At 62.6% G+C, this 54263-nt stretch carries 63 protein-coding genes (2 of these 63 only partly in view); 28 read left to right on the top strand and 35 right to left on the bottom strand.

Features of this window, described 5'->3' with window-relative positions:
- A protein-coding gene (locus EZV60_RS07150) for a Hint domain-containing protein (RefSeq protein WP_135503753.1) crosses the window boundary here: on the top strand, positions 1-285 show its final stretch. The gene continues 825 nt to the left of window position 1, outside the view; the window shows 285 of its 1110 coding nt (coding positions 826-1110); its start codon lies beyond the left edge, outside the window; its stop codon occupies positions 283-285.
- Here EZV60_RS07150 and EZV60_RS07145 read toward each other — a convergent pair.
- Positions 282-752 carry an Lrp/AsnC family transcriptional regulator gene (locus EZV60_RS07145; protein ID WP_135503751.1) on the bottom strand — a complete coding sequence of 157 codons (471 nt, stop codon included), beginning with the start codon at positions 750-752 and terminating at the stop codon, positions 282-284. The two genes, EZV60_RS07150 and EZV60_RS07145, sit on opposite strands and share 4 nt — an antisense overlap.
- The gene (locus EZV60_RS07140) at positions 749-1204 is read right to left on the bottom strand and encodes an Lrp/AsnC family transcriptional regulator (RefSeq protein WP_135503749.1); all 456 of its coding nucleotides are present in this window, start codon (positions 1202-1204) and stop codon (positions 749-751) included. The genes EZV60_RS07145 and EZV60_RS07140 overlap by 4 nt, the downstream gene beginning before the upstream one ends.
- A 129-nt stretch (positions 1205-1333) precedes the next feature.
- Here EZV60_RS07140 and ilvC point away from each other — a divergent pair, with 129 nt between their 5' ends.
- Positions 1334-2356 carry a ketol-acid reductoisomerase gene (ilvC, locus tag EZV60_RS07135; protein ID WP_135503747.1) on the top strand — a complete coding sequence of 341 codons (1023 nt, stop codon included), beginning with the start codon at positions 1334-1336 and terminating at the stop codon, positions 2354-2356.
- 58 nt (positions 2357-2414) lie between these two features.
- Here ilvC and EZV60_RS19055 read toward each other — a convergent pair whose 3' ends face one another.
- Positions 2415-2576: a hypothetical protein gene (locus EZV60_RS19055; RefSeq protein ID WP_167853479.1), complete on the bottom strand. Its 162-nt coding sequence runs from the start codon at positions 2574-2576 to the stop codon at positions 2415-2417.
- A gap of 104 nt (positions 2577-2680) precedes the next feature.
- On the opposite strand from EZV60_RS19055, the gene EZV60_RS07130 reads away from it, so the two are divergent.
- Complete coding sequence (locus tag EZV60_RS07130; protein ID WP_135503744.1) at positions 2681-3631, top strand: DMT family transporter; 951 nt, start codon at positions 2681-2683, stop codon at positions 3629-3631.
- Positions 3632-3685: 54 nt separating this feature from the next.
- On the opposite strand, the gene folP is transcribed toward EZV60_RS07130, so the two are convergent.
- From folP to ctaD, 4 genes are all read right to left on the bottom strand, one after another.
- On the bottom strand, positions 3686-4705 hold the full coding sequence (folP, locus tag EZV60_RS07125) for a dihydropteroate synthase (RefSeq protein WP_135503742.1): 1020 nt from the start codon (positions 4703-4705) through the stop codon (positions 3686-3688).
- 9 nt (positions 4706-4714) lie between these two features.
- Positions 4715-5644, bottom strand: a complete 930-nt coding sequence (locus EZV60_RS07120) for a dihydroneopterin aldolase (RefSeq protein ID WP_135503740.1) — start codon at positions 5642-5644, stop codon at positions 4715-4717.
- 346 nt (positions 5645-5990) lie between these two features.
- On the bottom strand, positions 5991-6572 hold the full coding sequence (locus EZV60_RS07115; RefSeq protein WP_135503738.1) for a hemerythrin domain-containing protein: 582 nt from the start codon (positions 6570-6572) through the stop codon (positions 5991-5993).
- A gap of 89 nt (positions 6573-6661) precedes the next feature.
- The gene (gene ctaD, locus EZV60_RS07110) at positions 6662-8335 is read right to left on the bottom strand and encodes a cytochrome c oxidase subunit I (RefSeq protein ID WP_135503736.1); all 1674 of its coding nucleotides are present in this window, start codon (positions 8333-8335) and stop codon (positions 6662-6664) included.
- 554 nt (positions 8336-8889) lie between these two features.
- Here ctaD and EZV60_RS07105 point away from each other — a divergent pair.
- The 5 genes from EZV60_RS07105 to EZV60_RS07085 all read left to right on the top strand — a co-directional run bounded on the left by EZV60_RS07105 (position 8890) and on the right by EZV60_RS07085 (position 12338).
- A complete protein-coding gene (locus tag EZV60_RS07105; protein ID WP_135503734.1) occupies positions 8890-9528 on the top strand; it encodes an ATP-dependent Clp protease proteolytic subunit in 639 nt (212 codons plus the stop codon).
- Between the two features lie 159 nt (positions 9529-9687).
- Entirely contained in the window at positions 9688-10950 is a 1263-nt protein-coding gene (clpX, locus tag EZV60_RS07100) for an ATP-dependent Clp protease ATP-binding subunit ClpX (RefSeq protein ID WP_135503732.1), read from the top strand.
- 158 nt (positions 10951-11108) lie between these two features.
- Positions 11109-11492: an NADH:ubiquinone oxidoreductase subunit NDUFA12 gene (locus EZV60_RS07095; RefSeq protein ID WP_135503730.1), complete on the top strand. Its 384-nt coding sequence runs from the start codon at positions 11109-11111 to the stop codon at positions 11490-11492.
- A 22-nt stretch (positions 11493-11514) separates the two neighbouring features.
- On the top strand, positions 11515-11976 hold the full coding sequence (mlaD, locus tag EZV60_RS07090; RefSeq protein ID WP_135503728.1) for an outer membrane lipid asymmetry maintenance protein MlaD: 462 nt from the start codon (positions 11515-11517) through the stop codon (positions 11974-11976).
- The gene (locus EZV60_RS07085; protein ID WP_135503726.1) at positions 11973-12338 is read left to right on the top strand and encodes a DUF2155 domain-containing protein; all 366 of its coding nucleotides are present in this window, start codon (positions 11973-11975) and stop codon (positions 12336-12338) included. The genes mlaD and EZV60_RS07085 overlap by 4 nt, the downstream gene beginning before the upstream one ends.
- Here the strand turns inward: EZV60_RS07085 and aat are convergent.
- The 6 genes from aat to EZV60_RS07060 form a co-directional block, all read right to left on the bottom strand.
- Entirely contained in the window at positions 12302-12955 is a 654-nt protein-coding gene (gene aat, locus EZV60_RS07080) for a leucyl/phenylalanyl-tRNA--protein transferase (RefSeq protein WP_135503724.1), read from the bottom strand. The genes EZV60_RS07085 and aat overlap by 37 nt on opposite strands.
- Positions 12956-13047: 92 nt before the next feature.
- Complete coding sequence (gene accC / locus EZV60_RS07075; protein WP_135503722.1) at positions 13048-14397, bottom strand: acetyl-CoA carboxylase biotin carboxylase subunit; 1350 nt, start codon at positions 14395-14397, stop codon at positions 13048-13050.
- A 9-nt stretch (positions 14398-14406) separates the two neighbouring features.
- A complete protein-coding gene (gene accB / locus EZV60_RS07070) occupies positions 14407-14901 on the bottom strand; it encodes an acetyl-CoA carboxylase biotin carboxyl carrier protein (protein ID WP_135503720.1) in 495 nt (164 codons plus the stop codon).
- Between the two features lie 273 nt (positions 14902-15174).
- Positions 15175-15600 (bottom strand): hypothetical protein, encoded by a 426-nt coding sequence (locus tag EZV60_RS07065; protein WP_135503718.1) that lies wholly within the window; start codon positions 15598-15600, stop codon positions 15175-15177.
- A gap of 245 nt (positions 15601-15845) precedes the next feature.
- Entirely contained in the window at positions 15846-15986 is a 141-nt protein-coding gene (locus EZV60_RS19050) for a hypothetical protein (RefSeq protein ID WP_167853478.1), read from the bottom strand.
- Between the two features lie 8 nt (positions 15987-15994).
- A complete protein-coding gene (locus EZV60_RS07060) occupies positions 15995-17197 on the bottom strand; it encodes a pyridoxal phosphate-dependent aminotransferase (RefSeq protein WP_135503716.1) in 1203 nt (400 codons plus the stop codon).
- Here EZV60_RS07060 and EZV60_RS07055 point away from each other — a divergent pair.
- The 3 genes from EZV60_RS07055 (at position 17196) to EZV60_RS07045 (ending at position 18554) form a co-directional block, all read left to right on the top strand.
- A complete protein-coding gene (locus EZV60_RS07055) occupies positions 17196-17696 on the top strand; it encodes a helix-turn-helix domain-containing protein (RefSeq protein ID WP_342588779.1) in 501 nt (166 codons plus the stop codon). The genes EZV60_RS07060 and EZV60_RS07055 overlap by 2 nt on opposite strands.
- 43 nt (positions 17697-17739) lie before the next feature.
- Positions 17740-17958 carry an FAD assembly factor SdhE gene (locus EZV60_RS07050; RefSeq protein WP_135503714.1) on the top strand — a complete coding sequence of 73 codons (219 nt, stop codon included), beginning with the start codon at positions 17740-17742 and terminating at the stop codon, positions 17956-17958.
- 95 nt (positions 17959-18053) lie between these two features.
- The gene (locus tag EZV60_RS07045; protein WP_135503712.1) at positions 18054-18554 is read left to right on the top strand and encodes a MarR family winged helix-turn-helix transcriptional regulator; all 501 of its coding nucleotides are present in this window, start codon (positions 18054-18056) and stop codon (positions 18552-18554) included.
- Here EZV60_RS07045 and EZV60_RS07040 read toward each other — a convergent pair.
- From EZV60_RS07040 to EZV60_RS07020, 5 genes are all read right to left on the bottom strand, one after another.
- The gene (locus EZV60_RS07040) at positions 18548-19267 is read right to left on the bottom strand and encodes a DUF1194 domain-containing protein (protein ID WP_135503709.1); all 720 of its coding nucleotides are present in this window, start codon (positions 19265-19267) and stop codon (positions 18548-18550) included. The two genes, EZV60_RS07045 and EZV60_RS07040, sit on opposite strands and share 7 nt — an antisense overlap.
- Entirely contained in the window at positions 19264-19914 is a 651-nt protein-coding gene (locus tag EZV60_RS07035; RefSeq protein WP_135503707.1) for a DUF1194 domain-containing protein, read from the bottom strand. Before EZV60_RS07035 ends, EZV60_RS07040 begins: the two co-directional genes overlap by 4 nt.
- Positions 19915-19958: 44 nt before the next feature.
- On the bottom strand, positions 19959-20387 hold the full coding sequence (locus EZV60_RS07030) for a VOC family protein (RefSeq protein ID WP_135503705.1): 429 nt from the start codon (positions 20385-20387) through the stop codon (positions 19959-19961).
- Positions 20388-20465: 78 nt separating this feature from the next.
- A complete protein-coding gene (locus EZV60_RS07025) occupies positions 20466-21848 on the bottom strand; it encodes a porin family protein (protein ID WP_167853477.1) in 1383 nt (460 codons plus the stop codon).
- Entirely contained in the window at positions 21829-22887 is a 1059-nt protein-coding gene (locus tag EZV60_RS07020) for a thymidylate synthase (protein WP_135503701.1), read from the bottom strand. The genes EZV60_RS07025 and EZV60_RS07020 overlap by 20 nt, the downstream gene beginning before the upstream one ends.
- A gap of 231 nt (positions 22888-23118) precedes the next feature.
- Between EZV60_RS07020 and EZV60_RS07015 the strand changes: the two genes are divergently transcribed.
- The 3 genes from EZV60_RS07015 to EZV60_RS07005 all read left to right on the top strand — a co-directional run bounded on the left by EZV60_RS07015 (position 23119) and on the right by EZV60_RS07005 (position 24838).
- Positions 23119-23940, top strand: a complete 822-nt coding sequence (locus EZV60_RS07015; protein ID WP_135503699.1) for a thymidylate synthase — start codon at positions 23119-23121, stop codon at positions 23938-23940.
- Complete coding sequence (locus tag EZV60_RS07010; RefSeq protein ID WP_135503696.1) at positions 23940-24422, top strand: dihydrofolate reductase; 483 nt, start codon at positions 23940-23942, stop codon at positions 24420-24422. Before EZV60_RS07015 ends, EZV60_RS07010 begins: the two co-directional genes overlap by 1 nt.
- 131 nt (positions 24423-24553) lie before the next feature.
- Positions 24554-24838 (top strand): hypothetical protein, encoded by a 285-nt coding sequence (locus EZV60_RS07005; RefSeq protein ID WP_135503694.1) that lies wholly within the window; start codon positions 24554-24556, stop codon positions 24836-24838.
- Positions 24839-24907: 69 nt separating this feature from the next.
- On the opposite strand, the gene EZV60_RS07000 is transcribed toward EZV60_RS07005, so the two are convergent.
- Positions 24908-25114 carry a cold-shock protein gene (locus EZV60_RS07000; RefSeq protein ID WP_135503692.1) on the bottom strand — a complete coding sequence of 69 codons (207 nt, stop codon included), beginning with the start codon at positions 25112-25114 and terminating at the stop codon, positions 24908-24910.
- 195 nt (positions 25115-25309) lie between these two features.
- Here EZV60_RS07000 and EZV60_RS06995 point away from each other — a divergent pair, with 195 nt between their 5' ends.
- Complete coding sequence (locus tag EZV60_RS06995; RefSeq protein ID WP_135503690.1) at positions 25310-25624, top strand: arsenate reductase family protein; 315 nt, start codon at positions 25310-25312, stop codon at positions 25622-25624.
- Here the strand turns inward: EZV60_RS06995 and EZV60_RS06990 are convergent.
- From EZV60_RS06990 to thrS, 5 genes are all read right to left on the bottom strand, one after another.
- A complete protein-coding gene (locus EZV60_RS06990) occupies positions 25621-26172 on the bottom strand; it encodes a DoxX family membrane protein (RefSeq protein ID WP_167853476.1) in 552 nt (183 codons plus the stop codon). The genes EZV60_RS06995 and EZV60_RS06990 overlap by 4 nt on opposite strands.
- Positions 26169-26921 (bottom strand): HvfC/BufC family peptide modification chaperone, encoded by a 753-nt coding sequence (locus EZV60_RS06985; RefSeq protein ID WP_135503688.1) that lies wholly within the window; start codon positions 26919-26921, stop codon positions 26169-26171. Before EZV60_RS06985 ends, EZV60_RS06990 begins: the two co-directional genes overlap by 4 nt.
- Positions 26918-27772, bottom strand: coding sequence for an MNIO family bufferin maturase (gene bufB / locus EZV60_RS06980; protein ID WP_135503686.1), 855 nt, complete (start codon positions 27770-27772; stop codon positions 26918-26920). The genes EZV60_RS06985 and bufB overlap by 4 nt, the downstream gene beginning before the upstream one ends.
- 60 nt (positions 27773-27832) lie before the next feature.
- A complete protein-coding gene (locus tag EZV60_RS06975; RefSeq protein ID WP_135503684.1) occupies positions 27833-28126 on the bottom strand; it encodes a BufA1 family periplasmic bufferin-type metallophore in 294 nt (97 codons plus the stop codon).
- Between the two features lie 246 nt (positions 28127-28372).
- Positions 28373-30352 carry a threonine--tRNA ligase gene (thrS, locus tag EZV60_RS06970; RefSeq protein WP_135503682.1) on the bottom strand — a complete coding sequence of 660 codons (1980 nt, stop codon included), beginning with the start codon at positions 30350-30352 and terminating at the stop codon, positions 28373-28375.
- Positions 30353-30715: 363 nt separating this feature from the next.
- Between thrS and EZV60_RS06965 the strand changes: the two genes are divergently transcribed.
- From EZV60_RS06965 to EZV60_RS06940, 6 genes are all read left to right on the top strand, one after another.
- Positions 30716-30958: a hypothetical protein gene (locus EZV60_RS06965; RefSeq protein WP_135503680.1), complete on the top strand. Its 243-nt coding sequence runs from the start codon at positions 30716-30718 to the stop codon at positions 30956-30958.
- Positions 30959-31010: 52 nt separating this feature from the next.
- Positions 31011-32258, top strand: coding sequence for an MFS transporter (locus EZV60_RS06960; RefSeq protein WP_245306241.1), 1248 nt, complete (start codon positions 31011-31013; stop codon positions 32256-32258).
- A gap of 164 nt (positions 32259-32422) precedes the next feature.
- On the top strand, positions 32423-32602 hold the full coding sequence (locus EZV60_RS06955) for a hypothetical protein (RefSeq protein WP_135503677.1): 180 nt from the start codon (positions 32423-32425) through the stop codon (positions 32600-32602).
- A gap of 85 nt (positions 32603-32687) precedes the next feature.
- Complete coding sequence (locus EZV60_RS06950; protein ID WP_135503675.1) at positions 32688-33440, top strand: alpha/beta fold hydrolase; 753 nt, start codon at positions 32688-32690, stop codon at positions 33438-33440.
- A gap of 128 nt (positions 33441-33568) precedes the next feature.
- Positions 33569-34297 carry an alpha/beta fold hydrolase gene (locus EZV60_RS06945; RefSeq protein WP_135503673.1) on the top strand — a complete coding sequence of 243 codons (729 nt, stop codon included), beginning with the start codon at positions 33569-33571 and terminating at the stop codon, positions 34295-34297.
- Between the two features lie 143 nt (positions 34298-34440).
- Positions 34441-35082, top strand: coding sequence for a DUF4386 domain-containing protein (locus EZV60_RS06940; RefSeq protein WP_135503671.1), 642 nt, complete (start codon positions 34441-34443; stop codon positions 35080-35082).
- Between the two features lie 84 nt (positions 35083-35166).
- Here the strand turns inward: EZV60_RS06940 and phaZ are convergent, their stop codons facing one another.
- On the bottom strand, positions 35167-36465 hold the full coding sequence (gene phaZ, locus EZV60_RS06935; RefSeq protein ID WP_135503669.1) for a polyhydroxyalkanoate depolymerase: 1299 nt from the start codon (positions 36463-36465) through the stop codon (positions 35167-35169).
- A 157-nt stretch (positions 36466-36622) separates the two neighbouring features.
- Between phaZ and EZV60_RS06930 the strand changes: the two genes are divergently transcribed.
- The 4 genes from EZV60_RS06930 to EZV60_RS06915 all read left to right on the top strand — a co-directional run bounded on the left by EZV60_RS06930 (position 36623) and on the right by EZV60_RS06915 (position 40724).
- The gene (locus EZV60_RS06930; protein ID WP_135503667.1) at positions 36623-38425 is read left to right on the top strand and encodes a PHA/PHB synthase family protein; all 1803 of its coding nucleotides are present in this window, start codon (positions 36623-36625) and stop codon (positions 38423-38425) included.
- 151 nt (positions 38426-38576) lie between these two features.
- Entirely contained in the window at positions 38577-39026 is a 450-nt protein-coding gene (locus tag EZV60_RS06925) for a phasin family protein (RefSeq protein WP_135503665.1), read from the top strand.
- A 135-nt stretch (positions 39027-39161) separates the two neighbouring features.
- Positions 39162-39722, top strand: a complete 561-nt coding sequence (gene phaR, locus EZV60_RS06920; protein ID WP_135503663.1) for a polyhydroxyalkanoate synthesis repressor PhaR — start codon at positions 39162-39164, stop codon at positions 39720-39722.
- A gap of 6 nt (positions 39723-39728) precedes the next feature.
- Complete coding sequence (locus EZV60_RS06915) at positions 39729-40724, top strand: LysR family transcriptional regulator (RefSeq protein WP_135503661.1); 996 nt, start codon at positions 39729-39731, stop codon at positions 40722-40724.
- 24 nt (positions 40725-40748) lie between these two features.
- Here EZV60_RS06915 and EZV60_RS06910 read toward each other — a convergent pair whose 3' ends face one another.
- The 10 genes from EZV60_RS06910 to EZV60_RS06865 all read right to left on the bottom strand — a co-directional run bounded on the left by EZV60_RS06910 (position 40749) and on the right by EZV60_RS06865 (position 52464).
- Positions 40749-41960, bottom strand: coding sequence for a DegT/DnrJ/EryC1/StrS family aminotransferase (locus EZV60_RS06910; protein WP_135503659.1), 1212 nt, complete (start codon positions 41958-41960; stop codon positions 40749-40751).
- 216 nt (positions 41961-42176) lie between these two features.
- Positions 42177-43478, bottom strand: a complete 1302-nt coding sequence (locus EZV60_RS06905) for an NAD(P)/FAD-dependent oxidoreductase (protein WP_135503657.1) — start codon at positions 43476-43478, stop codon at positions 42177-42179.
- Between the two features lie 8 nt (positions 43479-43486).
- Complete coding sequence (locus tag EZV60_RS06900; protein WP_135503655.1) at positions 43487-44848, bottom strand: glutamine synthetase family protein; 1362 nt, start codon at positions 44846-44848, stop codon at positions 43487-43489.
- Between the two features lies 1 nt (position 44849).
- Positions 44850-45527, bottom strand: coding sequence for a type 1 glutamine amidotransferase (locus tag EZV60_RS06895; RefSeq protein ID WP_135503653.1), 678 nt, complete (start codon positions 45525-45527; stop codon positions 44850-44852).
- Positions 45528-45602: 75 nt separating this feature from the next.
- Positions 45603-46919, bottom strand: coding sequence for a glutamine synthetase family protein (locus EZV60_RS06890; RefSeq protein ID WP_135503651.1), 1317 nt, complete (start codon positions 46917-46919; stop codon positions 45603-45605).
- A gap of 147 nt (positions 46920-47066) precedes the next feature.
- Positions 47067-47612: a hypothetical protein gene (locus EZV60_RS06885; RefSeq protein ID WP_135503649.1), complete on the bottom strand. Its 546-nt coding sequence runs from the start codon at positions 47610-47612 to the stop codon at positions 47067-47069.
- Between the two features lie 197 nt (positions 47613-47809).
- Positions 47810-48445, bottom strand: a complete 636-nt coding sequence (locus tag EZV60_RS06880; protein ID WP_135503647.1) for a sulfotransferase family protein — start codon at positions 48443-48445, stop codon at positions 47810-47812.
- Between the two features lie 69 nt (positions 48446-48514).
- The gene (locus EZV60_RS06875; protein ID WP_135503645.1) at positions 48515-49408 is read right to left on the bottom strand and encodes a fructose bisphosphate aldolase; all 894 of its coding nucleotides are present in this window, start codon (positions 49406-49408) and stop codon (positions 48515-48517) included.
- Positions 49409-49531: 123 nt separating this feature from the next.
- Entirely contained in the window at positions 49532-51028 is a 1497-nt protein-coding gene (locus tag EZV60_RS06870; RefSeq protein ID WP_135503643.1) for a fused MFS/spermidine synthase, read from the bottom strand.
- A 251-nt stretch (positions 51029-51279) separates the two neighbouring features.
- Positions 51280-52464, bottom strand: coding sequence for a phosphoglycerate kinase (locus tag EZV60_RS06865; protein ID WP_135503641.1), 1185 nt, complete (start codon positions 52462-52464; stop codon positions 51280-51282).
- A gap of 132 nt (positions 52465-52596) precedes the next feature.
- Between EZV60_RS06865 and EZV60_RS06860 the strand changes: the two genes are divergently transcribed.
- The 3 genes in view from EZV60_RS06860 to EZV60_RS06850 are tightly spaced (at most 3 nt apart) and all read left to right on the top strand, a layout consistent with a single transcriptional unit that may run on beyond the window.
- Positions 52597-53103: a peptidylprolyl isomerase gene (locus EZV60_RS06860; RefSeq protein WP_135503639.1), complete on the top strand. Its 507-nt coding sequence runs from the start codon at positions 52597-52599 to the stop codon at positions 53101-53103.
- Complete coding sequence (locus tag EZV60_RS06855) at positions 53096-53647, top strand: peptidylprolyl isomerase (protein ID WP_135503638.1); 552 nt, start codon at positions 53096-53098, stop codon at positions 53645-53647. The genes EZV60_RS06860 and EZV60_RS06855 overlap by 8 nt, the downstream gene beginning before the upstream one ends.
- Before the next feature lie 3 nt (positions 53648-53650).
- On the top strand, positions 53651-54263 hold the 5' portion of the coding sequence (locus tag EZV60_RS06850; protein WP_135503636.1) for a DUF4336 domain-containing protein. 179 nt of this gene lie beyond the right edge of the window; 613 of the gene's 792 nt are visible here — the first part of the coding sequence; the start codon lies at positions 53651-53653; its stop codon lies beyond the right edge, outside the window.

The raw sequence follows: 54263 nt of genomic DNA, 5'->3' as shown, positions 1-54263 counted from the left end.
GTGGCGGCCAAGCACCTTGTGGATGGCGACGGGATCCGGATTGTGCCCTGCGCCGAGGTCGAGTACTGGCATTTTCTGCTCGACGCGCATCACATCGTCTTCGCCGAGGCCTGCGCCACCGAAAGCCTTTATCCCGGGCAGGAATCACTCAAATCCGTCACCCCGCAAGAGCGTGATGAGATCGTGGCGCTCTTTCCCGAACTCGCCGAACGGACCTGCGACTACGGCCTGTCGCGCTATGCGCTCAAAAGCTTCGAGGCCCGCGCGCTGCGCCGCACAGCCTAGCCGATCGGGCCGGGCCGGCGCTCTTCGGACAAAAGCACGTTGGCTTCCACGTCGCCCACGCCAGGCAGGGTCATGATCCGCCGCCTGAGCACCCGTTCGAAATCCGAAATATCCCGCGCCACGACCCTCAGGCGATAATCGTAAAGCCCCAGGATATGCTCGACGGTTTGCACCTCCGGGATGGCCGTGACCGCGCGCTCAAAATCCTGCAGGCTGACGCGCCCCTTGGTGGCCAGCTTCAGCCCCAGAAAGACCGTCACGCCAAACCCCAGCCTTTCCTTGTCGAGGTCGAGCCGCTGGCCCTTCAGAATGCCCGCCGCGCGCAGCCGCTGTACCCGACGCCACGCCGCCGGCTGGCTCAGCCCCAGCTTGCGCCCCAGCGCGCCCGCCGTTTGAGTGGCATCCGCGCTCATCTCACGCAAAATCTGCCGGTCCACGGTATCAAGGTCCAGCTCAGGCGTGCTCATATCGGCAGAACCTCGTCGGTCTTGATCCGCGCCACATGCATCAGGGCCTCGATATCCGCCATATGCGGCAGGGCCAGGATCGCGCTGCGATAGATGTCTTGGTAATGCGCCATGTCTCGCGCGATGACTGAAAGGCGCACATCGACACGACCAAGAAATGTCTGGATTTCAATAACCTCTGGGATCATCCTCGCTTGTTGCATGAATTCGTCAAAGGCGCGCGTTTGGGTCTTATCCAGCGTGATGCGCAAAGAGACCTCCACCTCGTAGCCAAGCGTGCGCCAATCGATCACCGCATGATTGCCCCGCAGAATGCCCGCCGCGCGCAACCGCTCCAGCCGGCGCGCGCAGGTGGCGGGTGTCACCCCTGCCAGCGCGGCAAGGTCCGCAGGCCCGGCCTCGGGCCGGTGCTGATACTGGCGCAATATACGCCGGTCCGTGTCATCAAGCATGATAATTTCGCATATTTTACATTCAGCGAATGATTAGCACGAAATTCAGAGAAAAACAGCGGAGAATGCAGGAAGATTTATGCCCACTCCGCGCATCTTGCCGCCATCTGACACCGAGAGGAGCGAGACATGCGCGTCTATTACGATCGTGACTGCGACATCAACCTGATCAAGGACAAGAAAGTGGCCATCCTGGGCTACGGCAGCCAAGGCCACGCCCATGCGCTGAACCTGCGCGACAGCGGCGCCAAGAACGTGGCCGTCGCCCTACGCGAAGGCTCGGCCAGCGCCAAGAAAGCCGAAGGTGAAGGGCTGCAGGTCATGGGCATCGCCGAGGCGGCGGCCTGGTGCGATCTGATCATGTTCACCATGCCCGATGAGCTTCAGGCCGAGACATACCACAAATACGTGCACGACAACCTCCGCGAAGGCGCGGCGATTGCCTTTGCCCACGGCCTCAACGTGCATTTCGGGCTGATCGAGCCGAAGCCCGGCGTCGACGTGATCATGATGGCCCCAAAAGGCCCAGGTCACACGGTGCGCGGCGAATACACCAAGGGCGGCGGCGTGCCCTGCCTTGTGGCCGTGCATAACGATGCGTCCGGCAAGGCGCTGGAACTGGGCCTTTCCTATTGCTCGGCCATCGGCGGCGGGCGCTCGGGCATCATCGAGACGAACTTCCGGGAAGAGTGCGAAACCGACCTCTTCGGCGAGCAGGCCGTTCTGTGTGGCGGTTTGGTCGAGCTCATCCGCATGGGCTTCGAGACCCTGGTCGAGGCAGGCTATGCGCCCGAGATGGCCTATTTCGAATGCCTGCACGAGGTGAAGCTGATCGTCGATCTGATCTACGAGGGCGGCATCGCCAACATGAACTACTCGATCTCGAACACGGCCGAGTATGGCGAATACGTCTCTGGCCCGCGCGTGCTGCCCTATGAGCGCACCAAGAAAGAGATGAAGGCGATCCTGCACGACATCCAGACCGGCAAGTTCGTGCGCGACTTCATGACCGAAAACAAGGTTGGCCAGCCTTTCTTCAAGGGCACGCGCCGTATGAACGACGCGCACCAGATCGAGGAAGTGGGCGAAAAGCTCCGCGCGATGATGCCGTGGATTTCCGCCGGCAAGATGGTCGACAAGGAAAAGAACTGATCCGCCGGGTCGGTCCGACGACAAAAAAAGAGCCGGGAATGTCCCGGCTCTTTTTCATTTAATTGGCGGCGCTGTGCGAGTCGCCATCCTTGGCCAGCGCGCTTTTTTCCGCGTTCGGATCTGCCATCCGCTCTTGCGTTTTCTTTTTGCTCCGTGCGGCCAGAAACAGCACGATTACGAAAGTGATGACCGACAGGCCGATAACACCATAGGTTTCCATTGGGCTTCTCCTCTTGTTGGCAAGAACGGTAGGCCCTATGCCCGACCGGGCAACGCAAACGAGACGTTTTGACACGCTTCGGTTGCGCCAAAGGATTGAACGGGATGGAAAAGGCAATCGTGATCGCGCCGGTGAACTGGCTCAGGATCGGCGCACTCGGGGTGATCTGGGGCGCATCCTTCATGGCGGTCAGCGTTTCTCTGCAGGGGGTCGGACCGCTCAGTGTCGTGGCCGCGCGGCTCTGTCTCGGCGCGCTTTTTCTGCTGACCTTGTGCTTCGCGACGGGGCGCGGGCTGCCGCGCCGGCACGGGTCCGGGGCGGGGCGGCTTTGGGTCTTTATCCTTGCCATGGGGGTCTTTTCAAACGCGCTGCCGTTCTTTTTGCTCAGTTGGGGTCAACAGGTTGTCGCGTCGGGCTTTGCCGGGGTGACGATGGCGGTCGTGCCGCTTTTCGTGCTGCCCCTGGCGCATCTTTTCGTGCCCGGTGAACGAATGAGCCTGCGCCGCTCGGTCGGGTTTATCCTCGGCACGATCGGTGTGATCGTTCTGATCGGGCCCGGCGCCTTCGCCGAGACGGGCGCGGAGCGCGAAGGTCTGGCGCGGCTGGCCTGCGTCGGCGCGGCGCTCTGCTATGCGACAGGGTCAATCTTTACCCGGCGCTGTCCGGACGTGGACCGGCTTTCGCTTGCGGCGGGTGTGCTGCTGGTGGCAGCACTGCTTTTTACGCCCTACGCGCTTTGGGTCGAGGGCTGGCCCGGGCAGGTGGATTGGGTTCCGGTGCTGGCGCTTCTCTATCTGGGTCTTTTGCCAACCGGCGTCGCGCAGATTCTTCTCGTGCAGGTCATCCGCGACGCAGGCCCGAGCTTCATGAGTCTCGTGAACTACATGGTGCCGGTCTGGTCGGTGATCTTTGGCGCTGTGCTTCTGAACGAGGCGCTTTCGCCCAGCCTCTATCTTGGTTTGGCGCTGATTCTGGGTGGGGTGGCGCTCAGCCAGCTGGGCGCCTTGCAGCGGGTCTTTGGCGCGCGGATGCGGCGGGGCAGACCGGCGCGCTGAGGTTTGTACAAACTGGACAAAGCGGGGTGTCGGGGATGTACGAATTGTACAAAATCACGTCCCGGCGGGAAGCTGCCCCAGTACCGAGGCCTGCCACAGTTTCAAGGCCTCCGCCGTCGCGCCCACGTCATGAACGCGTAGTATCTGGACACCTTGGGCGATCCCGGCCAGGGCGACGGCCAGAGAGCCCGGCGCGCGGTTGCGCGCCTCCTCCGTGCCGCCGATCGTGCCGATGAAACGTTTGCGCGAGGCGCCGAGCAGGATCGGACAGCCAAGGCCGTGGAACAGCGCAAGGTTCTGCAAAAGTTGCAGATTATGCTCCAGTGTCTTGCCGAAGCCGATGCCGGGATCGACAATGATCGCTCCGCGCGGGATGCCGAGCGCGGTCAGCGTCTCGATCCTTTCGGCAAGGAAATCAAAGACATCCAGCGCAACATTGTCATAGCGCGGGTCGTTCTGCATGATGTCCGGCGTGCCCTGCGCGTGCATCACGCAGACCGGCAACGCCCGCGTGGCGCATAATGGCGCCAGGGCCGGGTCGAACGTGAATCCGGCCACGTCATTGACGAGCGACGCCCCGGCCTCATGCGCTGCTTTCGCCACGGTCGCCTTACGGGTGTCGATGGAGACCGGAATGCCGGTCTCGGCCCGGATCGCGGCGATCACCGGCGCGGTGCGGCGGATCTCTTCCTCTACCGAGACTTCCTGTGCGCCCGGACGGGTGGATTCGCCGCCAACATCAATGATTTCAGCGCCTTGCGCGATCATGTCCCGCGTGTGGGAGAGAGCCGCGTCGGGGGCGAAATGCTCTCCTCCGTCGGAAAAGCTGTCTGGCGTGACGTTGAGGATGCCCATGATCTTCGGTGTGTCGAAGGCAAGGCCAGATATCGGCGCGCGGGGGCGGGTGAGACGCTCCAGCGCGTCCTTCGGAACGTCTTGCACTGGGATCAGGCGCGAGGGGGCATCGCGGTGGATTTCTTCCACGCGGTCAAACCAGCACCACCCACCGGCAAGCGGCAGAGCATCATCGGACCGGGCGACATCGGTTTGCGGGATCGGGCGGTAATAGGGCATCGTGCGACGTCAGAGACCGCTTTGCGCGATGTCCTGGATCAGGACCGGAACAGGCGGATTGGCCGGGGGTGCGACACCAATCAGCAGAAGATCGGAGGCTTCCATATGCCCCGCAAACCAGGCAGCGAGCGCCACTGGATCATCAGGTCCGGACTTGGGGCCATCCACGGCGTCGAGGACAATTTTCGAGGGCGCCCAGACACTTATCTGTCCGTTTTTCATCGCCCAGTCGAGTTCCGTGCGGCTGCCGACAACCACACAGCGGTCATCGCGACCTGCCAACATCCATGCGTTCTGCTCAAGTGCCAGAAGGTCGACGCGGCGCTGTGTCATGCGGTGGCCGGTCTTGGGGCTTGGGGTATCGGCATGCCCCACGCACAGGATTACCGGCTCCTTGCGGGCTTCGAGCTGGTCCAGCCACCGCGCGAGATTGGGCGAGCGGATGGCGGAATTGGTCAGAAACACGACGTGGGGGTGGGGCGTGGTGCTGGGATGATGTGCGATCGGTTTGGTTTTCAGGTCCTCGACGGAACGCACGATCTCGACGCCAAGGGCGCCCGGGCCGCGGTCGAGCTTCTCGATCCGCACGAATGTGCGCACCGCCTGGGGTTCCAACAGGATACGCTCGGCGATCCTTTCGGCCAATGTTTCCAAGAGGTTGAGGCGCTCGGCGGCCAGTTCGGCGGCGATGGCGTCGGTGACGCGGTCATAGCTCAGGATGCGGTCCACATCGTCGTCCAGCGTGCCGGTCAGGGGGCGGACCTCGACCACGACGTTGAAGGCGATGCGCTGTGTGATGCCGCGCTCGGCCTGAAAGGCGCCGATCTCGACCTCAATCACATGATCTCTAACGGAAATTCTGTCCAGCGGCCCGTCCGGCGCGGTGGCGTCGGCGCGGGCAGACGGGTGCTCGAACGCGAGGCGAATTTCGTTAGGCATCGGATGGTCCTCCCTAGTCTGAGGCCGGAGTAGCATGTGACGGCGCTGTCAGGGAAGGGTGAATGCGACCGGAAAGGCGCGGGACGCGGCAGCGGGTTCAAGCGGGGAAACGGCGCGGGATTTGTACAAATTGTATCAGGTTTCAGACCGCGTTTGTCCATTTTGTACAAAACTCGGGCAGGGGTTTGCAGCGCCATCACGCCTGTCCTGCCCGGTCTTCGCGGCCATCACGTCGTTTCCCGTTCCAGATTGTCACCGCCCTTGAAGCGAAACGGTATGGTAAGGCTTTCGCAACATCCTTTTGGCGCGATGCAGGCTCAAGTTCGTGGACCTGGACCGAGGGATTTCAAATCTCTCCGAGGTAGTAGCCAATGGCTTCGGCCAGTTCGTCTTCCTCGTAGCCGAAATGAGAGCGCACGATTTCTTCGAGCTTGCGGAATGTGGTGGCGGTCTGCGCGAAATTTTCCTGCGACGGGTCGTCGACCAAGGCATCCGCCGCACGGCCCAGACGGATGATCAGCTCGTGCACGACGTCGTGTTCGGCCCTTAGCTTGGCGATGATTGCTTTGAACCTGCCTGCGCCTGATGCCTCGATCCTGGGGAACATGTCGCCGCTTTCGATGTCGTGGTGAAACTTCAACACCTGACACTCTCGACCACAGAGCGACCCGAAGAGGCGCATGTTCTCGGCCATGTCGAGCGACAGGACGATCCGCTTGAGGTGTTCGGGAGGGGCATCGCCGGCTTCGATTTTGGTCAGGACTGCGCCGATCTGGGCCATTTCGTTCAGATAGTGACGGTGAATGGCGGCCAGTTGCCGGCCCTGTCGTCGGTGCTGTCCCGTCGCCTCGGGGACTGGCGGCGCCTTGGGGCGGGCGGCTTCGTTCAGGCACAGCTCGTCGAGCGAATGGGTCGAAAGATCAGTCATCACGGACAGTTGGGGAGGCAAATGCAGCTTTGAAAGAAAAGGCCCCGGGGGTTCCGGGGCCTTTGGTTTTTTGAATTGTCAGCCGGGGCTTAGTGCGCCGGAGACTTGTCCCAGTCTTCCTGCTTCGGCAGCTGCTCGAACGTATGCTCGGGCGGCGGCGAGGGCAGGGTCCATTCCAGCGTGTCCGCGTACTCGTTCCACGGGTTCGCCTCGGTCACGCGGGAGCCGCGGAAGACGGCGTAGAACATGACACCGAAGAAGAAGATGAACGACGCGAAGGAGATGAACGCACCGATCGACGACCACCAGTTCCAGACCGCGAAGGCCTCGGGGTAGTCGATATAGCGGCGCGGCATGCCCTGACGGCCCAGGAAGTGCTGGGGGAAGAAGGTCAGGTTTGCGCCGAGGAACATCGTCCAGAAATGCAGCTTACCGGCCCATTCCGGGTACATCCTGCCGGTCATCTTGGGGAAGTAGAAGTAGATCCCCGCGAAGATGGCGAAGACGGCCCCAAGCGACATCACGTAGTGGAAGTGTGCGACCACGTAATAGGTGTCATGGTAGGCGCGGTCGATCCCGGCCTGGCTCAGCACGATGCCGGTCACACCGCCCACGGTGAAGAGGAACAGGAAGCCGAATGCCCAGAGCATCGGCGTCTTGAACTCGATCGAGCCGCCCCACATCGTGGCGATCCAGCTGAACACCTTCACGCCTGTAGGCACCGCGATGACCATCGTGGCCAGCATGAAGTAGGACTGCTGGGTCAGCGACATGCCCACGGTGTACATGTGGTGCGCCCATACGACAAAGCCGAGGAAGCCGATGGCGATCAGCGCCCAGACCATCGGCAGGTAGCCGAAGATGGGCTTGCGCGCGAAGGTCGCGATCACGTGGCTGATGATGCCGAAGCCGGGCAGGATGATGATGTAGACCTCGGGGTGGCCGAAGAACCACAGGATGTGCTGGTAAAGCACCGGGTCCCCGCCGCCGGCCGGATCGAAGAAGGTCGTCCCGAAATTCCGGTCGGTCAGAAGCATGGTGATCGCGCCCGCCAGAACCGGCAGCGACAGCAGGATGAGCCACGCCGTGACGAAGATCGACCAGCTAAAGAGCGGTACCTTGAAGAGCGTCATGCCCGGGGCGCGCATGTTGAGGAAGGTGGTGATCATGTTGATCGCGCCCAGGATCGAGCTTGCGCCCGACACGTGCACGGCAAAGATCGCCAGATCCATCGACATGCCGGCCTCGGTGGTCGAAAGCGGCGGGTAGAGCACCCAGCCCACGCCCGACCCCAGTTGCCCGTTGCCGCCCGGCGCCAGAAGCGAAGCCACGCCAAGCGAAGTACCTGCCACATAGAGCCAGTAGCTCAGGTTGTTCATGCGCGGGAAGGCCATGTCCGGCGCGCCGATCTGCAGCGGCATGAAGTAGTTGCCGAAGCCGCCGAACAGCGCAGGAATCACGACGAAGAACATCATCAGGACGCCGTGATAGGTGATCATCACGTTCCAAAGATGCCCGTTGGGTGTGCATTCGCCCGCAGCGGCGGCGGTAAACCGTGCACCTTCGAGGCACATGTACTGCACGCCGGGCTCCATGAGCTCCAGGCGCATGTAGATCGTGAACGCCACCGAGATCAGGCCGACGACCGCCGACGTGATCAGGTAGAGGATCCCGATATCCTTGTGGTTCGTGGACATGAACCAACGGGTGAAGAACCCGCGGTTGTCTTCGTGTCCATGGCCGTGAATGGCTGCATCTGCCATTGAGTGCCTCCTGCTGGTCAAAATACGAGGGACACGCAACACGACATTTTCCGCCGCAAGACGGACTCAGCGCGTGAGGTGTGTCCCGTAAACACATCGGAGTTTTAGAATGTCACGCGCGAAGGAGCAATGCGCCACTTTGACCGAAATCGAATATTTTCGTCTTTTGGCGGCTTTCCGGAATATCCTTTTCTGCATGATGAAGAGATCTAAAGACCCTGGCGACAGAGCCAAGCGACGGGCCAAGCCTTGATGACGCGACATCGCGCCGCGATTTCCGGGGGGGGGCTGCCGCCACGAACGCGGGCTTAGGTCAGGTTGTGGTCTCTGCCTTGGGCGAGACCGAGAGAAAGCGGACACAAGGCTAACGTGGGTTGCGGCCCGACGGGCTGCGATCATTGTGACGTCTGGAAATGAGGACTCATTCCCGCGACCTGCCGTGACGGTTTGTCTTCAAATGGAACGGCGGCTCTTGAAGCCCCTCAAGCCCCCCACTAAGACTCGCATAGTCCCCGATCGGTGAGCATCGGCAAACTCCAGCAGGCAGGCCTTCTATGACAGATCCTTTTGAAACCTACATGAACACGCTCGTGCCGATGGTGGTCGAACAGACCAGCCGCGGCGAACGCGCCTACGATATCTTTTCGCGGCTTCTCAAGGAACGGATCATCTTTGTGTCCGGTCCTGTGCACGACGGCATGTCCAGCCTGATTGTCGCGCAGCTTCTGCATCTCGAAGCCGAGAATCCCAAGAAGGAGATCTCAATGTATATCAACTCCCCCGGTGGTGTCGTGACCTCGGGGCTGTCGATCTACGATACGATGCAGTACATCAAGCCCAAGGTCTCGACCCTCGTGATCGGGCAGGCGGCCTCGATGGGATCGCTGCTTTTGACGGCGGGGGAAAAGGGCATGCGGTTTTCCCTGCCCAATAGCCGGATCATGGTCCACCAGCCCTCGGGCGGCTACCAGGGCCAGGCGACGGACATCATGATTCACGCCGAAGAGACGCTGAAGCTGAAACGGCGGCTTAACGAAATATATGTAAAACATACCGGACAAACGCTGAAGAAGGTCGAAGATGCGCTGGAGCGGGACAACTTCATGTCGCCCGAGGACGCCAAGGATTGGGGTCTGATCGACGAGATCGTCGAGAATCGCGCAAAGGCCGAGGATGGCGATGGCGACAGCTGAGCGCGGTACGCGAATTAGAGATTGAGGTGCCCCCGCGCCTGTCCTAAGCTGACGATAACGCGATGAGGGGATCGTGCTTTGACCGGTTACCGGTTGCGGGTCGAGCCCCCCTGAGACCTAAAGAGACGAAGTAAGGCGTGCGGCGCCGAAAGGTATCGAATGGCGAACAATTCCGGCAGCGACAGCAAGAATACGCTCTATTGCAGCTTTTGCGGCAAGAGCCAGCACGAGGTTCGCAAGCTCATCGCCGGACCGACCGTGTTCATCTGCGACGAATGCGTCGAGCTGTGCATGGACATCATCCGCGAGGAAACCAAGAGCGCCGGGCTCAAGTCGACCGACGGAGTGCCGGCGCCTCGCGAGATTTGCGACGTGCTCGATGACTACGTGATCGGGCAGTCGACCGCCAAAAGGGTTCTTTCGGTGGCCGTGCACAACCACTACAAGCGCCTGAACCATTCCGGCAAGAACGACATCGAACTGCAGAAGTCGAACATCCTGCTGATTGGCCCCACGGGCTGTGGCAAGACGCTTCTGGCGCAGACGTTGGCCCGGATCCTGGACGTGCCGTTCACCATGGCCGACGCGACCACGCTGACCGAAGCGGGGTATGTGGGCGAGGATGTCGAAAATATCATCCTGAAGCTGCTGCAGGCCTCGGAGTACAATGTCGAGAGGGCGCAGCGCGGTATCGTGTATATCGACGAGGTCGACAAGATCACGCGCAAGTCGGAAAATCCCTCGATCACCCGCGACGTGTCGGGCGAGGGCGTTCAGCAGGCCCTTTTGAAGCTGATGGAAGGCACAGTGGCGGCGGTGCCGCCGCAGGGCGGCCGCAAGCATCCCCAGCAGGAATTCTTGCAGGTGGACACCACGAACATCCTTTTCATCTGCGGTGGCGCTTTTGCCGGTCTGGACAAGATCATCGCGCAGCGCGGTAAGGGCTCGGCCATGGGCTTTGGCGCGGATGTGCGGGACGTGGACGAGCGCAACGTGGGCGAGGTCTTCAAGGATCTGGAGCCGGAGGATCTGCTCAAGTTCGGTCTGATCCCGGAATTCGTCGGTCGTCTGCCGGTGATCGCAACGCTGGAGGACCTGGACGAGGATGCGCTTGTCACCATCCTGACCCAGCCGAAGAACGCGCTCGTCAAGCAGTACCAGCGTCTTTTCGAGCTGGAGGATGCGCAGCTGACCTTTACCGAGGATGCGTTGAGCGCGATCGCAAAGCGGGCCATCGAACGCAAGACCGGCGCACGCGGCCTGCGTTCGATCCTAGAGGACATCCTGCTCGATACGATGTTCGAGCTGCCCGGAATGGACGGCGTTGAAGAGGTTGTCGTGAACGAAGAAGCGGTCACGTCGGATGCCGCGCCCCTTATGGTACATACGGAATCCAAGAAAGAGGGCACGAGCGCCGGCTGAGGCGCGACAAACCCCGGATATCAGGCCCGCGCACCGAGATGACGCGGGCCTTTTCTTTTGCACCCGAACCAACCGGTTTCCGCGCATTTTGCCCGGACCACTGGACCTTGCTGGCGAACTGCGTCATATCGGAACCAGGCTTTGACGGAGGCGATCCCATGGGCATTCTCAATTCGCTGCTGCGCGCGGTTACCTGGTGGAATGGCGCCACGCTGAACACGTTGATCCACACCCGCCGCAAGGGGGTGAAGGTGGGCGAGGACGATCAGGGCAACATCTTTTATCAGACCAACGACGGCAAGCGCCGCTGGGTGATCTTCAACGGTGAAGCCGAAGCGAGCCGCGTGAGCCCCGACTGGCACGGCTGGTTGCACCACACATACGCCGCGCCCCCGACCGAAGCGCCGCTCAAGCGGAAATCGTGGGAAAAGCCGCACGAGGAAAACCGGACGGGGACGGCACTTGCCTATGCGCCCGCGGGCTCCATCCGGCGCGAACGACCTGCCGAGCGCCGCGATTACGAGGCGTGGACGCCCGAATAACCCCCTGAACGCGAGGGCCATCATGGCATCCGAGAATATGACTGAGGTCGCCGTGGGCGGCGTGGTTCTTGCCATTGCGGCGGGCTTCATGATCTATGCCGGGCAGATCACCGGCTTTTCCGGTGCGCCGTCGGAATATCCGTTGACGGCCAGTTTTCGCAGCGCTGACGGCGTGTCCGTGGGCACCGATGTGCGATTGGCGGGCGTCAAGGTGGGCCGCGTGACGGACCTGACGCTTGACCCGCAAACTTACCGGGCCAAGGCGACGATTTCGGTGCGGGATGATATCGAGGTACCGGACGACAGCGCGCTTTCCATCAGCTCGGAAGGTCTCTTGGGCGGGAATTTCGTGGAAATCCTGCCGGGTGGATCGCCGTTCTATTTTGCCGCGGGCGATGAGATCGAATTCACCCAAGGTTCCGTCAGCCTGATCGCCCTTCTCACGAAATTCGTGGCAGGCGGCGAGGAGGATGCGTCGGAATGATGTGGCGCGCGGCCGCCGTGATGGGATTGGCGTGCTTTGCCTTTCCGCTTGGCGCGCAGGAGCAGGCCGAGATCGGGACCGGGGCGGTCTTGCGGTGGCTTGACAGAACGGCGGGCGAGACCGGTGATGTCGAAGTGTCCAACGCCTCGGCGGTCGCCATTGGAAAGCTGCGGGTGGAACTGGGCGAATGCCGGTACCCGGCGGGCAACCCGTCCGGCGATGCCTTTGCGTTTCTGACAGTGCATCCCGAGGAGGGCGCGCGGCCGATCTATTCGGGATGGATGATTGCGTCATCTCCGGCGCTCAACCCGCTGGAGCATCCGCGCTACGATATCTGGGTCTTGCGCTGCACCACAGGGTGAGGCGGCTGCAGAAGCCGGTGCGCGTCGATTTGCGCCGGCACCTGAAGGGCCAGAGCCAGTTCTTTGCGATATCTTTCACGGCTGATTTCGATCGCGCCGAGACGCGCCAGATGCGGCGTCAGGAACTGCGTATCAAATAAAACGAATCCGCAGCGCCGAAGATGCGCGACAAGATGCGCAAGCGCCCGTTTGGATCCGTCGGTATGGTTTGAAAACATGCTTTCGCCGAAGAACGCACCGCCAAGCGCCACGCCGTAGACCCCCCCGGCGAGCGCGCCATCCTCTTCCCAGACCTCGAGCGAATGGGCGTGTCCGTCGAGATGCAAAGCGCTGTAAAGCGCGCGGATTTCATCATTGATCCAGGTTTCTTCGCGGTCGGCGCAGGCATCGACAACGGTGTCGAAGGCGGTATCGAGCGAGATGGAGTAGCGGGCTTGCCGGATGCGACGCGCCAGGGAGCGCGAGATGTGGAAGGCGTCGAGCGGCAGAACGCCGCGCTGGCGCGGATCGACCCAGAAAAGTTCGGGATTATCGCGCGACTCAGCCATGGGGAAAATGCCTGCGGCGTAGGCCCGCAAGAGCATCTCAGGTCCCAGACTGTCCCCCTCACCGGTCATGGGTGTACCTTGGCTCCTTGCCCTTTACGCAACACCCACACGCTAGGCACATTGCGGGGCAAAGCAAGGACCGTGTGAGATGTCCGGCCGGTTCAGTCGCGCAGATTGGTTTCCAGCCAATGCTCCAGCCAGTGGATGTTGTAGCTGCCCGACTGGATGTCGGGTTCCTGCAGCAGCGCGTGAAAGAGGGGCACGGTTGTGTCGACACCGTCCACGATCAGTTCGCCCAGAGCGCGGTTGAGACGCGACAGGGCACTTTTCCTGTCCCTGCCGTGCACGATCAGCTTGCCAATGAGCGAGTCGTAATAGGGCGGGATCGTGTAGCCGTCGTAGAGCGCCGAATCCATCCGCACACCAAGCCCGCCGGGCGCATGAAACTGGGTGATCCGGCCCGGACGCGGCGAAAACTCGGGCAGTTTCTCGGCGTTGATTCTGACCTCGATCGCGTGTCCGTTAATCACAAGATCTTCCTGAATGAAGGACATCGGCAACCCTTCGGCGACGCGGATCTGCTCCTGTACCAGATCGACGCCGAAGATGGCTTCCGTCACCGGATGCTCCACCTGAAGGCGGGTGTTCATCTCGATGAAATAGAATTCTCCGTTCTCGTAGAGGAATTCAATCGTGCCCGCGCCGGTATAGTTGATCTTGGCGACGGCGTCGGCGCAGATCTTGCCGATGCGCTCACGCTCTTCTTCTGTGATGCACGGGCCGGGGGCCTCTTCGAACACCTTCTGGTGACGGCGCTGCAGCGAACAGTCACGTTCCCCGAGATGCACCGCGCGACCCTTGCCGTCTCCAAAGACCTGGATTTCGATATGGCGCGGCGTGGTCAGGTATTTCTCGATATAGACCTCGTCATTGCCGAAGGCGGCCTTGGCCTCGGATCGGGCCGTGAGGAAGGCGCGCTCGATCTCGGCGGCGCTTTGCGCCACCTTCATGCCGCGCCCGCCACCGCCTGCGGTGGCCTTGACGATCACCGGATAGCCGATGTCGTCGCAAAGCTTTCTGGCGGCGGCAAGGTCGGGCACGCCCCCTTCGGAGCCGGGCACGCAGGGCACGCCGAGGGCCTTCATCGTATCCTTGGCGGTGATCTTGTCGCCCATCACCCGGATATGTTCCGCAGTCGGTCCGATAAAGGTCAGACCATGATCCTCGACGATCTGCACGAAATTGGCGTTCTCGGACAGAAAGCCGTAGCCGGGATGGATCGCCTGCGCGCCCGTGACCTCGCAGGCCGCGATGATTGACGGGATTGAAAGATAGCTGTCGGTGCCGGGTGGCGGGCCGATACACACCGATTCATCGGCCATGCGGACATGCATCGCATCGGCGTCCGCGGTGGAATGCACTGCGACTGTGGCGATGCCCATCTCGCGCGCGGCCCGGATCACGCGCAGCGCGATTTCTCCGCGGTTGGCCACTAGGATCTTGTCGAACATGGGTCCGGCCTATTCGATGATCATCAGCGGGGCACCGTATTCCACGGCCGCGCCATCCTCGACGAGGATGCGCTTTATGGTGCCGGCACGCGGGGCGGGGATGTGGTTCATCGTCTTCATCGCCTCGACGATCAGAAGCGTGTCGCCTTCTGCCACGCGGTCGCCGACGCTGACGAAGGAGGGCGCACCCGGTTCGGCCTGCATGTAGACGGTGCCGACCATGGGCGAAGTCACGGCCCCGGGGTGGCTGGCGGGGTCTTCTGCAACGGATGGCTCTGCCGGGCTGCTTGCCGGGGTCGACACAGGGGCGGCAGATGCTGTGGCGGCGGGGGCAGGGGCCGCGACCTGACTGATGATCTTGGTCTTGCGGCTGACGCGGACCTGGAGGGTGTCGTTGTCGTCGTAATCGCGCTTCACCTCCAACTCGGTCAGGTCGTTCTCGTTGAGAAGCTCGGCCAATGCCTTGATAAAGGCGACATCGTCCTCGTGGGTCTTTTTGGGCATCCGTTTCCTCGAACCTTGTGGGGCGCGCCGTTCCCGCGGCGGCATCGGATTGGGCAGCTTATAGGGGATGCGCGCCGCCAAGAAAAGCGGCCATCGCGGTGTTTTGCCGCGCAAAGTGAGGACCGGGTCGCCGAGAGGTCGGGAAAAACCTGCGCACGTGGTAGAACGCCGGAACCCGGCCGGTTGCGAGGGCACGATCTTCTCGCGTTACTGGTCGGAGGCGGGGCGCCTCGCGCGCGGCACGTTTGATATGCGCGGAATATCTGCGCTTGCTTACTCGCTGTCGTCGTCGCTACCGGCCTGCGCCATGAGCCTGTCGGCCTTCTTGCGCACCAGCACCGTGCGAAGGTCGTGCATGGCCAGCAGGAGCGCATCGGTGACGGCCTCAAGCTGCTCGTCGGTGGCTTTGGACTGTGCCCAGTGCGTTGTGGTGTTGAGATAGTCGACCGCGCGGTGAATGTCGTCGATGTCGCGCGCTGCAAGCAGCTCGATCCGCTCTTCCATCCACGCTTTGATATGCGCCAGATCCTCGGCCGAAAGTTCCCGGTCGCCATGCGGCTTGATCTGACCATTGCGGATATTGACGACCGCGATCTGGTCCATGTCGATCCGCCGCTGCCGGTTTTCCGTATCGACACGGAACACGAACGCGCCGTTGTCGCGGACACGGAAGTAGTAATTAGGGAGTTCGCCCGACATGCAGTCCTCGGTTGGCTTTCCGCCGAAAGTTTAGCAGCGGCCCTTTTGCCTCGCCAGAGCGGAGGTGCAAAACCCTGAGCCTATTGCAGATTTGCGTCGATCACCGTCTCGATCTCATTCTCGGTGACATAACCGTCGCGGTCGAGGTCCCAATCGCGCATTTCCAGAAGGTGGCGCAGGGCGGCCCGCGATCCGCGCGTGGAGCGTCGACAAACTCAGGCGCCGCCTGTCAGGGACGAAGGTCTTCATCTGGCTGACGTAATAGGCTTTATCCGGTCAGCGTCCGCAGTGAAGACCTTGGTGATGTGCGGATCGATCGTGATCGAGGCCGGATCGATCCTGTCCTGTGCGGCAACCGGAGTCGTGGCCAGCGTGATCAGAAGCATCTACCGTTTCATGTCAGAGTCCGGCAGAACCGTGCGATCCGCGCGCAGGCCTCTTTCAGGGCCGCGTCCGACGTGGCGTAGCTGACGCGGAAATAGGGCGACAGGCCAAAGGCCGCGCCATTCACCGCCGCGACGCCGGTTTCAGACAGAAGCGCGGTGACGAATGCTTCGTCACTGTCGATCACCGCGCCGCCCGCGCTGGTCTTGCCGATGAGCCCCGCGATCGACGGGTAGACATAGAATGCGCCTTCGGGCGTCGGGCAGGTGATGCCCTCGATCTCGTTGAGCCTTTCGACCACCAGATCACGGCGGCGCACGAAGATCTCGTTATGGCGGGGCAGGAAATCCTGCGGGCCGTTCAGGGCCTCGACCGCCGCCCATTGGCTGATCGAGCAGGGGTTGGAGGTGGATTGCGACTGTACCTTGCGCATGCCGCCGATCAGCACCTCGGGGCCGGCCGCGTAGCCGATGCGCCAGCCGGTCATGGCGTAGGCCTTGGAAACGCCGTTGCAGGTGAGGGTGCGGTCGTAGAGCCCCGGTTCGACCTGCGCGGGGGTGCAGAAGCGGAAGTCGTCATAGGCGAGGTGTTCGTACATGTCGTCGGTCAGCACCCAGACGTGAGGGTGGCGCATCAGCACATCGGTGAGCGCCTTCAGTTCGTCCCAGCTGTAGCCCGCCCCGGTGGGATTGGACGGCGAGTTGAAGATGAACCAGCGGGTCTTGTCTGTGATTGCCGCCTCGAGCGCCTCTGCCCCGAGCTTGAAGCCGTCATCGAGACGCGTTTCCACGAAAACCGGTTCTCCCCCGGCAAGCCTGACCATGTCGGGGTAGCTTACCCAATAGGGCGCGGGGATGATCACCTCGTCGCCGGGATTGAGGGTGGCCATCAGGGCGTTGTAGAGATTTTGCTTGCCGCCTGATCCGACGCTGACCTGAGCAGGCGTATATTCCAGCCCGTTGTCTCGTTTCAATTTCGCGCAGACCGCCTGTTTCAGTTCCGGGATGCCGTCCGCGGCCGTGTAGCGGGTGCGGCCCTCTTCGATTGCGCGAATCCCTGCGGCGCGGATGTTTTCGGGCGTGTCGAAATCCGGTTCTCCGGCGCTCAGACCGATCACGTCCTGACCCGCCGCCTTCATCTCCAGCGCCAGCGCCGAGATCGCCATGGTCGGCGACGGTTTGACGCGAGAGAGTGTCGCTGCAAGAGGGTTCATGACGCGCTCCGTGTGGTTTTTACCGTTTCGACTCCTATGTTACAGCCCACGCAGGTACAACATGAATACCAAAGGCCCCGAGGCCGGGAAGGACAGTATGAACGCCCCGAGTACAGACGACTGGTTCGACCCCGACGCCACGACATTCGGCGACCGGATTGCTGGTGCGCGCGATGCCGCCGGCATGTCACAAAAAGATCTGGCCCGCAGGCTTGGCGTCAAGCTCAAGACCCTGAAGGCATGGGAAGACGATCTGAGTGAGCCGCGCGCCAACAAGCTTTCGATGCTGGCCGGGCTGCTGAATGTGACGCTGCCCTGGTTGCTGACCGGGCAGGGGGACGGACCCGACGCGCCGGCCGACGCCGTAATGTCCGCCGATGCGATCAAGATGCTGAACGAATTGCGCGAACTGCGTTCGCAGCTGGCCAACACGACAGAGCGCATGGCGCGGCTAGAGAAAAGCTTGCGGGTGCACCTGGTGGAGCGTGGGGTTGACTGAAGCAACCTCGGAGACCCGGGAGACACGCCTGCGGAGATTGCGCATGCGGTCGATGCGGCGTGGCACCAAGGAGATGGATATCATCCTGATCCGGTTCTCCGACGCGCGCCTGCAGGCCTTGTCCTCTGCCGAACTTGATATTTACGAGGCGCTGCTGGAGGAAAACGATCAGGATCTCTATCAGTGGGTCAGCGGACAGGAGCGGGCGCCGGACCGGTTCACAGCCTTGGTCGATGACATCATTGCGGTCGCGTGCCGGTAAAATGGCTCGCATTTTAAGCGCTATTGCCCTCATTTAACTGATTATTCGGCAATTTCCCCGAAAAACGTCCCGAGCAGTATCGCACGGAGACGAGAATGAGTTTTCAAAAAAATATCCTGCCGACGTCGGATGCCGGCGGTTTTATGGACGGTTATCTTGACGCTTTGTCATTGGTGGAACGTCTGCACCGCCTGCTACTCGACGTGATCAAGGACGAGTTTGAACGGGTTGGCGTGATCGATATCAACGCCGTTCAGGCGCTCTTGTTGTTCAATGTCGGGGATAACGAGGTCACCGCGGGCGAGTTGAAGACGCGCGGCTACTACCAGGGCAGCAACGTGAGCTACAACCTCAAGAAGCTGGTCGAAATGGGGTACATGCATCATCAGCGCTGCGAGATCGACCGACGGTCGGTGCGCGTGCGGCTGACCGAGAAAGGGCGCAAGATCCGCGACATCGTCTCGGGTCTGTTCGAGCGGCACGCGGAGGGCCTCGAAGCCAAGGGGGTTCTGGGCCATGACGGGATCGACCAGATCACCGCGTCTTTGCGCCGGGTGGAACGGTACTGGACCGACCAGATCCGCTATATCTACTGAGGCGTGCCATAGCTGCCGGCAAGACCCGGCAGGCGCAGCTCGCGGATCAGCTTGCGCCGCATGGCGCGGGCGAAATCCTTGTAATCCCGGGCGGTTTCGGCAAAGGCATCGGGCCCGCGGATCACGTGGCTGCGAAAATACTGTTCAAGCGTTTCGACATTGGCGAGGTCCTTGGTGGTGTTTGCCCGACCCTGTGGACCGACGACAAGCGCGTTGACGGTGATGTCGTCGAGATCCGGGCCGCCAAGATCCCTGGGATGCATGCCGAGATTGCCGGGGCCGTCGCCCGAGATATCCATCACCTTTCGCCAGCACGGTTGCGCCGAAAGACTGCGCGCACCAAAGCGCAGGGCGGCAGAAAGGGCGGTCGAGCCTTCGCGCGCCGAAGGCGCCGTGATGGTTTCGAGCCGCGCCGCAAGACGAACCAGATCCTCATTGTCTTGAATATCCGTCCACTCGACCAGAATCCGCTGATCCCGCAGCCCGCTCCATTCATAGATCATCAGGCGCACGGGCGCCTGCGGCAGGGCAAGAAAAGCCGAGATGACGGCCGGATCGCGCAGGGCCGTCACGATGCCTGAAAGCTGCAGCCGGTATTCCGTCGGGTCGACCGACCCGGATACATCCAGACCAAGCGCCAGCGCCTGCCGGCATTCGGGCAGCGCCTTGACCGGCCAGAGCAGTAGGAAAATCGCTGCAAGATGGCGGATCATCCGTGCGGATCGCGGCGGGGCGCCGAACCGAGGATAATGTCATTGACCTCGCGGTAGAGTTTGCGCGTCATCGCCTCTCGGAACTCCTCGAAACCGTTGGCGACAACAAGGAACGCGCCGGGACCGTGCAATACCTCGCTGCCGTAGAAACTTAGGACAGAGGGCTGATCGCCAAGGATCACAAGCCCGTTCACGGTGACACCGGAAAGGGGGAAATGCCGATAGGCCTCGGCCGGCCCGTAGCGGTAGTTGTTCACCCCGTCGCCGGAAACGTCGATCACCTGTCGCGCGCAGTTCGGTCCGCGTTGCAAAAGCTGCGCGGCATAGCCAAGGGCGGGCCCCATGGATGTCGGGAAATCATCGTGGCTGCGCTGCATCTTCAGCAGGCTGGCCACCGCCGCATTGATCGCGGCGGGACTGTCCAGAACGGTCCAGTCGAGTTGAATTTTATGCTGGTAGAAGCCGCTCCATTCATAGACGGCAAGGGCAACGTGGCCCGGCGCGCCTTCGAGGATCGCGTGCCGGACTTCTGTTGCGTTCAACGCGGCGGCGAGCCCCAGTCTTTGCAGATCGTATTCGCGGGCATCGACCGAAGAGGACACATCCAGCGCCAGCACCAGCGCCAGACGGCAAGCCGACTGGGCCATCGCCGCGCCCCCCCAGAGAAGCGCGGCCAATGTCGCGAAAACCCTTACCAATGGCCTGTGTTTTCCATGCTGTTCCACGGCTCGGCTTCGGGAAGGGCATCCCCCTCTTGCAGCAATTCGATCGAGATATTGTCGGGGCTGCGCACGAACGCCATGTGGCCGTCGCGCGGCGGGCGGTTGATGGTCACGCCGTTGTCCATCAGGTGCTGGCACATGTCGTAGATGTTGGGCACGCGGTAGGCGAGGTGTCCGAAATGCCGGCTGTCGTCGGGCAGCGCGTCGTCGCCATCCCAGTTATACGTCAGCTCGATGGGGCATTCTTCCTGTCCGGGCGGTGCCATGAATACGAGCGTGAAACGCCCGCCGTCGCTATCCATCCGGCGCGTCTCTTTGAGGCCGAGCAGTTCGTAGAACGCCATGGATTTTTCCAGATCCTTCACGCGGACCATGGTGTGCAGGTACTTGAGGCCCATCTTGCCCTCCGTTGTTTCGAGATACTGCACAGCTAGCGGACCTATGCCGCCTGTCCAGCGGGGGAGGCGTGCAGGATATCAGAATTCGGAGCGGATCCCGAGGCTGATCGAACTTTCATCGACATCGAACCGGCTGATGTTCGAGCGGCTTTTCTCGGCACGGACGGAAAGCGTCGGCACGAAGCCCAGATAGCTCCAGTCGCTGAAGGTTGCCGTTACGCCCCCGAAGATCGAGTCGTCCACGCGCCCGCCGGGAACCGGAAACACCACGCTGTAGCGGTCGTAGTCCACGACGCTCTGACCGACCGAGAGGCTGAGCCGGGCCGGCCCGATCTCGCGGCCCATCGTGTAGCTTACGATCCCGGTCCACTGCACCGACGAGCTGTTGATGCCGTTGCTGTCGACCTCGCGCATGTTGATATAGGCGCCCAATTGGCCGCCTGAGCCGAGGGTATAGCTGAGCTGCGCGAAGGCGTCGTAAAGCGTGGCATCGTTTTTCGGAAAGGTTTCGTCCTGCTGACGTTCGATCCCGCCGCCGAAGCTGAGCCGTAGCGTTTCGGTCAGCTTCTGATGGCGTTTCAGCCCGATGCGCGCGTAGTCGTAAAGCGGATCGGTCCCGTACCAGACCCGCCCGCCGGTGGCGTCGACCTGCCACGCGCCGTCCCGGCGACCGCCAGAGAATGTATGAGAAATGCCCGCCTCTATCCGGGCCGAGGACAGGTCCCGGCTGCTCAGGCCCGCGACCGCGTTGTTGAACCGCACTTGACGTGTGTAGGCGCGGCCGGTCAGGCGCGTCATGCTGTTCTCGGTTTCGGCAATCCGATAGCTCAGTTGCAGATCCGTGGTTGCGACGGTGCCGGCAATGGCCTGCGCCGATGCGCTGAGCTGTCCGACAAGCGGAGAGCCGTCAATGATGTTGTAAGGGCTGTTGGCCCCGTTGTTGACGTTGTCCGACGGCGAAACGGAAAATTTCAGGTTGAAGTTCAGAGGGTTGCGCGCGCGAACTGTCTGAAAGGCCCGGATCGTCTCGGCGCGTTCCCCTTCGTCCGGCGCGTGATGTGCTGCCCGTCGCAGCCAGAGTTGCGACAGGGTGAGGCGTTCGTCCTTATAGGCCATGACCGATGCCAGCTGCGCCGCATCATATTTCTGAATGGGCGAGTTCGCCGTGTAATAGGCGCGGCGCGCGGATTTCCTTGAAAAACCGTAGGCCTCGACCTGAGCGAAGGCGAGGGCTTGTGTGTAATGCGCCCGGCCATCGCGCGGATTGGCCTTTAAAACGCCCTCGGACAGTTGATAGGCCAGCTTGGGGCGCTTTTGGTGCAGCGCCTGCACGGCCATCATCTGAGCCTCGTCGACGGTCAGTCGAACGGCGTCAGCCGGGGCTTGTGGCACCCCGGCTGTCGGCGCAAGGATAAGCGCCAGGGCCAGAAGCCCTTTTCGTTTAGGGGTTCGTGCTGGCACAGCCGACGGTGTCTTCCACTGGCTGACCGCACTGGTCCAGAACGAAGACGCCGACCTCTTCTTCGCCGGATAGTCCGTAGATATCGCCGGGTCCATCGAACTGTTCGAGATAAACGTTTCCGGCCACGGCGGAGGCGTCCGTTCCGCCGAAGATGCCGCCGTAATCGCCGATGTCGATACCGATCACGCTGGTCGTGATTAACGCATCGGTCTGATCATATTCGACTTCACCGATGAAAGTGCCGTCATCGTTAATCGGCGTACCGATCAGGACAATAGAGGGCAGGATGAGCGGCCGCCCGCCGGAGGTCTGCGCGATCAGGCCGGTCGACGGGTTAATGAGGCGACGGTTGTAAATGTTGCCTTCGACCACGTTGTCGGCGAAATCGGCATTGATGAAGATGCTTGCGTCGACGATGCCGGCCTGTCCCGGTCGCAGTTCGTTGGCTGTACCGGCGGGCACGGGGGCCAGATCGTCAAGGCTGCCTGGCCCGTCGTCCCGGAAACCGATATTCACAAGGCCGACATAGCTGCCGGAATAGCTGACCAGACCAGAGCTTGGCGAGACAACCGGCGGCGTGAACTCTCCGTCGCGTTCGTAATAGCCGCCACCAAAATACCGGTTGCGCGGGTTGGGTGAGATGGTGACACCAGCGCGCGTGTCCGAGCCGTTCGCGGCCTCGCGCGCGAAGGCTGTGTTGTGGCGGTCCAACGGATCGTCCTGGGCCGTGAAGGCCTGATAGCCGCCACGGTCGAACGCGGGCCGGCGACGGTAGGTCGCGATGAACGGCACCTCATCGAGGCTGACGCCTTCGACGGTGAGGGTTTGTGTGGCCGGGTCGAACTCCAGGCGGGCCAGGTCTCTTGCGAGAGACGAGGGGATGCCTGCGTCGGTGAGCGGATTTTCCTCGTCGCCGGGCGGGTCACCGCCGGTGTCTTCTTCCGCCGGGGGTTGGGGATCGGCTTCGAAAGGATTCGAGCCGCTTCCGCATGCCAGCAAGAACGCCGGCAGCACAAGTGATGCCACGAAACGGTTCATGATGAGTACTGCCCTCAATATGTGTCGTTTTTTGTCTTTTGCCTGAGAGTCAGAGGTTTAAAGAGCAAAGTCAATCATTTCCTGCGGGTGAAAATCAGGAAAAAGGGCGCCTGTTGCGCCCGCGCGCCTACTTGATCTTGATGTTTGATGGGGTGGCGTCCGCAAGATATAGTCGAAAGCGACTCGCTTTAGTTGTCAGCCCGATTTCGTCCGCAACAACCCGGTGCTCCGATGAAACAATATCACGACGCCCTGCGCCATATTCTTGAAACCGGCACGCCGTCGAGCGACCGCACGGGAACCGGGACGCTGTCGTGCTTCGGGATGCAGGCGCGGTATCCTCTCTCGGACGGGTTTCCACTTGTCACGACGAAAAAGCTGCATCTGCGTTCGATCATTCACGAGCTTTTGTGGTTTCTGTCCGGCGATACGAATATCGGTTATCTGAAGGAGAACGGCGTTTCGATCTGGGACGAATGGGCGGATGAGAACGGCGATCTCGGGCCGGTTTACGGGCACCAATGGCGCCGCTTTCCGGCGCTTGAGGCGACGGAGGACCCGGCACTTTATCGCCGCCAGGAAATCGACCAGATTGCCGGTCTTGTAGAACAAATCCGAACCAGTCCCGACAGTCGCCGCCTTATCGTGTCGGCATGGAACCCGGGAGATGTGCCCGAAATGGCCTTGCCGCCCTGTCATACGCTCTGGCAGGTCCGGATCATCGGGAACAAGCTTCATCTGCAACTTTACCAGCGGTCGGCGGACATGTTTCTTGGCGTGCCGTTCAACATCGCCTCTTACGCGTTGCTGCTGGTGATGCTGGCGCATGTGACGGGTTACGAACCGGGTGATTTCGTGCATACGATGGGCGACGCCCATATTTATTCCAATCACTTGGAGCAGGTCGAATTGCAACTCTCGCGCACGCCCAAGCCGCTGCCCAACCTGCGCATCGTCCGGGATGTGCCATCGATCTTCGACTTCCGGTTCGAGGATTTCGAGATCACCGGATATGAGCCGGATCCACATATCAAAGCGCCGGTGGCGGTCTGATGATTTCGCTCGTCGTCGCCCGCGACCGCAATGGCGCCATCGGCAAGGATGGTGACATCCCTTGGCATGCGCCCGAAGATCTTGCTTTTTTTCAGCGCGAAACGCTCGGCTCTGCGCTGATCATGGGGCGGCGGACCTGGGAAAGCCTGCCGGTCAGGCCGCTTGGTCGTCGCCTCAACATCGTGGTGTCCTCGGGGCATGTCGATGGCCCGCACCACGTCGTACCGTCGGTCGAGGCCGCAATCGAGAGCGCGATTTCAGCAGGGTATGCCCGCATTTCCGGCATCGGCGGCTTCGGGATTTTCGAAGCGCTTCTGCCGATGTCGCAGCGCATGCTGATCACCGAAGTCGACCTGGCTGTCGAGGGGGCGGATACCTGGTTTCCTGAGTTCGACGAAGGTGACTGGCAGGTCACGACGCGCATTCCCCTGCGTGCGGACGCGCCGCGATGCGAGCTGCGCGAATGGATGCGGAAGACCTGATGCGCGTCATGGCATTATCCCGGGATTGGAACCAATTGTTTCCGGCGTAAAAAATTGACAGGCATCCGGGCATCTATACCATAACGTGCACAACGATTTTGGGCTGTATTTACTTTTTTTGCGAGGATCATATGCGCATCACCTCATACATCGCCGCCGCGTTGACTGTGGCCGTTCTCGGCGGGCCGGCCATGGCTGAAGGGCCAAAGGTTTATGCCTATCCCTCCAAGCACAATTACTGTCCGCAAGGATTGCAGCCGGTCACGATTTCCGGGGTCATCTGTTGTGGGACGCCGAACCAAAGCATGACGTACCAGCAGGTGAAAGCGCATCCACTGCCGAAAAAGCGGCATTACCACTCGTCCCGCGCGCGCAGTGTCGGGACGTGCCGCGAGGGTGAAAAGGGCTGTTACTGACCTCAGGCGGGCCTGTCTTATTCAGGCCGGACGCCCGGCCTGAATTGTACCATCGCCTCGCAAGCGCTGTCAGAGCAGTTTGAGATCCGCCGCCATCTGTCGACCGTCGCGGCCCTCTTGCAGGTCGTAGCCGACCTTCTGGTTGTCGGCGAGGCCGGTGAGACCTGACCTTTCGACCTGGCTAATATGGACAAACACGTCCTTGCCGCCCTCATCGGGGGCGATGAACCCATAACCTTTGGTGGTATTGAACCATTTCACGGTGCCGGTTGGCATGCCGCTTCTCCTTCTGTCTTGTGTCGCCCGGGACACCCCGGGATGCCAACGCTTCGGCCCGCGAGAAAGGTTGGCTTTCGAGACGACAGAAGCGCTTGCAAAAAAATGATTGCACTCGCCTTGCAAAAAGCAAGTGAAACCCGATGACGCGGGTGGTCAACTTCTGTAGACCGGTGAAAAACTGGGCATGCGATAATGACCCTCTATGGTCTGAAAACCTGCGATACCTGCCGCAAGGCGCTGAAATCCCTCGATAAGGTGGAGTTTCGGGACATCCGGTCGGATGGTATTCCACCCGACGTGCTGAAATCCGCCTATGCCGCTTTGGGTGATGAGCTTGTCAATCGGCGCTCGACCACATGGCGGGGCCTTTCGCACGACGCGCGGGCAGCCGATCCGCTGACGCTTCTTGCCGAGCACCCCACCCTGATGAAGCGCCCGCTGATCACCGATGGTACGCGGTTCTTCCTGGGATGGGGCAAGGACGTTCAGGCGGACTTGATGCGTTAGGCGGCCACACGACCGCCGAAAGCCCGGTCAAGGGAGAGCGGCCCCGCGCCCTTAATCACGAGTACCAGAAGCAGGAAGACCCACAGGGCCCGCTGATCGAGGATGATCCCGTCCGGCGCCTTGTCGAACCATGCACCAAGCGTGCCTTGTTCTATTCCGTTATGACCGAACAGATCGGTGAGCGACTGCACTGCGACAAACCCGATCATGCCAAGCGCGGCCAGCCGGCAGGCCATTCCGACGACGATGAGCAGCGGCAGAATGAACTCTGCCCAGGTGCCAAAGGTGACAACGGCCCAATGGTAGACCCCAAGCTGGCTGGTATCGTAGACGACCGCTTCCATCGTCTTGGGAAAGATCTGTGCATAAGCCCCGACAGACGGCTGCCACAGGCCCGAGATGCCGTCGCCCAGCTTGGTCAGGCCGGACGCCCAGAAGTAATGAAGCAGGATCGCGGCAAAGAGAAACCGGGCCAGAGTGGGCAGGAGCCAGTCCGCTCGGTCCAGCGCGGTGGAAATCGATTTGTATCGTGAAATCAGGGAGTTCAAAGGATATCTCCTGGAATGATCTGGTGTATCGCCTGGCCTTGGAGCAAAAGACCAAGCGCGGCGGTCAGGTCGAACGGCGCGTCTGCGGCACTCTCTGCCTCGGCAAGTGTTGCCCCGCTCTGCAACGCGCTGAGAAAGGCGCAGGTCGGTGTGTCGATGACTGCCATTTCAGGGTCGAAGGCGGGGCGCGTGATGAGCACGTTCTGCGCCTCTTGTCCGGGCGGTGGCGCGTCATCGGTCATGTGAAAGGCCCAGATCGCGTGCACCGGCCAATCCGAACGCAATAGGCGGAGCGCCGGGGCGAGATCGAACCGCATGTTGGCAAGGGCTTCCGGTGCCAAGCCGGCCAGCTCTCCGGGGTCGGCCGGCGCGGCGTCAGAGGCGTGATAGGCTTCGCGCCGGGTCTGTTCCAACCGGGCGAGATCGGCGACTTGCGGTAGGTGATCTAGCCGCATCTGTTGCTGCAGGAAGGCCGGAAAGGACGCGCCGTAATACATCATCATCGGCGTATCCGGTGGGAACTTTCGCACGTAAAGGCTTGCGACGGAAAGGAATTCCTCGGGCCCAAGAAGCTTGGCCGTGGCCGGGAACGAGGTTTCAATCGCGGTGATCAGACCTGCGACGACATTGTTGCGGTAGACCGAGAAGCGGCGCCCCGCGGGACGGCCTTGCCCGTCTTTCAAGCCCTCGGGCACGGCGGCGAGAGGATCGAGCACGGCGGCGCGGAAGCTATCCTGCCGCACGCTCATGCCGCGACGCCCTGTCTGTGGCGGGCGAGGGCCGTTTCGGCCCGCGCGGCTTCGGCGGCGAGGGTGGCCCAATCGGGCACATCGGTATCCCATTCGATCAGCAGTGGACGCGCACCGGACCGGGCAAGGGTATACTCCAAAAGCGACCAGACCGGATCCGCGACCTCGCGCCCATGGCTATCGATCAAAAGCGGCGCGCCGTGGTCATCCTCATCTTCGTCGTGACCACCAAGATGAAATTCCTCAACCTTATCAATGGGAAACGTGTCGATATACATGTGCGCATCTATGGCCAGATTGGTTGCGGAGACGAACACGTTGTTCACGTCGAGCAGCAAACCACAGCCGGTCCGTTGGGCCAGTTCCGCAAGGAAATCGGGCTCTGACCATGTGCTTTCGGCGAAAGCGAGGTAGCTGGACGGATTTTCCAGCAGCATGTGACGGCCAAGTGTGGTTTGGACCTCGTCGATATGTTCGGCCACACGGCGGAGCGTCTCGGTTGTGTAGGGCAGCGGCAGGAGGTCGTTGAGAAACGCGCTGTCATGCGTCGACCAGGCAAGATGCTCGGAAAAGCTTGCGGGTTGCAGCCAGTCACAGAGCGTCTTGAGGCGGGCAAGGTGGTTGGGGTCAAGCGGACCTTCGCCGCCGATACTCAGGCCTACGCCATGCACGGACATCGGAAAACGCTCGGCCAGATGGCGCAGTTGCGCCAGCGGTCTGCCGCCATCGCCCATGTAATTTTCCGCATGTATTTCAAGCCATTGAACGGGATCCGGGTCTGTCGTCAGATCGGGAAAATGCTGTGGCTTGTAGCCGACGCCGGGACCGTTCGGCAGAGCGTTCTGAGGCATGGCGGCACCTTTCGTCTTGGTTGCGGGGCGCGGGGTAACGGCGCGCGCCCCGCCAGTTCGTCACGCCTGCGGCAGGTCGCGGTCCAGCGGTTCCAGGCTACCGGTGCGGTCGCCGGGCAGGTCGATTTCGGTGCAGGTGCCCTTGTCGACGAGGGTCCAAGCGTTGCCCTGGTAGTCGACCGTGGAGGTGCCGGCGCAGGTGGTGCCGGCGCCGGCGGCGCAGTCGTTTTCCCCTGCAAGCGAGATGCCGTAGCATTTTTCTTTCTCGGCGGCCTGAGCAGCCGTGGTGGTGTGCGCGGCGAGCGCGGCCGTGACGGCCGAGGCAATTGCGGCGGTTTTCACAAGGTTAGACAAGGGTTTACTCCTCCCTCTTGAGGTTTTGCAATAAGACGCCGTACCCGGTTGGTCCGGGCGGCGATACCCAACGCTATCGCCGGTCGCGCCCAAAGCGTACTCACGAGTGCGTCAGACACGCGCACGTCAACCCCCCGCGCGCCTGTACGCAGGGGGTAACGCATTCTTAATAAACGGAAAATCGCCAGCCTGCCGCCAGTCTTGTACAAATTGTTACAAGCCTGACGGCCCGGTTTGTACAAAATGTTACAACAAATCCGGGGGCGTTGCGTCCTTGGCAAGCGCAACTGTTACATCGGCGAGCGTTTCGACCTTGGTCTGCTTTTCCCCCAGACGCCGGACGGACACGGTCTTTTCCTCGACCTCGCGCAGACCGCAGGCGAGAATGACCGGCACCTTGCCGACGGAGTGTTCGCGGACCTTGTAGTTGATCTTCTCGTTGCGGATATCGGCCTCGGCCCGGACGCCGGCGGACTGCAGCGTTTTGACGACTTCATGCACATACGCATCCGCCTCGGACACGATGGAGGCGACGACGACCTGGCGGGGGGCGAGCCAGAAGGACAGCTTGCCTTCCCAGTTCTCGATCAGAATGCCGATGAAGCGTTCAAATGAGCCAAGGCAGGCGCGGTGGAGCATATAGGGGCGATGCTTGGCGCCGTCGGCGGCGATATAGGTGGCATCGAGCCGTTCGGGCAGGTTGGGATCGACCTGAAACGTGCCGCATTGCCAAACCCGGCCGATGGCGTCGGTGAGGTAAAAGTCGAGCTTCGGCCCGTAAAAGGCGCCATCGCCCGGTTCCAGCGTGTAGTCGCGGCCCACAGCCTTGATCGCGTTTTCCAGCGCGCCCTCGACATAGTCCCAGCTTTCATCGGTGCCAACGCGCTTTTCAGGGCGGGTGGCAAACTTGATCTCGAAATTGTCGAACCCAAGCTCGCGATAGACATTCGCGGTGAAGTCGATGAAGCGGGCGCATTCGTCCTGAATCTGCTCTTCGGTGCAAAAAATATGCGCATCATCCTGCGTGAAGCCGCGCACGCGCATGATGCCGTGCAGCGCGCCCGACGGTTCGAACCGCGCGCAAGAGCCGAATTCGGCCAGCCGCAGGGGCAGGTCGCGGTAGGATTTGAGGCCCTGGTTGAAGACCTGGACGTGGCAGGGACAGTTCATGGGCTTCAGCGCGTTGATGCGTGTCTGCTCCTTGTTCTTGACGGTGGCGTCGTCATCCTCGCCGTCGCGGGACTCGTCTACCTCCACCAGGAACATGTGGTGCTGGTACTTGTCCCAATGGCCGGATTTTTCCCACAGTTTGCGGTCGACGACCTGGGGGGTGTTGATCTCGTTATAGCCGCCCGCGCGTTGCTTGCGGCGCATGTAATCCTGCAGGGTGGTGTAGATCGTCCAGCCGTTGGGGTGCCAGAAGACCTGGCCGGGGGCCTCTTCCTGCATGTGGAAAAGGTTCATCTCGCGGCCGAGCTTGCGGTGGTCGCGCTTCTCGGCCTCCTCAAGAAAGTTGAGATAGGCCTTCAGCTTTTCTTTGCCGGTGAAGGCGACGCCATAGATCCGCTGCAGCATCTGGCGGCTGCTGTCGCCGCGCCAATAGGCGCCGGCGATGGACATGAGCTTGAACGCATCCGCCGGGACCTGGCCGGTGTGCTGAAGGTGCGGGCCACGGCAGAGGTCCTGCCAGTCGCCGTGCCAATACATGCGCAGCGGCTCATCGCCTGGAATGGCGTCAATGAGTTCGACCTTGTAGGGCTCGTCATTGTCTTTGTAGTGCTGGATTGCGCGGTCGCGGTCCCAGACCTCGGTGCGGACGGGGTCGCGCAGATTGATGATCTCGCGCATCTTCTTTTCAATGGCGCCAAGGTCCTCGGGCGTGAAGGGCTCGGCCCGGTCGAAATCGTAGTACCAGCCGTTCTGGACGACCGGGCCGATGGTGACCTTGGTGTCGGGCCAGATTTCCTGCACGGCGCGGGCCATGATATGGGCGAGGTCGTGACGCACCAGTTCGTTTGCGGCGTCTTCTTCTTTCATCGTGTTGATGGCGATTTTCGCGTCGCGCTCGATGGGCCACTGAAGGTCCCAATGCTGGCCGTCGATATGGGCCGAGATGGCCTTTTTCGCCAGGGAATTGGAAATGTCAGCGGCGACCTCGGCGGGGGTGATTCCCGCCGCATAGTCGCGTGCGTTGCCATCGGGAAAGGTCAGGGAGATCTGGGCCATATCTGGCTTCCTCGTCGGTTTGGCGCCCACGGAACGCCCGGTTGCGGGTATTTTGTGCAGCCGCGTTTTGGCCCTCTGCCCGGCGCAAGTCAAGTGAAAGGCCGCGCCACGGGGGCGACGCGTGCCGACAAGAGGCCAAGGCGCGACAAGCACTTAGCCGGTTTCGGGGCGAATTGCGTCGGTTTCGTGTGCCAAAGCATGCCGCGCCTTGTATCCGTCTGTATGCTGGCAGACTTGTAACAGTTTGACGCAGCGCGAATTTTTCGACTTGTTCGCGGGCGCAGAATTTCTATATTAACCCGTAGCTAACACACAATCACTATAACTTATCGCGGAATACACCGCAGTCACGGAGAGCACATCATGGCGCGCTACAACGTCAATTTCGAACTGTCTGTTGAAGATATGGAGCTGATCGAAGACGCCCTTCGCCGTGCGAAGCGCGAGTATGCCGAGAGCCTGATCAAGACGCCGTCGAACGACGATGCGCCGATCGGCGAGGCCTCGGCCAAGGAGCCTGCACGCCGGATCCACGATCTTCTGGGTCGCCTGCACAACCAAAAAGTTTTTTACCGTCCCAAGCGGTCGACCTATATCGGCGGGTAAGAGGATTGCCCCCAACCCCGGCGGGTAACACCAGTTATCCGACGGAGGTTGCGTGCAGACTGTCTTTGAACGCCTGACAGGCCAGGAAAGCGACAGGACCGAAGCCCGGAACGGCTTGATCCATGTTGTGTCGCTGAGCATGACAAAGGTCGCTGACGGCCTGATCGATCCAAAGCTCGTACTGAGCTGGTTGCTGGGTGTCCTTGGGGCGCCCGGCATTTTCATTGCGCTTCTGGTGCCGATCCGCGAGGCCGGCGCGCTGTTGCCGCAAATCTTTCTGGCGGGGCGGCTCAACCAGATGAAACAGCGCCGCTGGATGTGGGCGTTGGGCAGTGCGGGGCAGGGGATAGCCGCCGCGGGCATCGTGATCGCCGCGCTGACGCTGGAAGGCTGGGCCGCCGGGCAGGTCTTTTGCGTGGCGCTTGCGGTGCTGGCGCTTTGTCGAGCGGCGTGCTCGGTCTCTTACAAGGATATTCTGGGCAAGACGGTGGGACAGGCCAAGCGTGGCGCAGTGACCGGCATGGCCGGCTCGGTGTCGTCCGCCGCGGTGCTGGTCTTTGCGCTGTTGCTTTTGTCGGGTTTCTTGCAAACCAAGGCGGGGGTGATCGCGGCCATCGGGCTAGCGTCGGTGTTGTGGATCCTTGCCTTCTTCACCTTTTCGCGGCTGCGCGAGGAGGACAGCGAGCCGGGTGGGCCGGATAGTGCCGAAGGCTACTGGAAGATGCTGAAGAAGGACGCTAACCTGCGGCGGTTCATCCTTGTCCGTGGGCTTCTGACCTCGACCGCTCTGGCGCCGCCGTTCCTGGCGGTGATGACGACTGGCGAAGGCGGCGGCAGTGTGCAGACGCTGGGCGGGCTGTTGCTGGCCTCGGCGGCGGCGGGCTTTGCCAGCTCTTACGCGTGGGGGTGGCTGGCGGACCGGTCGAGCCGGATGATGCTTCTGGCCGCAGGCGGGCTCGCGGCGCTGGCGATGGGCGCGGCGATAAGCGTGCAGGCGGCGGGACTGGCCCAGGTGCCGTTCCTCATTCCGGGCATTCTGTTCGTTCTGATGGTGGCCTATCACGGCGTGCGGCAGGCGCGGTCGACCTATCTTGTGGATATCTCGCCCGAGGACCGGCGCACGGCCAACGCGGCGGTGGCGAACCTGGCGATCGGCATCATCCTGCTGGCGGCGGGCGCGTTCGGCGGGGCGCTGAGCTGGGTCGGACCCAACGGCGCGCTGGCCGGTTTCGCGGCAATGTCCGCGCTTGGCGGGCTCGCGGCGCTTGGTCTCAGGGAGGTCGGGCAGGCAGAGACGTGAGCCGTTGTGACGGTATGCAATCGTTGTGCTGCGTGTGCGAACGTATGCGAATGTTTATTGTAACAGACTGACATAAAAAGATAGTTTTCATCCGGTCGAGGGGTGTTAGGCTTGTGCATGTGCAGCATAACGTTGCGAGCAGGACCCGAGATCGGAGAGCCGGAATGGCCAAGATAGACAGACGTTTCGACACGAAGCCCGCGCGCGCCCCATCTACGGGCCATGGCGCGGCGCAGGCGACGGCGGATGACGCCGCCGACGCGGATCCCGAGCAAGACACGCCCCCGCGCAATCGCCAGTGGACGCTGGACCGGATCGAGAGAATCATCGGCTCCATCGCCTGATTTCGACCGCGAGCGGTTGCCAAGGGGGCGCCTTATCGGCCAGTTTCTGCCCGGGACGTTCGACCGGGTAACGCGAGGGGCCGATATGGACACGCCGGAATTTCTGACATCGCCGCAGGGTCGGCAGCTTGCCTTTCACAGAAGCGATGGCACGGGTCCCGGCATCGTGTTTCTGGGCGGGTTCAAATCCGATATGGACGGCACCAAGGCCGTACATCTTGAGGCTTGGGCGCGGGCGAAGGGCCGCGCCTTTCTGCGCTTTGACTATTCCGGGCATGGGCAAAGCTCGGAGGCGTTCACCGACGGCTCGATCGGCGCATGGGCCGAAGATGCCAAAGCCGTCATCGGCGCGGTCACGGAGGGGCCGCAGGTTCTTGTCGGATCGTCGATGGGCGGCTGGATCTCGCTTCTTTGTGCGCGGGACATGGCCGAGAAGGTGGCGGGGCTTGTCACCATCGCCGCCGCACCGGATTTCACCGAGGACAGCATGTGGGCAGGGTTCACCCAAGCGCAGCGCGACGCGCTGGAGCGGGACGGGCAGGTTGCGTTGCCCAGTGATTATGGCGAGCCCTATGTCATCACCAAGAAGCTGATAGAGGACGGTCGGCGGCATCTGGTGCTGCGCGCGCCGCTGGATCTGCCGTTCCCGGTGCGGTTCCTGCAGGGAACCGCGGATGCGGATGTGGAGGTGTCGGTGGCGCTGCGGCTTCTGGATCATGCGACAGGGCCGAATCTGCGTCTTACACTGGTGAAGGGGGCCGACCACCGGTTTTCCGATCCCGAGTGCCTTGGCGTGATCGAGGCGGCGCTGCAGGAGGTGCTGCAGCGGGTCGGGTGACCGCGGCCGACGCCCCGGCGGATGATCGCGCTGCGGGTCTCTGCGCGACGGGACGCTTGGAAAAACGCCTCGCCTGTGGCAGGATTCAAAAAAACAAAAACGCGTATTGCGAGCAGTAAGGAAAAATCATGGTCGAGCCGCTGGTCCTTTTGCCGGGAATGCTTTGCGATTCCCGGGTGTTCGCGCCGCAAATTCAGGCGCTTAGCCCGGAAATGACCCTTGTCGTGGCGCCGGTCACAGAGGGCGACCGGATCGAGGAAATCGCGTCGAACATCCTTGATACGCTGCCGCGCAAATTCGCGCTGGCGGGTCTGTCGATGGGCGGGATCGTGGCGATGGAGATCATGCGGCGCGCACCCGAGAGGGTGACGCGGATCGCGCTGATGGATACAAATTCACTGGCCGAGACGCCGCAATCCGCGGCGGATTACGAGCCGCTGATCACCAAGTTGCGCGCGGGTCTTCTGGATCAGGCGGTTGCGGCGATCATGCGCCCGGAATATCTGGCGCCCGGTCCGGACCGGACGGCGGTTCTGTACCAGGTGGGCAAGATGGCCGAGAACATCGGCTGTGCGGCGATCACCCGGCAGGCGCGCGCGCTGCAGCGGCGGCGGGATTACCAGGCGACGCTGCGCAAATGCCACGTGCCGGCGCTGGTGTTGTGCGGGGTGCATGACGGGCTGACGCCGGTCAAGCGGCACGAATTCATGGCCGGGTTGATCCCCCATGCGGAACTGGCGCTGATCCAGGATGCGGGCCACCTGCCGACGCTGGAAGCGCCCGAGGCCGTCACCGCGGCGCTGCGCGTTTGGATGAAACAGCCGCTGGTCCTGCAAAGACGGGTGGTGGCCGAGTAGGTCTGGGAGATCCTTTGCCAAAGGTGTGGATCATCCGTGCCCATCCATCTATGCGGCACGGCATGTATGGTCCACGCAAGTGAAAAGGAATACGCCATGACGCATGGCATGACCTGGGTTCGGTTCACGGAAGGGACGCGCCCGTGAAACCGTCTTTGGCTGATCCGCGCCTCGTCCGGTTTGCCGGTGTGCTGTACCTGGTCATCATTCTGTGCGGAATCACCGCCGAGATGTTTTTGCGCGGTCCGTTGCTGCAGGGTACGCCAGATCAAATCGCCCAAGCCTTTGCCGCGAATACCGGTCAACTTCGTTTGAGCCTTGTGGCCGACACGGTGATGATGATCGCGGATGTCGCGCTTGCGCTCGTCTTTTTCGAAATCTTGCGCCACCTCTCCAGCGCCTTGGCGCTGGCCGCCATGGTGTTCCGGTTGGGGCAGGCCGTGCTTATCGGTGCCAGTCTGATGGCCTTGGGCAGTGTCCCGTCATTGCTTGCCGATGCGCCACGCATCGCGGTGCATATGACTGATTTGCACGCGCTTGGATATGACATCGGTCTGATCCTGTTCGCCGTGAACTGCGCGATCATGTCGATCCTGCTGTGGCGTACGCGTTTGCCCAAGGTGATCGCAGGTGGTCTTGCGGCGTCCGGTCTTGTCTATGCGACGGGGAGCCTGACGCGGCTTGTCGCGCCTGACCGGGCGGCGGTGATCGAGCCCGCTTATCTGATCCCGCTGGTGGTCGAGAGCGCCCTTTGTCTGTGGCTGCTTTTTCGCGCAAAGATTTGAGCGTCAGCGCGGATCACGCGCGAAATTGGCGCATGGCCGATATTGATCACGGCGTCTGCGCGCCCGGCGGTGGCGCGGCGGCGGTTATTCCGCCGCCATGTCCTTGGATTTCTTGGAGCGCCGCGGCGCGGTGCGGCTGCGCTTGGCCGGGGCTTCGGAATTGGCGTCAATGAAATCGAGCACCAGAGGCCGGATGTTATTGCGCCAGGAGCGGCCCGCGAAGATACCGTAGTGCCCGGCGTCCGGTTCCAGATAGCTGGCCTTCTTGCTGTCGGGCAGGCCGGTCAGCAGGTCGAGCGCCGCGACGCACTGACCCGGCGCCGAGATATCGTCCTTGCCGCCCTCGACGGTCTTGACCGCGACATTGGTGATCGCACCGATATCGACCTTGTGGCCCGCAACGACGAATTCGTTGCTGGCGATCTCGCCGTTCTTGAAGATCCGGTCGACGGTCGACAGGTAGAATTCCGCCGGCATGTCCATGACGGCGAGGTATTCGTCGTAGAACTTGTTATGCGGGTCACGGTCGCTGGCCTGACCTTGGGCGACGCGGGTGATCTGATTGTAGAACGCCTCGCCGTGGCGGTCGGCGTTCATCGACATGAAGGACGCGAGCTGCAGCAGGCCGGGATAGACCTTGCGCCCGACGCCGGGGTATTTGAAGCCGACGCGCTGGATCATCATCTCTTCGAGCTGGCCCATGGTGACGCTGTGGCCGAAATCGGTCACGTCGGTCGGGGCCGCATTGGGGTCGATCGGCCCACCGATCAGCGTGAGCGAGCGCGGCTGTGCGTCGGGGTCGAGCTCTGCCAAATAGGCGGTGGCCGCGAGGGTCAGCGGCGCCGGCTGACAGACGGCGATTACGTGCAGGTCGGATCCCAGCTCTTTCATGAAGTCCATCAGGTAGAGCGTGTAATCCTCGATATCGAACTTGCCTGCCGAGACGGGAATGTCACGGGCGTTGTGCCAGTCGGTGACAAAGACCTCGCAGTCGGGCAGGAGCGATTTGACGGTCGAGCGCAGAAGCGTGGCGTAGTGGCCCGACATCGGCGCCACGAGCAGCACGCGGCGGTCCATTTCGTCGCGCCCCTGCACGTCGAAGTGGATGAGGTCGCCGAACGGGCGTTCGACCCGCGTCTCGATATTGATGAGGTGATCGCGGCCATCCGCGCCGGTGATTGATTCGATGCCCCAGTCGGGTTTGACCACCATGCGCTGGAACGTGCGTTCGGTCACCTCGCCCCAGGCGGCCATCCAGTTTAGTGTGGGGTTCGGAACCATGCTGAATATCGGATAAGACGCCATGGACAGCGCGGTTGCGCCGAGCCACTGATTGGTATTGCGCATGGTTTCCATGAGATCATAGGTGATCATGTAGCGCATTGGAGATACTCCTTTGATCCTGCGGCCCCGGTCCCTTTGGCCGCAGTCACAGACGGGCGTGACGGCGGTGTACGCGCCACGAGTTAAGGTTTATATATCAGCTTGGCGTGGAGGACGCCATGCTGCGAAGCAGAAAAATTAAGAGGAGATGCGAGCCATGGCAACGCAAGACAAGGCCGAGGTCAAGAATCTGGACAAGCTGACCAGCAATCTGGAGCGGGTCGAGTCCTTGTCGCAGCGGCTGGTGCAGGCGCTGTCGCAGCGCAATCCGCCAGCGCCGGAACTTAACGCGCCCAGCAATGACTTTTTTATGAAGGCGGCGTCATCCTACTGGCAGTCGATGCTGGAAAATCCGGGCAGGATGTATGAGCAGCAGCTTGAATATTGGGGCAAATCGGTGCGCCACTTCATCGAGGCTCAGCAGCATCTTGCGACAGGCAAGGTCGAGGACCACGGCGACGAGCCCGACCCGCTGGCAGGGGACAAGCGGTTTTCCAACCCGCTGTGGGAGAGCAACCCGTTCTTTCATTACATCAAGCACCAGTACGCGCTGAACAAGCAGGCCATCGAGCAGGCGGTCGCCGAGGCCGAGGATCTTGACGACAAGGACAAGCAGCGTCTGCGCTATTTCTCGCGCCAGATCGTCGACATGCTGAGCCCGACGAATTTCCTGGGCACCAACCCGGATGCGCTGGAAAAGGCGGTCGAAACGGATGGCGAGAGCCTTGTGAAGGGTCTTGAGAACCTCGTTGCGGACCTTGAGGCCAATAATGGCGAGATGGTTGTGCGGTTGTGCGACGAGAAGGCGTTCGAGCTGGGCGAAAACGTGGCGGTGACACCGGGCGAGGTGGTCTATCGCAACCACATGATGGAGCTGATCCAGTACACGCCCACAACGGAACAGGTGTACAAGACGCCGATCGTGATCTTTCCGCCTTGGATCAACAAATTCTACATTCTCGACCTCAAGCAGGAGAACAGCCTGATCAAGTGGATCGTCGATCAGGGCTATACCCTGTTTGTCGTCAGCTGGATCAATCCCGATGCGTCCTACAGGGATGCCGGTATGGATACCTATGTCGAGGACGGGTTTCTGACGGCCATCCGCGAGGTCAAGGCGATCACCGGCGAGAAACAGGTCAACGCGGTGGGCTATTGTATCGCGGGCACGACGCTGCACCTGACGCTGGCCCTGATGGCCAAGCGCGGCGACAAGAGCGTGAAATCCGCCACGTTCTTCACCGCGCTGACCGATTTCGGCGTGCAGGGGGAGTTTACGCCGTTCCTGCAGGACGATTTCGTCGACGGGATCGAGCGTGAAGTGGAAGAGCAAGGCGTGATGCGGTCGTTCATCCTGGGGCGCACGATGTCGTTCCTGCGGTCAAACGACCTGATCTTCAAACCCGCGATCCGCAGCTACATGATGGGGGAAAGCCCGCCCGCCTTCGACTTGCTCTACTGGAACGGGGACGGGTCCAACCTGCCGGGGCGGATGACGAAGGAGTATCTGCGCGGGCTGTGCCAGAATAACCTGTTCACGACAGAGGGCTTCGAGCTTTGCGGGGAAAAGATTCACGTCAGCGACGTAAGCCTGCCGATCATGGCGATCACCTGCGAGACCGATCACATTGCTCCGTGGAAGGATTGCTATCGCGGCTTCCTGCAGACCAGCAGCAAGGACCGGACCTTTGTGGTGTCGGAATCGGGTCACATCGCGGGCATCGTCAATCCGCCCTCGAAAAAGAAATACGGCTATTACACCAACAGCGATCTGCCGGACACGCCCGAGGCGTGGCTGAAGGGCGCTGTGGATCACGAAGGATCGTGGTGGCCGCGCTGGGAAGAGTGGCTGCGCAAGCGGTCCGGGGCCAAGATCAAGGCCCGTGAACCGGGGGATTCGGAGCATCCGCCCCTGGCTCCGGCACCCGGAACGTACGTTAAGAAGAAGGCAAGTGTCTGATTGGAAAGGGAAAGTCGGTCTTTCCGGAGATTTTTGCTGCAGTGCAGAAAAACCCCTTGAAATGCTGCGTTGCGGCATGTATGTAGTTTGCAGATGCAGAACGCAGGACGGTCCTGCTGAACCGCAAACGAAATTCAAGGAGGCCACACCAATGGCAAAAGCACAAGACATCAACACCATCATGAAAGACTTCATGGGTGCATTCCCCGTCGACACCAAAGCGATGGAAGATGTGTTCAAGAATCAAGCTGCTCTGAGCGAGAAGCTCTCGGGTGTTGCTCTGGACGCCGCCGACAAGTCGGCTGAGCTGTCCAGCAAGTGGACCAAAGAGACCCTTGCCAAGATGAGCGAAATGACCAAAGCCAAGTCGGAGCCTGCCGATTACGCCAAGGCGATGACCGATTTCGCATCGGCCAATGCCGAGAGCGCCGCAGAGCACATGGCTGCTTTCGCCGAGATCGCCAAGAAAGTTCAGATGGACACCGTCGAACTGATGATGGCAGCCGGCAAAGACATGCAGGAAGACACTGCAAAAGCCGTTAAGAAGGCGACCGACGACATGACCGCCGCGGCCAAGAAAGCTTCGACCACGGCGAAGTAAGGTTACGAATTCGGGCTCTGTTTCCTCCCAATTTAGAGCCCGCTTCTCAAGGGCGAGTCCTCGTGGCTCGCCCTTTCTTTTTGTTCTGCAGTGGCATAAGGTTTTCTGCAGCGCTGCAATCCGGGAGGACGAAACGTGGCTGATTCCGAAAAAACCCTGTTGATCAAGCGGTATGCCAGCCGCCGTCTCTACAATACCGAAACCTCGGATTACGTGACGTTGGAAGATATCGCGGAGTTCATCCGTGATGGCCGCGAGGTGCAGATCATCGATCTGAAATCCGGCGACGACCTGACCCGGCAATACCTGTTGCAGATCATCGCCGAGCATGAAAGCCGCGGCGAGAACGTGTTGCCGGTGAACGTGCTGAACGACCTGGTGCGCAGCTATACGACCCACGCCACGTCAATGGTGCCCGATTTTCTCGCCGCGAGTTTCGAGATGCTGCAGAAGGGGCAGAGCCAGATGATGGAAAACATGGCCAAGGCCAATCCGCTGGCGCAGATGCCCGGGATGGAGGCCATGCGCGCCCAGCAGGAGGCGTTTCTGAAGGCAATGACCGGCGGCAAGATGCCCGGCATGGGAACAAGCGGGCCCGCGCCGGATGACGATGCGGCCAAGGACGACGAGGACCTGCAGGCGATCCGGTCGCAATTGGCCGAACTGCAGAGCAAACTGTCCAAGATGGGCAAGTAACACCCCATGGTCGATAGTCCCGGTCGCATCACGCTATGGGGCATCGAGGTGTTCATGGCCGCCGCTGACGAGCGGTCGATTTCCGCCGCGGCGAAACGGCTGGGGGCCAGCCCGTCGGCGGTCAGCCAGCAATTGACCAATCTGGAATCTGCCGTGGGTGCCACGCTTTTGCAGCGCAACGCGCGGCCTGTGCGGCTGACGCCGGCGGGCGAGATTCTGCAACGGCGGGCGCAGGTCATCCTCAACGAGGCGGCGCTGGCGCGCGCGGAACTGGCGATGTCGGATCTGGCGATGCTGACGCGGTTCCGGTTGGGCATGATCGAGGATCTCGAGGCGGACGTGACGCCGCAGCTTCTGACCCATATGGCCGGAGAGCTGAAGGCAAGTCAGTTCCTTCTGGAAACGGGGGCGAGCCATACGCTTTACGAGCTGCTGGAAAGTCGTGTTCTGGATGTGATCGTGGCCTCGGAGCTTAATGTCAGCGATGACTGGGCCGAGGTGCACCCGCTGCTGCGCGAGGGGTTCGTGGCGGCGGCGCCCAAGGGGGCAGTGCGGCAGGACGCGGATATCCTGCGTCAGATCAAGCAGTTGCCCCTCGTGCAATACACCGAGCGGCATTACATGGGGCGGCTGATCTCGGCGCATCTGGCGCGGCAGACGCTGAGCTGGCCGCACCGGTTCGAGCTGGACAGCTATCACGCGATCCTGGCGCTGGTCGGGCAGGGCACGGGCTGGACCATCCTGCCGCCGCTGGCGCTGATGCGCGCGCGACGGTTTGCCGATCAGATCGACGTGATGCCGCTGCCGTTCGAGCCGCTGAGCCGGACGATCAGCCTGACGGCGCGGCGCGGGATCCTGCAGGACATGCCAGGCCGGATCGCGGCGACGCTGCGGCCCATTCTGCAGGATACGATCGTTACCCCGGCGATCGGGATTTACCCGTTCCTGGCGCAGGACCTGCAGGTTCTGGAGTGCACGGATCGCGCCGCGACCCCGGCCTGAGGGAGCCGGTGGACCGGCGTCGCGTCAGGTGCCGTAGGCGCGGGTGTTCTCCATTACCTCTTGTGCGGCCATGACAAGGATTTCGGCCACGAAATCAAGCTCTTCGCGGTTAAGCCGCGCGGGCAGACGCACGTCGCAGGCGCGCATCAGCATGGCCCGGGTGCGGGGCAGGTCGGGGACTTCTCCGGTGATGAACTGCCAGTTCCAGAAGGCGCGGGCATTGTCGGTCGAGAGGCCGAAGACCTGAACCTTCACGCCGCGTGCCGCGGCGACGTCAGAGAACGCCCGCGTTTCGTCGTCGGTCATGCCCACGAGGTTGAACTGGATACTGTCCGGCGCGCGTTCCTCTTTTTCAAGTTTATCAGGGACTTGCAGGAAAGGAGAGGTGTTGAGCCGGTCCGCGACATAGTCGTGATTGGCGCGCCCGTCGGCCACGCGGCGGGCGATCTCGGGGATCTGCGGGCGGATGATGACGGCCGACAGATTACCAATGCGCAGATTATAAAGCGGCAGCTTGTTCTGCCAGCGGGCAAAGGCGGCGTCGAGCGCGGGATCGGACCCGGCGATGTGCTTGGACCAGTTGTGTTCATAGGCGCCCGACATGATGACCGCGCGGGCCACCAGATCGGCGTCGTTGGTCACCATGATCCCGCCCTCGCCGGCATTCACCAGCTTGTAGGACTGGAAGCTGAAGCAGCCGACGCGCCCGATCGTGCCGATCTTGCGCCTGTCCCAGAGCGTGCCGAGCGAATGCGCCGCGTCTTCGACCACGGGGATGCCGCGCGCGTCGCAGAGCGCCATGATCGCGTCCATGTCGGAGGTGTGGCCGCGCATGTGGCTGACGATCACGGCGTCGATATCGAGGCCGAGCTTGATCGCGAAATCGTCGATGTCGACGCGGTAATTCTCGCCCACTTCACAGAGCACCGGCTGACATTCGGCGTGCACCACGGCGGAGGGTACGGCGGCAAAGGTGAACGCGGGGATAAGAACGCGCGCGCCGGGCTTGAGGCCGAGCGCCTTGAGCGACAGGAAAAGTGCGGCGGAACACGAGGAGACCGCCAGCGCGTAGCGGGTGCCGAAATACGTGGCGAAGTCCTGCTCCAACAAGGTGACCGGTGCGTTTTCCGGCGCGGTGTAGCGGAAAAGATCGCCTGATTTCATAAGCTTGTCGATCTCGACGCGGGCGGCCTCGGGGATCGGTTCGGCGTCGTAGACGTTGGGAGCAAGGGTCATGTTTCGGAAATCCTAAAGCCTGTTTTTTGATTTGCTTAAATTGGTAGCTCAAGCCCCCGGGAATCCAAAGCGAAATCTTCGGGTCGGGTTAACGGTGCGGTTGCTGTGGTAAAAAAGCCCGGCATGCGAAATCCGGTCCTGTGACATCCGTACACAGGCCGTACACACCCCGTACACCGCCGGAATGAAGCCTTGTCAGGAGGCGAAAGGGTTAATTCAGACGCCCAGACGGTCGCGCATGGCGTACCAGCTCATCGCGAGCACGAGGAGCGGCGAGCGGAAGGCCGCGCCGCCGGGGAAGGGCGTGGTCGGGATTTTCGCCATGGTCTCGAACCCTGCGGCCTCGCCCGCCACGGCCTCGGCCAGGAGTTTGCCCGACAGCGTCGCCATGCCCACGCCATGCCCGGAATATCCCGAGGCCGACAGGATATTGGGCGCGACACGAGCCAGGTAGGGCAGGCGTTTCATGGTGATGGCAAGCGTGCCGCCCCAGGCGTAATCGATGGGAATATCGGCCAGATGGGGAAAGATCTTAACCATCGGCTTGCGCACCAGCGCGGCGATGTCGGCGGGAAAGCGGTAGCCATAGGTCTCTCCGCCGCCGAAAAGCAGGCGGGTGTCGTGGGAAAGGCGGAAGTAGTTCACCACGAACTTGGTATCGGCCACGGCGACGTCGCGGGTGAGCACCTTTGCGGCGTCCTCGCCCAGGGGGGCGGTCGCGGCGACGAAATTGTTGATCGGCATGACCCGCGCAGCGACCTTGCGGTTGAGACCGCCGAGATATCCGTTGCCTGCGAGGATGACGTGATCGGCGGTGACGCGCCCCGCGTCGGTCTTGACCGTGGCGGGGCGGCCTTCGGCGATGTGATGCACTTCGGCGCGCTCAAAGATCCGGACACCGGCGGCGGCGCAGGCGGTCGCCAGACCGAAGGCATAGGCGAGCGGATGCAGGTGGCCTGCGTCCATATCGAGCGTGCCGCCATGATAGGCGGGCGAGGGGCAGAGCGCGTGGCCTGCGTCGCGGTCCAGCGTCTCGATCTCGTAATCGTAGTGCTTTGCCAGGTGGTCGGCATAGCGGTGCTCTTCGTCCATTTCGGATTTCGAGAACCCCAGATGCGCAATGCCAGGCTTGAGGTGGCAGTCGATGCCGTGCTCGGCCACCAGCGATTTGACGAGCGCCTTGCTGTCCTGCCCGAGATCCCACAGGCGGCGGGCGTGATCCTTGCCCACCATCTTTTCCAGCGCGATCTGGTCCTGCCGCTGACCGGTGCCAAGCTGTCCGCCGTTGCGCCCGGACGCGCCGAAGCCCACGCGCTGCGCCTCCAAGAGCACAACGTCGAGCCCTTTTTGCGCCAGGTGCAGCGCCGCCGAGAGCCCGGTGAAGCCCGCGCCGATCACGCAGACATCCGCTCGCGTTTCACCTTTCAGCGGCGGGAACGGATCGGGGGGCGTCGCGGTGGCGGCGTACCAGCTTGGCGGATACTGGCCGGGGCGGTCATTGCTGTGCAGCAGATTCATGGGCGCGGTCAGACGTTGAGCAGCAGGTGCTCGCGTTCCCAGGGTGAGATCACCTGCAGGAACTCGGCATATTCGGTGCGCTTGATGATCGAATAGACACGGGCGAATTCGGGATCGAGCACACGGTGCAAATCCTCGGCCTCCTCGAAAAGATCGAGGGCGGCGCCCATGACCTCGGGGATGTCAGGCTCTCCTTTATAGGCGTCGCCGCGAAACTGCGGTTCGGGGCGGATTTCGTTCTCGAGCCCGAGAAGCCCGCAGGCGAGGCTGACGGCGATGCCGAGATAGGGATTGCAATCCATGCCGCCCATCCGGTTTTCCACCCGCCGCGCGGCCGCGTCCGAGAGCGGCACGCGGATGCCCGTGGTGCGATTGTCGCGACCCCAGGCGAGGTTGATGGGAGCGGCGCTATCGGGCACGTAGCGGCGGTAGGAATTGACATAGGGCGCCATCACCGCGATCGCGGCGGGCAGGTGTTTCTGCAAGCCGCCGATGAAGTGATAGAACATGTCGGTCTCGCCGCCCTGGGGCCCGGAAAACGCGTTCCGGCCGGTTTCCAGGTCAATGAGCGAATGGTGGATATGCATGGCACTTCCCGGTTCGCCGGGGATGGGCTTGGCCATGAAGGTGGCGAAGCAGTCGTGACGCAGCGCGGCCTCGCGGATGAGGCGCTTGAAGTAGAAGACCTCGTCAGCAAGCTTGACCGGGTGGCCATGGCGGAGGTTGATTTCGAGCTGGCCCGCGCCGCCTTCCTGCGTGATGCCGTCGATCTCGAAGCCCTGCGCCTCGGCGAAGTCGTAGATGTCGTCGATGACCGGGCCGAATTCATCGACTGCGGTCATGGAATAGGCCTGTCGCGCCGCCGCCGGTCGGCCCGAGCGGCCCACCATGGGCTGAATTTCCTTAGCCGGATCGAGATTGCGGGCGATGAGGTAGAACTCCATCTCGGGCGCGACCACGGGTTTCAATCCGCGTTTTTCGTACATCGCCACGACGCGCTTGAGCACATTGCGCGGTGCGTAGGGAATGGGCTCGCCGTCGCGGTCGAAGGCGTCGTGGATCACCTGCAGCGTCCAGTCGCCGGTCCAGGGGGCGGCGGTGGCGGTGCTCATGTCGGGGCGCAGGATCATGTCGCGCTCGATGAAACCTTCCTCGCCCGCGGCCTCGCCCCAGTCGCCGGTGATGGTCTGGAAGAAGATCGAGTCGGGCAGGTGGAAATGCTGCTGGCGCTGAAACTTGGAGGCCGGCACCGCCTTGCCGCGCGCGATGCCGGGCAGATCGGCAATGATGCATTCCACCTCGTCGAGCCGGCGGCCTTCGAGGTATTCCTGCGCGGCTTGCGGCAGTGTCTCGGTCCAGTCCTTGGCCATGTCAGGCGCCTTTCTTGAGATGTGCCGCGATCCTTTGGGCGAAGCGCGCGCTGTCGGTGGGGGTGTCGAGATTTGCGGTGGCGTTGTTGAGCAGGTCGTCCGGCACGAGCCCCTTGCCGCGCTCGTCGATGACGGTGCCGAGCACGTGGGGCGTGAATTCAGGATGCGGCTGAATCGTCAGGATGTTGTCGCCGATCACCATGGCGGCGTTTTCGCAGAACGCCGAGCGGCCGATGATTTCCGCGCCTTCCGGCGGGGTGACGACCTGATCCTGGTGCCAGGCGTTGAGTGCCATGGGCGCGCCGTCGATCTGGTATTCGGTGCGGCCCACCGACCAGCCGCCCTGGAACTTTTCGACGCGGCCGCCGAGCGCCTGCGCGATGATCTGATGGCCAAAGCAGACGCCCACGAGGGGACGGCCCGAGGTGTGGATTTCGCGGATGAGCTGCTCCAGCGGCGGGATCCAGTCGTGATCTTCGTAGGCGCCGTGCTTGGAGCCGGTGATGAGCCAGCCGTCGCAGGCCTCGGGGCCGGTGGGGAACTGCCCGTCGACCACGTCGAAGCGGGCATAGTCGAAGCCGTGACCGTCAAGCATCTGCGCGAAAATCGCGTCGTAATCGCCGATGCTGTCGATCAGGGAGGGCAGGGCGTGGCCGGTCAGGAGGATACCGATCTTCATGGGTCACCGATAATTTGATCAAATTCCAGGCTAGCGCAGCGGCAGATCCGCGTCCAGCCGGAGGCTTGGCGCAGACTAAACCGTTTCGAGGTAGATTTTCCAGTGCTCGGGCGCAGGCCTTTGGCGCATCTCTTTCCATTCCTGCCGTTTGGTCAGCACCAGATTGGCGATCAGGTCGGGCGTGAAGATCCGCGCCATGGTTTTCGAGGTCTCGAAGGCGTCGATGGCGCTTTCCCAGTTGGGGGCCAGTTGCGGCAGATCGAGATCGTAGGCGTTGCCTTCGATGGGATCGGGCGGGGGTGTTGCGTCTTCAATCCCGGTCATGGCGGCACCCAGCACCACGGCGAAGGTGAGGTAAGGGTTGGTGTCGCCGCCCAGCACGCGATGTTCGATCCGGCGGGCGGCGGGCGCGCCGCCGGGCACGCGCAGGGCCGCCGTGCGGTTCTCATAGGCCCAGCAGATCGCGGTGGGGGCATGGGCGCCGGGCACCAGCCGGTCGTAGGAATTGGCGTGCGGCGCGAAAATGAGCGTGCTGTCGTGCATCGCGGCCAGACAGCCCGCAAGCGCATGGTGCAGCACCTCTGTGCCGTCCTCGCCGCCATTGTCGAAGACGTTCTTGCCGGTCTTGTCCAGAACCGAGAAATGCATGTGCATGCCGTTGCCCGCATCCTCGGGGAATGGCTTGGCCATGAAGGTGGCGGCAAAGCCGTGATTGCGGGCGAGCCGGCGGATCAGGCGCTTGAAAAGCCAGGTGTCGTCGGCGGCGCGCAGGGCGTTCTGGTGGCTGAGGGTGAATTCGAACTGTCCCAGCCCGACCTCGCAGGTGGCGGTCTGGGCGGGGATGCCCATTTCGGCGCAGCAGCGATAGAGATCGGACAGGAAATCGTCGAAACTGTCCATCTGCGCCATCGAAAGCACGTCGGGCAGTTCGACCGGGCGACCGGTCAGGGGGTCGCGCACCGGCGCGAGCGTGTCGCCGCTGTCATCCACGAGGGTGAATTCCAGCTCGGTCGCGGCGATGACCGTCCAGCCGCGGGCCGCAAACCGGTCGAGCACGGCGCAGAGCGCGTGGCGCGGGTCGCCCTCGAACGGGGTGAGGTCGTCATGATGCATGGCCATCGGCACCAGTGGCTGCGCGATCTCGAGCCAGGGCTGGGGCACCGGGCCCCGGTCGGTGGGCAGCAGGACGCCGTCGGCATCGCCGGTCTCGAAGACAAGCGGGCTGTCTTCGATATCGGCGCCGAAGATGTCGAGATTGCAGGCCGAGAGCGGCATGCGCACCGCGCCCTTGGCGAGCTTCGGGGCATAATCGCCCGGCACGCGCTTGCCGCGCATGCGCCCGTTGAGGTCGCAGGCGGCCACGCGGAAGGTCTGGTAATCCTGAAGGTTCATGGGGGCACCCGGCTTAATGCGCGCACCCTAGCGCCGGAGGGGGGCGGCGGACAAGGGAATTTGATCAAAAAGCGGGGCGTTCGGCTTTGGGACGTTCGTCGCGCGCGACGGCTCGGAAAAAGCTTTTGTAAACAGTCGCAACGGAGGTCATGTCGGGATGCAGGGAAATATGTAAATTGCGGGGCCTTCCTTTTTCTCAAAACGAATGGGCGCGAAGGGGATCGCCCGCCCACCAATCCGGATTGCGCCCGGATCAAATGTCAGGCTCAATTTCTCGCCCATGCCAGATGGAGAAGTGAACACAAGAACCGCCGTCGAATGCGTCCCATTCTTGACCGTTTTTTCCTCGAAAGAAACGGGCCGTGCCGTCAGGGTTCTGCCGTCGTCCAGAAGCCTGATACGCGACGCGGTAACCGATACCCTTTTCGACGAGGCTGGTCGATCGACGAAGAGCCAAAGACGTGCGCGGGCGGTTTCACCAGCTTTGTCCTCTACCGACAAAGAGACGGATACCGTGGCGTCGCCCACCTTACGGTCACCGGTTGTTCTGGCCTCGTTGAATGCGCAACCGCTGCCGTGTCTCGGTGTGGTATCGGATGGGTTCGGCACATAGGCCTTCTGCGCAATCGGTATCGGGACGCATCCGGCGAGCGCGAGCGTCGCTGCGACTGCAGCGCAAATCAGCAATCTCATGAGTATGACCTTTTGTTTTGAAAAAGCGGTTGAACCGGGAAGACCGGTCTACCGGAATACCTATATCTCACGGACACTTTTGCACGAGATGGCGTTGGCCCGGCAGTGGGTGATACATGACCTTGAAGTTTGGCGGATCAATCAGGATGGATTGCCGCACGGAATGCCGGGGTCGGCTGCTGGCCGCTTGCGCCATGTCAGGCCGGTTCACCCCCCAGAACCTCCCAGAAATCGGCGCGCAGGTTGTGATGCGGGAAAGGCTCGTCCGGTGCGGGCAGACCCAGAAAGTCGCATAGCGGGTCCCACCCTTGGGCCACGTCGAACACGAGCAGGCGTTCGGGCGGCAGGGCGGCGCGCACATCGGCCTCTCGCTGGCGGTACGCGGCGAGAGCGGTGGCCTTGTCGGTGATCTTTCCCGCGAAGGTGGTCTGCACGACCATCCGGTCGAAAGCGTCCATCATGTCGCGGATATGCGGCGGCAGGGGCAGGTCGCGGTAGAGGGTCAGCAGCTTGGCGATGGTGCGCTCGAAACTGGCCCACCATTTGTCTTCGGGGCGCACGGAATGAATGATCCGGGCCTCTGGGCAGGACTCGGCCAGCTCGCGCCAGACATGCGCGCCGGGCCAGTCGACCTGGGCCGCGTAACCGGCGAAGACCGCCTCCCAGTCGACCGGGCGGCCTTCTGCGATGGCCTGCCAATGGGCGACCTGGGCCGGGTTCTCGACCACCTCGTGCATGTGGTGGCAGGGTGTGAATCCCAGCCGCTCGATCGCGGCCTTGAGCGATTTGGTGCCGGTGCGCCCGAAGCCCGAGCCGATGATCTGCAATGTCATGATGTGGCCCTCCCGCGGTCAGTCTGCGCGAGACGGGCGGCGCTGTCGAGGATTACAGCCTGAGCGCGATCAGCCCGCGACCGAGGCCTTGTAGATGCCGTCGATGGAGGCGGCGATGGTCTTGTTGAACTCGTCGTCGGACTGCTGTGCAGAGAGGCCTTCGGTCAGCGCGCGCGAGAAGCTGGCAATGATGCCGGTGTTCTTGGAGAGCCGGTTGTTCGCCTCGTCGCGCGAATAGCCGCCCGAGAGCGCCACGACCCGCAGCACGCGGGGATGCTCGACCAGCGGTGCGTAGTGGTTGGCGACCTCGGGAAGGGTGAGCTTGAGCATCACCTCGCGCCCCTCGGGCAGCGTGTCGAGATGGGTGGCGATGGCGTGCAAAAGCAGCCCCTCTGCCTCGGCCTTGTCGGAGATCGAAATTGTGACTTCCGGTTCGATGATCGGCACGAGGCCCGCGTCGAGGATCTCTCCGGCGATCTCGAACTGCTGGTCGACGACCGAAGCGATACCGGCGGGCGAGGCCGCGTCGATCACCGAGCGCATCTTGGTGCCATAGATCCCGGCGGCATTCGCGCGCTTCAGGAGGTCGGCGAGATCCGGCATGGGCTTCATCACCTTCACGCCATCGGCCGCGTCCGCGAGCCCTTTGTCGACCTTGAGGAACGGCACGACGCCGCGCTCTTCCCAAAGGAAGGCGGCCGAGGGCTTGCCCGCGATCTCACGCTCCATGGTCTGCTCGAAGAGGATGGCGCCCAGCACCTTGTCGCCGGTAAAGGCGGGTGCTGTGGCGATGCGGGCGCGCATCTCGTGGATGAGGTCGAACATCTCGTCATCGTTGGCATAGGCGTCTTCGTCGATGCCGTAGAGCCGCAGCGCCTTGGGCGTGGAGCCGCCCGATTGGTCGAGTGCTGCGATAAAGCCCTGGCCATCGCGGATCTTTTTTGTCTGTTCGGCCTTCGACATGGCGCGTCCCCCGGATGTTTCTTGTCTGGTTGTGGTTGTCTTAGGCGAGCGCGGAAAGACATGCAATTCCGATGACGCTAACAGCCGCGCCGGTGTATGGCTTTTGGCGCGCGTGTCTGCGAATTAATCGCGCCGGCCCATGAGGCGGTCGATGGGCGCGTAATCATCGGTCAGGATCTGCCCGCGCTGCCGGGCGAGACCTGTCACCATGCCGCTGCTCAGCGCACCGAAGCGGGTCTGGTCCGGGGCAGGCACGGTGAAGGAATCGACCGGGGTCGGGCTCTGGCCGCCCACCACCACGAAGACCATGCGCTGTCCCGGGTCTGGCTGGATCTGCTGGGTCCAGACCTCGACCACCGGGAAGACCGTCTGCATGGTCGCCACGATCGAGGCGATGGCGGCGAGATTGTCCTCGTGGTCGATGACGTTCATCAGAAAGCTGCCCTCTGGTGTCAGGCGGCTTGCGGCGAGGCGGAAGAATTCCTGCGTCACGAGATGCACCGGCACCACGACATCGGTGAAGGCGTCGCCGAGGATGATATCGTAGCGCGCATCGGGGCGAGACAGAAGCGCGCGGCGCCCGTCCTCGTGCAGAACAGCGGCGGTGGCGGGATCGAACCAGAAGTGAGAGGCGGCCAGCGCGGTTACCTCCGGGTCGATCTCGGCCACGGTGATGGGGCCGGTACCCTGCGCGGCGAAGGATCGCGGCACGGCGTAATTGCCGCCACCGATGTGAAAGCTGGTGAAATCGGGCCGCGGGGCGCGCAGGGTCGACAGGCGTTCGAGCATGGCGGTGTGTTCGGTGAACTGCACCTGCGGAAGGTCGCGCCCGCTGATCCCGTGGGCGAGGTGGTCGATCACCATGAGGCGCACGGGGTCGGCGGGATCTGCCGAGAGGTCCTCGACCCGCAGGCAGAAATAGCGGCTTTCGCGGTCGCAGGGCGCGGGGGCGGCGAGCGCCAGTCCGGCAAGACCCGCGCCGCCGAGCGCCATGACAAGCAACACGCCCGCGCGGCGCAGTCCGCCCAGCCAGAAGAAGAGCACGCCCGAGGCCACGTAGACGCAGGTGACCACGGCCAGAGTGGTCGCGGAGCCGAGCCAGGAGATGAAGAGAAACCCCGCCAGAAGCGTACCGGCGATGGCCCCGATGGCGCCCGAGGCGAACATCGCCCCAAGGGCGGGCCCGGTGCGCGTCTGCGAGATCACCGCGATCCGGGTGAGAACCGGCGCCGGGACGCCGGCGAAAAAGGACGGCAGGAAGAAGACCAGCAAGGTCAGTCCGGTGATGCCCCAGACCGGGTGGCCCGTGGCCGAAAGAACGGCCCCCGCGGCCAGCGGCAGAAGCAGCACCGCAAGCGCGGTTGTCACCGCGCCGGCCAGAAGCGCGCCGCCGGTCCAGCGCAGCGAGGCCTCCGCCGGTTTTTCGGCCAATCGGCCGCCCCACCAGTGCCCGGCGGAAAAGCCCGCCAGCACCACGGCGATCACCGCCGTCCAGGTGTAGAGCGACATACCCACATGCGGCGCGAGCATCCGGCCCGCCACGATCTCGACGACAAGCGAGGCCGCGCTGATCACGCCCTGGGCCAGCACCAGAAGCCAGATCGGAATGCTTTGCGTCATGGCCTGCCGCCCGTTCCGTTCAACCGGGCAGAGAGGACCCGATCCCGCGCGCCGATACAAGCCGAATGTGACGCCCGGCCCATCGCGCCAGCGTCGTTACTTCCTGTTGGGAAAAACGCGCCCGCCGGAGGCTACCGGAGGTCGCACCCACGCAGCGATCAAGCAGGCGCGTCACACCGGCCACATGCCCCGAGCCGGCGCGCAAGCGACGGCGAGATGAGCTCTTGCGCGCCTTGGCGCGCGCTACTGGATTACCCGCCCAGGGCCGCGACGCCGGGCAGGGTCTTGCCTTCCATCCATTCGAGGAAGGCCCCGCCGGCGGTGGAGATATAGGTGAATTGCGAGGCTGCATCGACCTTGTTGAGCGCGGCCACGGTATCGCCGCCGCCCGCGACCGAGACGAGCTTGCCCGAGCGGCTGAGCCCTGCGGCGTGGGCCGCCGCCGCGTTGGTGGCGGCGTCAAAAGGCTCGATCTCGAACGCGCCCAGAGGGCCGTTCCAGATGAGTGTCTGCGCGCGGTCCATCGCTGCGGTGATGTGAAAGACGCTGTCGGGGCCCGCATCGAGGATCATCGCGTCCTCGGGGCAGTCTTCCGCGGCCACGACCTGCGCCTCGGCGCCGGCGCGGAATTCCTTGGCGACGACCACGTCACGGGGCAGCAGGATTTCGCAGCCCGTCTGCGCGGCTTTCTCGGCGATGGCGCGGGCGGTGTCGGTCATGTCATGCTCGCAGAGCGATTTTCCCACATCGAGGCCCTGGGCCGCCAGAAACGTGTTGGCCATGCCGCCGCCGATCACCAGCATGTCGACCTTTTCCACGAGGTTCGACAGAAGGTCGAGCTTGGTCGAGACTTTCGCGCCGCCCACCAGCGCCAGCACGGGCCGCTTGGGTGTGCCAAGGGCGGCCTCGAGCGCGGTGAGTTCCGCCTCCATCAGGCGGCCCGCGCAGGACGGCAGCAGATGCGCCAGCGCCTCGGTCGAGGCGTGCGCGCGGTGCGCGGCCGAGAAGGCATCGTTGCAGTAGACATCGCCGAGCCCCGCAAGGCGCTGGGCGAAGGCCGGATCGTTGGCCTCTTCGCCCGGGTGGAAGCGGATGTTTTCCAGCAAGAGCACATCGGCGGCGCGCATCTCGTCGGTCAGTTGCTCGGCCCCGTCGAGGGTTTCGATGAAGCGCACGGACCGTCCCAGCGCGTCTTTCAGCGCGGGCACCAGCGGCCGCAGGGACATGGCATCCACGACCTTGCCCTTGGGCCGTCCGAAATGGGCGATCAGCATCGGCTTGCCGCCCTTGGCCAGGATGTCGCACACCGTGGGCACGATGCGTTCGATCCGGGTCGCGTCGGTCACGCGGCCGTTTTCCACGGGCACGTTGATGTCCACGCGGGTCAGCACCGTCTTGCCGGAAAGATCCATGTCGTCGAGGGTTTTCCAGGCCATGCGCGCCTCCTGCCGTCACCGTGGTCGGGCGCCTTTTGGCGCGGGGCGCGCGTGGCGTCAACCTCCGTGCTTGGCAAAGCCCGGGGGAGGGCCTAGGTAACGGGGCGACAGGACGAGACAAAGGAGGGCCGCATGGCCGAAATCAAGGACCCCGAGAACACCATCCTGATGGAGTTGAAAGACGGCACCGTCACCATCGAGCTTCTGCCCGACGTGGCGCCGGGCCATTGCGAGCGCATGAAGGAACTGGCGCGCGCGGGCCAATATGACAACGTCGCCTTTCACCGGGTGATCGACGGCTTCATGGCGCAGACGGGCGACGTGGCCAACGGCAACATGGAAAAGGATTTCAACCTGCGGCGCGCGGGCACCGGCGGCAGCGACCTGCCCGATCTCAAGGCCGAATTCTCGGGCGTGCCGCATGACCGGGGCACGCTGGGGGCCGCGCGCAGCCAGAACCCTGACAGTGCCAACAGCCAGTTCTTCATCAACTTCAAGGACAACCATTTCCTGAACCGGCAATACACGGTCTATGGCCGGGTGATTTCGGGCATGGAGCATGTGGACGCGATTACGCGCGGCGAGCCGCCCGCGAACCCCGACCGGATGATCAGCGTGAAGGTGGCCGCGGATGCATAAGTTCTTGTCGGCAGCAGCCTTAAGTATTCTGGCCGCGCCTGCGCTGGCCACCGGCCTGACCATCGAGGTGGCGGGCGAGGCCAACGGCACCGTGCAGATCGATCTGTTCGAGGACGTGGCCCCGGGCCATGTCGAGCAGATCACCGCGCTGGCCGAAGAGGGCGCCTATGACGGGGTCGTCTTTCACCGGGTGATCGACGGGTTCATGGCGCAGACGGGCGACGTGGAGTTCGGCAAGATGGGCGGCGACATGCGCCGCGCCGGTATGGGCGGCAGCGACCGGCCCGACCTGCAGGCCGAATTCTCGGACATTCCGTTCCAGCGGGGCGTGGTGGGCATGGCCCGCGCGCAAAATCCCGACAGCGCCAACAGCCAGTTCTTCATCATGTTCGCCCCCGGAGAGTTCCTGAACGGGCAATACACGGTCGTGGGCGAGGTCACGGACGGCATGGACGTGGTCGACCAGATCAAGCGCGGTGAAGGCCAGAACGGTGCCGTGATCGGCCAGCCCGACGTGATGCAGTCGGTCACGGTCACGGACTGACTTATGACGGCCACGGGATACGAGCCTCTGGATACGCTCAAGCCCGTGGCCGACGATCTTTGGATCATCGACGGCGCGGCGGTGCGGGTGATGGGGTTTCCTTTCCCCACGCGCGCCACGGTGGTCCGGCTGCGAGATGGCGGGCTTTGGGTGCATTCGCCCACGCCTTTGACCGAGGGATTGCGCCGGGAGATCGAAGCCGAAGGCCCGGTCGCGCATCTGATCGCACCGAACCAGTTTCATTTTCTGTATCTGAACGCGTGGGCCGCGGCCTTTCCCGAGGCCGCCGTCTGGCTGAGCCCCGGCGCGCGGGACCGGGCGGCGCGTTCCGGCGTGACACTGCCTGAGGGCGAGGTGCTGTGCGGCGCGGGCCCGGAGACGCCCTGGGCCGGACAGATCGAGCAGCTTTTGATCAAGGGCAGCCGCTGGCACAAGGAGGTAGTGTTTCATCACAAGGCCTCCGCGACGACAATCCTGACCGACCTGATCCAGGCGTTCGAGACCGAAAAGCTGCCCGCGCGGTGCCGGCCTTTCGTGTGGCTGAACGGGATCGATGACAGTGACGGCAAGACGCCGCCGCTGATCCGCTGGAGTTTTCGCGACAAGAACGCGATGG

It is taken from the genome of Roseovarius aestuariivivens (genome assembly GCF_004761875.1).
GTDB lineage: Bacteria > Pseudomonadota > Alphaproteobacteria > Rhodobacterales > Rhodobacteraceae > Roseovarius > Roseovarius aestuariivivens.
This window is presented reverse-complemented; position numbering and strand designations above follow the sequence as displayed.

Bases quoted from the DNA above. Each gene is read 5' to 3' on its own strand.
- EZV60_RS06865 (WP_135503641.1), bottom strand. From the start codon at position 52,464: ATGGCCTGGAAAACCCTCGACGACATGGATCTTTCCGGCAAGACGGTG.
- EZV60_RS07060 (WP_135503716.1), bottom strand. From the start codon at position 17,197: ATGAACCCTCTTGCAGCGACACTCTCTCGCGTCAAACCGTCGCCGACC.
- EZV60_RS06950 (WP_135503675.1), top strand. From the start codon at position 32,688: ATGGACACGCCGGAATTTCTGACATCGCCGCAGGGTCGGCAGCTTGCC.
- EZV60_RS06910 (WP_135503659.1), bottom strand. From the start codon at position 41,960: ATGACCCTTGCTCCCAACGTCTACGACGCCGAACCGATCCCCGAGGCC.
- EZV60_RS19055 (WP_167853479.1), bottom strand. From the start codon at position 2,576: ATGGAAACCTATGGTGTTATCGGCCTGTCGGTCATCACTTTCGTAATC.
- EZV60_RS07015 (WP_135503699.1), top strand. From the start codon at position 23,119: ATGAAACAATATCACGACGCCCTGCGCCATATTCTTGAAACCGGCACG.
- EZV60_RS07130 (WP_135503744.1), top strand. From the start codon at position 2,681: ATGGAAAAGGCAATCGTGATCGCGCCGGTGAACTGGCTCAGGATCGGC.
- EZV60_RS06875 (WP_135503645.1), bottom strand. From the start codon at position 49,408: ATGTCGAAGGCCGAACAGACAAAAAAGATCCGCGATGGCCAGGGCTTT.
- accB (WP_135503720.1), bottom strand. From the start codon at position 14,901: ATGCCCAAAAAGACCCACGAGGACGATGTCGCCTTTATCAAGGCATTG.
- EZV60_RS06890 (WP_135503651.1), bottom strand. From the start codon at position 46,919: ATGAACCTTCAGGATTACCAGACCTTCCGCGTGGCCGCCTGCGACCTC.
- EZV60_RS06925 (WP_135503665.1), top strand. From the start codon at position 38,577: ATGGCAAAAGCACAAGACATCAACACCATCATGAAAGACTTCATGGGT.
- EZV60_RS06955 (WP_135503677.1), top strand. From the start codon at position 32,423: ATGGCCAAGATAGACAGACGTTTCGACACGAAGCCCGCGCGCGCCCCA.
- EZV60_RS06915 (WP_135503661.1), top strand. From the start codon at position 39,729: ATGGTCGATAGTCCCGGTCGCATCACGCTATGGGGCATCGAGGTGTTC.
- EZV60_RS07085 (WP_135503726.1), top strand. From the start codon at position 11,973: ATGATGTGGCGCGCGGCCGCCGTGATGGGATTGGCGTGCTTTGCCTTT.
- EZV60_RS07000 (WP_135503692.1), bottom strand. From the start codon at position 25,114: ATGCCAACCGGCACCGTGAAATGGTTCAATACCACCAAAGGTTATGGG.
- EZV60_RS07115 (WP_135503738.1), bottom strand. From the start codon at position 6,572: ATGACTGATCTTTCGACCCATTCGCTCGACGAGCTGTGCCTGAACGAA.
- EZV60_RS06870 (WP_135503643.1), bottom strand. From the start codon at position 51,028: ATGACGCAAAGCATTCCGATCTGGCTTCTGGTGCTGGCCCAGGGCGTG.
- EZV60_RS06900 (WP_135503655.1), bottom strand. From the start codon at position 44,848: ATGGCCAAGGACTGGACCGAGACACTGCCGCAAGCCGCGCAGGAATAC.
- EZV60_RS06880 (WP_135503647.1), bottom strand. From the start codon at position 48,445: ATGACATTGCAGATCATCGGCTCGGGCTTCGGGCGCACCGGCACCAAA.
- EZV60_RS07105 (WP_135503734.1), top strand. From the start codon at position 8,890: ATGACAGATCCTTTTGAAACCTACATGAACACGCTCGTGCCGATGGTG.
- phaZ (WP_135503669.1), bottom strand. From the start codon at position 36,465: ATGCGCTACATGATCACCTATGATCTCATGGAAACCATGCGCAATACC.
- EZV60_RS07010 (WP_135503696.1), top strand. From the start codon at position 23,940: ATGATTTCGCTCGTCGTCGCCCGCGACCGCAATGGCGCCATCGGCAAG.
- EZV60_RS07140 (WP_135503749.1), bottom strand. From the start codon at position 1,204: ATGCTTGATGACACGGACCGGCGTATATTGCGCCAGTATCAGCACCGG.
- EZV60_RS06965 (WP_135503680.1), top strand. From the start codon at position 30,716: ATGGCGCGCTACAACGTCAATTTCGAACTGTCTGTTGAAGATATGGAG.
- thrS (WP_135503682.1), bottom strand. From the start codon at position 30,352: ATGGCCCAGATCTCCCTGACCTTTCCCGATGGCAACGCACGCGACTAT.
- EZV60_RS06945 (WP_135503673.1), top strand. From the start codon at position 33,569: ATGGTCGAGCCGCTGGTCCTTTTGCCGGGAATGCTTTGCGATTCCCGG.
- accC (WP_135503722.1), bottom strand. From the start codon at position 14,397: ATGTTCGACAAGATCCTAGTGGCCAACCGCGGAGAAATCGCGCTGCGC.
- mlaD (WP_135503728.1), top strand. From the start codon at position 11,515: ATGGCATCCGAGAATATGACTGAGGTCGCCGTGGGCGGCGTGGTTCTT.
- ctaD (WP_135503736.1), bottom strand. From the start codon at position 8,335: ATGGCAGATGCAGCCATTCACGGCCATGGACACGAAGACAACCGCGGG.
- EZV60_RS07035 (WP_135503707.1), bottom strand. From the start codon at position 19,914: ATGGCCCAGTCGGCTTGCCGTCTGGCGCTGGTGCTGGCGCTGGATGTG.
- EZV60_RS06895 (WP_135503653.1), bottom strand. From the start codon at position 45,527: ATGAAGATCGGTATCCTCCTGACCGGCCACGCCCTGCCCTCCCTGATC.
- EZV60_RS06855 (WP_135503638.1), top strand. From the start codon at position 53,096: ATGCATAAGTTCTTGTCGGCAGCAGCCTTAAGTATTCTGGCCGCGCCT.
- EZV60_RS06905 (WP_135503657.1), bottom strand. From the start codon at position 43,478: ATGAATCTGCTGCACAGCAATGACCGCCCCGGCCAGTATCCGCCAAGC.
- EZV60_RS07040 (WP_135503709.1), bottom strand. From the start codon at position 19,267: ATGATCCGCCATCTTGCAGCGATTTTCCTACTGCTCTGGCCGGTCAAG.
- EZV60_RS06930 (WP_135503667.1), top strand. From the start codon at position 36,623: ATGGCAACGCAAGACAAGGCCGAGGTCAAGAATCTGGACAAGCTGACC.
- aat (WP_135503724.1), bottom strand. From the start codon at position 12,955: ATGACCGGTGAGGGGGACAGTCTGGGACCTGAGATGCTCTTGCGGGCC.
- EZV60_RS07020 (WP_135503701.1), bottom strand. From the start codon at position 22,887: ATGAACCGTTTCGTGGCATCACTTGTGCTGCCGGCGTTCTTGCTGGCA.
- EZV60_RS07005 (WP_135503694.1), top strand. From the start codon at position 24,554: ATGCGCATCACCTCATACATCGCCGCCGCGTTGACTGTGGCCGTTCTC.
- EZV60_RS07065 (WP_135503718.1), bottom strand. From the start codon at position 15,600: ATGTCGGGCGAACTCCCTAATTACTACTTCCGTGTCCGCGACAACGGC.
- bufB (WP_135503686.1), bottom strand. From the start codon at position 27,772: ATGCCTCAGAACGCTCTGCCGAACGGTCCCGGCGTCGGCTACAAGCCA.
- EZV60_RS06860 (WP_135503639.1), top strand. From the start codon at position 52,597: ATGGCCGAAATCAAGGACCCCGAGAACACCATCCTGATGGAGTTGAAA.
- EZV60_RS06985 (WP_135503688.1), bottom strand. From the start codon at position 26,921: ATGAGCGTGCGGCAGGATAGCTTCCGCGCCGCCGTGCTCGATCCTCTC.
- EZV60_RS07050 (WP_135503714.1), top strand. From the start codon at position 17,740: ATGCGGTCGATGCGGCGTGGCACCAAGGAGATGGATATCATCCTGATC.
- ilvC (WP_135503747.1), top strand. From the start codon at position 1,334: ATGCGCGTCTATTACGATCGTGACTGCGACATCAACCTGATCAAGGAC.
- EZV60_RS07045 (WP_135503712.1), top strand. From the start codon at position 18,054: ATGAGTTTTCAAAAAAATATCCTGCCGACGTCGGATGCCGGCGGTTTT.
- EZV60_RS07030 (WP_135503705.1), bottom strand. From the start codon at position 20,387: ATGGGCCTCAAGTACCTGCACACCATGGTCCGCGTGAAGGATCTGGAA.
- EZV60_RS19050 (WP_167853478.1), bottom strand. From the start codon at position 15,986: ATGCTTCTGATCACGCTGGCCACGACTCCGGTTGCCGCACAGGACAGG.
- folP (WP_135503742.1), bottom strand. From the start codon at position 4,705: ATGCCCTATTACCGCCCGATCCCGCAAACCGATGTCGCCCGGTCCGAT.
- EZV60_RS07145 (WP_135503751.1), bottom strand. From the start codon at position 752: ATGAGCACGCCTGAGCTGGACCTTGATACCGTGGACCGGCAGATTTTG.
- EZV60_RS07120 (WP_135503740.1), bottom strand. From the start codon at position 5,644: ATGCCTAACGAAATTCGCCTCGCGTTCGAGCACCCGTCTGCCCGCGCC.
- EZV60_RS07055 (WP_342588779.1), top strand. From the start codon at position 17,196: ATGACGCGCTCCGTGTGGTTTTTACCGTTTCGACTCCTATGTTACAGC.
- EZV60_RS06995 (WP_135503690.1), top strand. From the start codon at position 25,310: ATGACCCTCTATGGTCTGAAAACCTGCGATACCTGCCGCAAGGCGCTG.
- EZV60_RS06885 (WP_135503649.1), bottom strand. From the start codon at position 47,612: ATGAGATTGCTGATTTGCGCTGCAGTCGCAGCGACGCTCGCGCTCGCC.
- clpX (WP_135503732.1), top strand. From the start codon at position 9,688: ATGGCGAACAATTCCGGCAGCGACAGCAAGAATACGCTCTATTGCAGC.
- EZV60_RS07095 (WP_135503730.1), top strand. From the start codon at position 11,109: ATGGGCATTCTCAATTCGCTGCTGCGCGCGGTTACCTGGTGGAATGGC.